General features: G+C 66.3%; 29 protein-coding genes and 1 tRNA gene (1 of these 30 cut by a window edge). 19 read left to right on the plus strand and 11 right to left on the minus strand.

Going from position 1 to position 43,883, the window contains the following annotated elements; all coding sequences use genetic code 11:
- A protein-coding gene (gene uvrA / locus KF715_21115; GenBank protein ID MBX3739202.1) for an excinuclease ABC subunit UvrA crosses the window boundary here: on the minus strand, nucleotides 1-4,635 show its 5' portion. 1,335 nt of this gene lie to the left of the window's left edge; only the first 4,635 of its 5,970 coding nucleotides appear in the window; its start codon is at nucleotides 4,633-4,635; its stop codon lies off the left edge, out of view.
- Nucleotides 4,636-4,755: 120 nt separating this feature from the next.
- On the minus strand, nucleotides 4,756-5,841 hold the full coding sequence (locus KF715_21120) for a glycosyltransferase (GenBank protein MBX3739203.1): 1,086 nt from the start codon (nucleotides 5,839-5,841) through the stop codon (nucleotides 4,756-4,758).
- A 36-nt stretch (nucleotides 5,842-5,877) separates the two neighbouring features.
- Here KF715_21120 and KF715_21125 point away from each other — a divergent pair, with 36 nt between their 5' ends.
- From KF715_21125 to KF715_21135, 3 genes are all read left to right on the plus strand, one after another.
- Nucleotides 5,878-6,300: a phage holin family protein gene (locus KF715_21125; protein MBX3739204.1), complete on the plus strand. Its 423-nt coding sequence runs from the start codon at nucleotides 5,878-5,880 to the stop codon at nucleotides 6,298-6,300.
- Between the two features lie 121 nt (nucleotides 6,301-6,421).
- A complete protein-coding gene (lpdA, locus tag KF715_21130; protein MBX3739205.1) occupies nucleotides 6,422-7,816 on the plus strand; it encodes a dihydrolipoyl dehydrogenase in 1,395 nt (464 codons plus the stop codon).
- 62 nt (nucleotides 7,817-7,878) lie between these two features.
- Nucleotides 7,879-7,953 (plus strand) — tRNA-Arg (locus KF715_21135).
- 123 nt (nucleotides 7,954-8,076) lie between these two features.
- On the opposite strand, the gene KF715_21140 is transcribed toward KF715_21135, so the two are convergent.
- The 3 genes from KF715_21140 to KF715_21150 all read right to left on the minus strand — a co-directional run bounded on the left by KF715_21140 (nucleotide 8,077) and on the right by KF715_21150 (nucleotide 9,273).
- Nucleotides 8,077-8,703 (minus strand): DedA family protein, encoded by a 627-nt coding sequence (locus tag KF715_21140; protein ID MBX3739206.1) that lies wholly within the window; start codon nucleotides 8,701-8,703, stop codon nucleotides 8,077-8,079.
- A 61-nt stretch (nucleotides 8,704-8,764) separates the two neighbouring features.
- Complete coding sequence (locus tag KF715_21145; protein MBX3739207.1) at nucleotides 8,765-8,920, minus strand: small basic protein; 156 nt, start codon at nucleotides 8,918-8,920, stop codon at nucleotides 8,765-8,767.
- A 14-nt stretch (nucleotides 8,921-8,934) separates the two neighbouring features.
- Nucleotides 8,935-9,273: a divalent-cation tolerance protein CutA gene (locus KF715_21150; protein MBX3739208.1), complete on the minus strand. Its 339-nt coding sequence runs from the start codon at nucleotides 9,271-9,273 to the stop codon at nucleotides 8,935-8,937.
- A 145-nt stretch (nucleotides 9,274-9,418) separates the two neighbouring features.
- Between KF715_21150 and KF715_21155 the strand changes: the two genes are divergently transcribed.
- From KF715_21155 to KF715_21190, 8 genes are all read left to right on the plus strand, one after another.
- Entirely contained in the window at nucleotides 9,419-9,619 is a 201-nt protein-coding gene (locus tag KF715_21155; GenBank protein MBX3739209.1) for a DNA-directed RNA polymerase subunit omega, read from the plus strand.
- Nucleotides 9,620-9,794: 175 nt separating this feature from the next.
- Nucleotides 9,795-10,265 (plus strand): SsrA-binding protein SmpB, encoded by a 471-nt coding sequence (smpB, locus tag KF715_21160; protein ID MBX3739210.1) that lies wholly within the window; start codon nucleotides 9,795-9,797, stop codon nucleotides 10,263-10,265.
- Between the two features lie 6 nt (nucleotides 10,266-10,271).
- Entirely contained in the window at nucleotides 10,272-11,231 is a 960-nt protein-coding gene (gene thrB / locus KF715_21165; GenBank protein MBX3739211.1) for a homoserine kinase, read from the plus strand.
- Between the two features lie 128 nt (nucleotides 11,232-11,359).
- Nucleotides 11,360-12,001 (plus strand): glycerol-3-phosphate 1-O-acyltransferase PlsY, encoded by a 642-nt coding sequence (plsY, locus tag KF715_21170; GenBank protein ID MBX3739212.1) that lies wholly within the window; start codon nucleotides 11,360-11,362, stop codon nucleotides 11,999-12,001.
- A 105-nt stretch (nucleotides 12,002-12,106) separates the two neighbouring features.
- Nucleotides 12,107-13,327 (plus strand): aspartate kinase, encoded by a 1,221-nt coding sequence (locus KF715_21175; protein MBX3739213.1) that lies wholly within the window; start codon nucleotides 12,107-12,109, stop codon nucleotides 13,325-13,327.
- 69 nt (nucleotides 13,328-13,396) lie between these two features.
- Nucleotides 13,397-14,755 carry a threonine synthase gene (locus KF715_21180; GenBank protein MBX3739214.1) on the plus strand — a complete coding sequence of 453 codons (1,359 nt, stop codon included), beginning with the start codon at nucleotides 13,397-13,399 and terminating at the stop codon, nucleotides 14,753-14,755.
- 165 nt (nucleotides 14,756-14,920) lie between these two features.
- A complete protein-coding gene (locus KF715_21185; GenBank protein ID MBX3739215.1) occupies nucleotides 14,921-16,831 on the plus strand; it encodes a CocE/NonD family hydrolase in 1,911 nt (636 codons plus the stop codon).
- Between the two features lie 104 nt (nucleotides 16,832-16,935).
- The gene (locus KF715_21190) at nucleotides 16,936-17,679 is read left to right on the plus strand and encodes a class I SAM-dependent methyltransferase (GenBank protein MBX3739216.1); all 744 of its coding nucleotides are present in this window, start codon (nucleotides 16,936-16,938) and stop codon (nucleotides 17,677-17,679) included.
- Between the two features lie 12 nt (nucleotides 17,680-17,691).
- Here KF715_21190 and KF715_21195 read toward each other — a convergent pair whose 3' ends face one another.
- Nucleotides 17,692-19,143, minus strand: coding sequence for a PLDc N-terminal domain-containing protein (locus KF715_21195; GenBank protein MBX3739217.1), 1,452 nt, complete (start codon nucleotides 19,141-19,143; stop codon nucleotides 17,692-17,694).
- 287 nt (nucleotides 19,144-19,430) lie between these two features.
- Between KF715_21195 and KF715_21200 the strand changes: the two genes are divergently transcribed.
- The 8 genes from KF715_21200 (at nucleotide 19,431) to KF715_21235 (ending at nucleotide 33,821) form a co-directional block, all read left to right on the plus strand.
- Nucleotides 19,431-23,210: a TonB-dependent receptor gene (locus tag KF715_21200; GenBank protein MBX3739218.1), complete on the plus strand. Its 3,780-nt coding sequence runs from the start codon at nucleotides 19,431-19,433 to the stop codon at nucleotides 23,208-23,210.
- Between the two features lie 157 nt (nucleotides 23,211-23,367).
- A complete protein-coding gene (locus KF715_21205; GenBank protein MBX3739219.1) occupies nucleotides 23,368-24,603 on the plus strand; it encodes an SGNH/GDSL hydrolase family protein in 1,236 nt (411 codons plus the stop codon).
- A gap of 9 nt (nucleotides 24,604-24,612) precedes the next feature.
- Complete coding sequence (locus tag KF715_21210; GenBank protein MBX3739220.1) at nucleotides 24,613-26,754, plus strand: glycoside hydrolase family 3 C-terminal domain-containing protein; 2,142 nt, start codon at nucleotides 24,613-24,615, stop codon at nucleotides 26,752-26,754.
- A 5-nt stretch (nucleotides 26,755-26,759) separates the two neighbouring features.
- On the plus strand, nucleotides 26,760-28,442 hold the full coding sequence (locus KF715_21215; protein MBX3739221.1) for a DUF5597 domain-containing protein: 1,683 nt from the start codon (nucleotides 26,760-26,762) through the stop codon (nucleotides 28,440-28,442).
- A gap of 6 nt (nucleotides 28,443-28,448) precedes the next feature.
- Nucleotides 28,449-29,114, plus strand: coding sequence for a polysaccharide deacetylase family protein (locus KF715_21220; GenBank protein MBX3739222.1), 666 nt, complete (start codon nucleotides 28,449-28,451; stop codon nucleotides 29,112-29,114).
- Nucleotides 29,111-31,978 (plus strand): glycosyl hydrolase 115 family protein, encoded by a 2,868-nt coding sequence (locus tag KF715_21225; GenBank protein MBX3739223.1) that lies wholly within the window; start codon nucleotides 29,111-29,113, stop codon nucleotides 31,976-31,978. Before KF715_21220 ends, KF715_21225 begins: the two co-directional genes overlap by 4 nt.
- Before the next feature lie 5 nt (nucleotides 31,979-31,983).
- On the plus strand, nucleotides 31,984-33,060 hold the full coding sequence (locus KF715_21230; GenBank protein MBX3739224.1) for a mannonate dehydratase: 1,077 nt from the start codon (nucleotides 31,984-31,986) through the stop codon (nucleotides 33,058-33,060).
- Nucleotides 33,057-33,821, plus strand: a complete 765-nt coding sequence (locus KF715_21235) for an SDR family oxidoreductase (protein ID MBX3739225.1) — start codon at nucleotides 33,057-33,059, stop codon at nucleotides 33,819-33,821. The genes KF715_21230 and KF715_21235 overlap by 4 nt, the downstream gene beginning before the upstream one ends.
- A 42-nt stretch (nucleotides 33,822-33,863) precedes the next feature.
- On the opposite strand, the gene KF715_21240 is transcribed toward KF715_21235, so the two are convergent.
- The 5 genes from KF715_21240 to KF715_21260 all read right to left on the minus strand — a co-directional run bounded on the left by KF715_21240 (nucleotide 33,864) and on the right by KF715_21260 (nucleotide 43,683).
- Nucleotides 33,864-35,483: a glycoside hydrolase family 43 protein gene (locus KF715_21240; protein ID MBX3739226.1), complete on the minus strand. Its 1,620-nt coding sequence runs from the start codon at nucleotides 35,481-35,483 to the stop codon at nucleotides 33,864-33,866.
- 104 nt (nucleotides 35,484-35,587) lie between these two features.
- Nucleotides 35,588-38,638, minus strand: coding sequence for a hypothetical protein (locus tag KF715_21245; protein ID MBX3739227.1), 3,051 nt, complete (start codon nucleotides 38,636-38,638; stop codon nucleotides 35,588-35,590).
- Nucleotides 38,639-38,790: 152 nt separating this feature from the next.
- Nucleotides 38,791-40,911 (minus strand): alpha-glucuronidase, encoded by a 2,121-nt coding sequence (locus KF715_21250; GenBank protein MBX3739228.1) that lies wholly within the window; start codon nucleotides 40,909-40,911, stop codon nucleotides 38,791-38,793.
- Nucleotides 40,908-42,149, minus strand: a complete 1,242-nt coding sequence (locus tag KF715_21255; GenBank protein ID MBX3739229.1) for a glycoside hydrolase — start codon at nucleotides 42,147-42,149, stop codon at nucleotides 40,908-40,910. The genes KF715_21250 and KF715_21255 overlap by 4 nt, the downstream gene beginning before the upstream one ends.
- 28 nt (nucleotides 42,150-42,177) lie before the next feature.
- Complete coding sequence (locus KF715_21260; GenBank protein MBX3739230.1) at nucleotides 42,178-43,683, minus strand: MFS transporter; 1,506 nt, start codon at nucleotides 43,681-43,683, stop codon at nucleotides 42,178-42,180.
- Nucleotides 43,684-43,883 lie beyond the last annotated feature (200 nt).

Below are 43,883 nucleotides of genomic sequence, written 5' to 3' on the forward strand. Positions count from 1 at the left end.
GATCAGGCGGTCGTTGTCGCGGGCGTGCAGGCCGATCGAGGGCTCGTCGAGGACGTAGAGGACGCCGGTGAGGTTGGAGCCGAGCTGGGCAGCGAGGCGGATGCGCTGGGCTTCGCCGCCGGAGAGCGTCTCCGTCGGCCGGTCGAGCGCAAGATAGTCGAGGCCGACGTGGGCGAGAAAACGCAGGCGTTCCTCGATCTGGGGCACGATGTCCTGCGTGATGAGTTTGCCGCGAGTGTCGAGCTGGAGGCTGCGCAGCGTGGCGATGAGCTGCTCGGGCGTGAGGCGAAGCAGCGCAGGGAGGGAGATGGAGCGACCCGCGCTCGGAGATCGCGGGCTACCTTTCAGCGGCAGCTTCACGGCCCTGGCGATGCGGTTGAGGCGTTCGCCGTGGCAGGTGGGGCAGACTTTCCCGTCGGAGGTCGGATCGTCGGGGTCGAAATGGCGGAGCGCGTCGGCGACTTCGTCGGACATTTCCTCGTCCTCGTCGGGTTTGAGCATCCAGTCGAAGATGCGGCCGTGGCCGCGGCAGGTGGGGCACCAGCCCTTGGGCGAATTGAAGGAAAAGTGCTTCGGGTCGAGTTCGGGGAATGATTCGCCGGACTCGATGTCCGTGCGCGTGGTCGAGAACCACGAGAGGACCTTGCCGTCGGGTGTGAGGAGGAAGCAGGAGCCTTTGCCGAGCTTCAGGGCCGTGGTGAGCGCATCTTGGACGTGTCGCGCGCGGCCCGCCTTCGCCGAGGCGACGGCGGGTGAAGTGGTGTCGGCCGACTTGAGATCGGCCACCACCACTTCAATATCGTGCTCCTTGTAGCGGTCGAGCTTGGTGAAGGTGTCGACGCGCAGCAGGCGGCCGTCGGCGCGCATGAGTTCGTAGCCCTGTTTGCCGATCCACTTGGCGATCGGCTCGTGGTGGCCCTTGCGACCGCGGATGAGCGGGGCGCAGAGGTAAAGGTGCTTGGCTTTGCGCGCGGCGGGCGTGGCGAGAGTCTTGTCGAGGAGGCTGCGCAGCTGCGCCGGCGAGAGTGGTGTGACGGGCCGGTCGGTGTCCGGATGGTGCTGGATGCCGAGACGCGCGTAGAGCAGGCGGAGGTATTGCGCGACCTCGGTGATCGTGGCGACGGTGGACTTGCGCGAACCGCGGGTGACGCGCTGCTCGATCGCGACGGTCGGCGGGATGCCGGTGAGGCGGTCGATGTCGGGCCGAGGCAGCTGTTCGACAAACTGGCGCGCGTAGGGCGACATCGACTCCATGAAGCGGCGCTGGCCCTCGGCGAAAATGATGTCGAACGCGAGGGTCGACTTGCCGGAGCCGGAGACGCCGGTGACGACGGAGAGCTCGCGATGGGGGATGGAAAGCGAGATGTTCTTGAGGTTGTTCTCGCGTGCGCCGAGGAGCTCCAACGATTTTGGATTTTGGATTTCGGATTTTGGATCGATTGCTTCGTAGGTGGCGGCGTCTTCGGCGGCGAGGAGCGCTGTGGCATTGTAACCTATTAGGTTACAAGTCGCGTCGGCGTCAGAGGGAGATGAGTCGGGTTTGTAACCTAATAGGTTACACTCGCGGAGGGCGGCGCGGAGGAACGGCGAGGTTGCCGTGTCGGCGGAGGCGATCTGCTCGGGCGAGCCCTCGGCGACGATGCGGCCGCCGCCAGCGCCGGCTTCGGGGCCGACTTCCAGGACCCAGTCGGCGGATTTCAGGACGTCGAGATTGTGCTCGATGACGACGACGCTGTGACCGCGATCGACGATGCGCTGGAGGACGGAGAGCAGGCGCTTCACGTCGTGGCGGTGGAGGCCGGTGGTGGGTTCGTCGAGGAGGAGCAGGGCGCCTTCGCCAGCGGTCGCCGCGCCAGTGGCGCCGGCGTATTCGCTCAGATAGCGGACAAGCTTGAGGCGCTGCGATTCGCCGCCGGAGAGGGTGTTGAGCGGCTGGCCGAGGGTAAGGTAACCGAGGCCGACGGCGTCGAGGGCGGCGAGACGCGAGCGGATTGTGGCGGTGGACGCGGCCGCGAAGCGGTCGCGAGCAAGCTCGCTCCCACAATCGGAGAAGAAAACGAGCGCGTCCGTAATCGTGGTGGCGAGCAGGTCGGCGACGGACTTGCCGTTCCACTGGATGGCGAGGACCTCGGGCTTGAAGCGGCGGCCTTCGCAAATCGGGCAGGGGACGAAGACGTCGGAGAGGAACTGCATCTCGACGCGCTCGCTGCCGAGGCCCTGGCAGTGGTCGCAGCGGCCCTCGCCGCTGTTGAAGGAGAAGCTCGAGGCGTTGAAGCCGGCTTCCTGGGCGGCGGGCGTCTGGGCGTAGAGCTCGCGGATCAGGTCCCAGGCTTCGCTGTAGAGGGCGGGGTTGGAGCGCGGCGTGCGCGAGAGCGGCGACTGGTCGACGAGGACAATTTCGGAGAACGCGCCGCTGCGCTCGATGCGTTCGAACGTCGCCGGGTCCTCGGTCATCTGGTTTCGCTGCGTGAGCAGGCCTTGGTAGATGACGTTGTCGAGCAGCGTGGACTTGCCCGAGCCGGATGCGCCGGAGAGGCAGACGAGGCGCTGGAGCGGCAGGCGGAACGAGAGGTCCTTGATGTTATGTTTCGAGGCGCGGTGGAAGTGCAGCCAGCGCGTCGGAGCGCTGGACGGCGATCGCGGCGCGGCGGTAGCCGCGCCCTCCACGGGGCGGCGTTGGGAGGGGACATCGACGGATTCGCGACCGGAGAGGTAGCGGCCGGTGATGCTGCGCGGAGAACGGAGGAGTGCGGCGACGTCGCCCTGGAAGACGACTTCGCCACCGCGCGCGCCGGGCTCGGGACCGATCTCGAGCACGTGGTCGGCGGCGCGGATCATCGCCTCGTCGTGCTCGACGACGACGACCGTGTTGCCCGCGTCGGTGAGCGTGCGGATGATGCAGATGAGGCGGTCGATGTCGCGCGGGTGCAGGCCGACGGAGGGCTCGTCGAGGACGAAGAGCGTGTCGACGAGCGAGGTGCCGAGGCAGGAGGTGAGATTGACGCGCTCGACCTCGCCGCCGGAGAGCGTGCGCGAGGAGCGGTCGAGCGTGAGGTAGCCGAGGCCGACCTGCTCGAGGTAGCGCAGGCGCGTGACGATGGAGTCGTAGGCGAGGTCGCGCTGGTGGCGCTCCGCAGCGTCGCGTCCGTCGCGCTTGGGGGCGCCGTGCTCGCGGATGAGCGCGAGGAGTTCGCTGACGGGGAGTTGGTAGAGCCCGGGGAGCGTATAGCCGCGCCATTGCCAGCAGAGTGCCTCGGGCTGGAGGCGTGCGCCGCGGCAGGCGGAGCAGGGGTTGTAGGCCCGGTAGCGCGAGAGGAAGACGCGCACGTGCATCTTGTAGGTCGTCTTCTCGAGGTAACGGAAGAAGCCCTTCAGCCCATACCAATATTGGGGCCAGTGCTTCGTCTCGCCGTCGTAGCCGGGCGAGCCGTCGATCACGAAGGCCTTCTGCTCGGGCGTGAGGTCGGCGAAGGGAATGTCGGTCGGGATGCCGAGTTTCCTGGTGAACTTGAGGAGGTCCTTCTTCGATTCGCCGTAGATCTCGCCCTCCCAGGGTTTCACGGCGCCCTGTTCGATCGAGAGCGAGTGGTCGGGGATCGCGAGGCGGTAGTCGATGTCGATGACGCGACCGAAGCCGCGGCACACCGGGCAGGCGCCGAGCGGAGAGTTGAACGAGAACAGCGCAGGCGAGGCGGCCCGGAAGGTGCGGCCGGTCTTCGGCGAATGCAGGCCGCGCGAATAGTGGCCGACGCGGGCAAAGGGCTCGGGCGTGAACTGGAACACCTCGCCCGAGCCGAAGTGCAGCGAGGTCTCGGTCGCCTCGAGGAAGCGCGGCTTGTTCTCCGCCGCGATGCGCAGGCGGTCCTGCACGACGAAGAGGTGCGTGGCGTGCTTGAGCGCCGTGTCGGGCTTCGCCGCGAGCAGGTCGTCGAGGGTGGCGAGGGCGAGGGCTTCGGCGGTGGAGGCGGAACCCGCGCCCGGAGGTCGCGGGCTACCTTTGGGAATGAGGACGCGTGTGTAGCCTTGGTTCTTGAGTGGTGGGAGAATTTCCGACCACGGCAACTTCTCGGGCTTAGCGACCTTGAAGGCGATGAGGAGCGTGGCGGCGGGATGGGCGGCGAAGGTTTTCGCCCAGATGGTCTGCGGGTTGTCGTCCTCGACCTTTTCGCCCGTGGCCGGGTCGAAGCACTCGGCGACGTGGCTGAACCAGACCTTCGCGAAATCGGTGAGCTCCGTCATCGTGCCGACGGTCGAGCGCGACGTCTTGACCGTGTTGGTCTGCTCGATGGCGATGGACGGGCGGATGTTCTCGACGGAGTCCACCTTGGGCTTGTCGAGCAGGTCGAGGAACTGGCGCGTGTAGGCGGAGAACGTCTCAACGTAGCGCCGCTGGCCCTCGGCGTGGAGCGTGTCGAACACGAGCGAGGACTTGCCCGCACCGCTCAGGCCGGTGACGACGATGTAGCGGCCGAGGGGCAGGTCGAGGTCGAAGCCCTTGAGGTTGTTCTGGCGGACGCCGCGCAGGCGGATGAATTCAGGGGACGTGGGACGCACTGGGTTCACGGATGAGCAGCCCGACGGGAAAGGCAACACGCCGCGCGCGGGCGTGCGGGATTGCTGACATAGGGTTGTCAGGAGCGGATGGACGGGCGTGGGCAGCGCGCTTGCGCGCGCCTCGTGCCATGAACGGGCCCGGGTCCATCCGCCTAACAAACGACGCTCGGCGCCGCAAGCGCGCTGCCCACACGAACTGTCCTAAACCTTCACCAACTGGGTGAACAGATTGAGGTGGGCGCTGATCTGTTGCTCGGCGGTGAACTCGTCGCGGGCGTGGCGGCGGGCGGTCTCGCTGTAGCGGCGACGGAGGCCAGGCTCGCGGATGAGGCGGTCGAGCGCGTCGACGAAGCCGGCCTGGTCCTTGTTTTTCAGCAGCACGCCGGATTGGCCGGGAATGAAGCATTCGCCGACACCGACGATGTCGTAGGCCACGGCGGGCAGGCCGTGGAGCTGCGACTCGATGAGGAAGTTCGACAGCGATTCGCTTTGCGAGGCGAGCACGGCGAGGTCGGAGGCGTGGTAGAGCGGTGTGGGCTCGGGCTGGTAACCGAGGAAGCGCACGCGGCCTCCGAGGCCGAGATCGTGCGCGAGGCGTTCGCAGCGTTTGCGCTCCACGCCGTCGCCGGCGAGCCAGAGCTGCCAGTCGAGGTAACCGGGGAGTTTCGAGCAGATTTCGATCAGTTCGCGCTGGTTTTTCTCCGGGCGGAACATCGCGACGTTGAGCATCACGACGGTGCTCGGGTTGGCGCCATAGTAGCGGCGGAGGGCGTGATTGCGCGCGCCGTCGACGTCGTGCGAGCGCAGCACGGGATTATGGATGACGGTGATCTTGTGCGAGGCGATGTCGTGGTCGTCGGTCAGCACGCGCTTGGCCACGTGGCTGTTGGCGATGACGTGGCGGCAACGGCGCAGCGAGCGCCGGAACAGGTAGGGAAGGGACTTGCCCGTGCGCATGGTGCAGACGACCACCGCATGCGGCAGGCGCTTTTGGATGAAGCCGGCGTAGCAGTTCGCCATGCGTCCCATGCAAAGCACGAGGTCCGGCGCGGCCTCGGTGGCGGCGCGGAGCAGGCCGGGCGCGAACCAATCGAGGTGAAGATCGAAGGGTTGCAGCGACTTGAACGCGAAAGGCTGGTTGTCCGCATCGTCCCCGAGTGCACCGCGCGGGCGGAAGGTGAGCAGCGTGACCTCGTGCCCGGCTTTGGCGGCCGCGGCGCCGAGGAAGACGGCGTGGCGTTCGGTGCCGCCGCTGCGCAGGTAGTCTTGGACGATCAGGATTTTCATTGCTCCCCGAGGAATCGGGCTAGAGTCATGCAGGCCATGAACAACCCGTTCGTCAACCTGCTCGTGCGGTGGATGGTGCTCGCGCTCGGCGTCGTGCTCAGCGCGACGCTCGTGCCCGGCATTCATTACGACACGGCGGGGACGCTCGCGGTGGTCGTGATCCTGCTGAGTTTCCTCAACGCGGTGCTGAAGCCGCTGATGGTGCTCTTCACGCTGCCGTTCATCGTGCTGTCGCTCGGCGTCGGCGTGTGGCTGATCAATGCGGTGCTGTTCTACTTCGTCGGCAAGCTCGTCGACGGCTTCCACGTCGCGGGTTTCGGCTCGGCGCTGCTCGGCGCGCTCGTGGTGAGCGTCACGAACCTGATCCTCACGCAGATGCTGAAGCGCGCGGCAGTGCCGCCGCCCGCGTCGCGCGGTCCGCGCGGAGACGGGAAGCGCGACGACGTGATCGATATCTGAGTCGCGGCCGAGTCCAAGCGAGTGAGAACGGGACGGCGAAATTACGCCTTCGCTGGCAGCGGAGATTGCATTTGACGCTACCGGGAGCGGGGGCGACGTTCGCCGCTCAAAATCTACGCCTATGTCAGAAGCAATCTACGACTTGGTAGTCATCGGTGGCGGTCCGGCCGGTTACGCGGCGGCGATTCGCGCCGGTCAGCTCGGCAAGAAGGTCGCGTGCATCGAAATGGAGCGCGCCGGCGGCACCTGCCTTAACTGGGGCTGCATCCCGACGAAGGCGCTGCTGAAGAGCGCCGAGCTGTTCCGCACGATCCAGAAGGCCGAGAGCTACGGCTTGAGCGTGCAGGGCGCGTCGTTTGATTTCCGCAAGGTCGTGGAGCGCTCGCGCGGCGTCTCGGCGCAGATGGCCAAGGGCATCGAGTTTCTCTTCCGCAAGAACAAGGTCGATTACTTCATCGGCCGCGGCCAGGTGACCGTGCCCGGCATGGTCGAGATCGTCGACGGCGAAAACAAAGGAAAATTCTTCCGCACGAAAAACATCCTCGTCGCCACCGGCCAGAAGCCGCGTGCGCTGCCCGGCCTGCCGGTCGACGGCACGCGCGTGATGACCTCCCGCGAGGCGCTCGCGGCGAAGGAGCTGCCTAAGTCGATCGCGATTATCGGCGCCGGCGCCATCGGCGTGGAGTTCGCGTATTTCTTCAACGCCTTCGGCTCGAAGGTAACGCTCGTCGAGATGCTCCCGCAGATTCTGCCCGTCGAGGACGAGGAGGTCGCGAAGACGCTCGAGCGAAGCTTCGCCAAGCAGGGCATCGCGGTCCACACGGCCACCAAGAGCGAAAATATCCGCGTCGGCGACAAGAGCGTGAAGCTCGACCTCGTGAAGGACGGCGCGAAGACCGAGATCGAGGTCGATACCGTGCTCGTCGCCGTCGGCATCGTGTCCGCGATCGACGGTTTGTTCTCTGCCAAGGTGAAGGTCGAGACCGATCGTGGTTTCGTGAAGGTCGACGCCAATTACCAGACCAGCGTCGCCGGCATCTACGCCGCCGGCGACATCCAAGGTCCGCCGTGGCTTGCGCACGTCGCGACGTTCCGCGCGGTCAACGCCGTCAACGGCATGTTCGGCCACAGCAAGCCCAAGCAAGTCGACAAGTTCCCTGGCTGCACCTACTGCCAGCCGCAGGTCGCGAGCACGGGCCTGACCGAGAAGGCCTGCAAGGAAAAGGGCCTCGCCTACAAGATCGGCAAGTTCCCGTTCACGGCCGTCGGCAAGGCCGTCGCGTCGGGCGACTCCGAAGGTTTCGTGAAGGTCATCAGCGACGCGAAGACCGGCGAGATTCTCGGCGTGCACATCATCGGCAGCGAGGCCACCGAGCTCATCGCCGAATACGGCCTGGCGATGAATCTCGAAGCGACGATCGACGAGATCCACCACACGATTCACGCGCACCCGACGCTCTCCGAGGCGCTCGGAGAAGCCGCCGCCGCGACGAATAACGAGGCGATCCACATCTGACGCCGCACAAAAGCGGCTTGAACTCGCGCGCGCGCGGCCGAAAGCTGCGCGCGTTGTTTTTTGCGAGTGTAGCACAATGGATAGTGTAGTGGCCTCCGAAGCCATTGATCCGGGTTCGACTCCCGGCACTCGCACCAGCCTTCGCCAAGGCTTCGGCTGGCAAGCCGTCGATGTATGGCGCAACATCACACCCGCCCACGAAAAAGGCCGGCACATCGCCGGCCTTCGTTTTTGGCGGGTAGGGTGTGCCGCGAGACGCGTCATTCGCTGGCTTTGCGCATCTGACGATGCACGAAAAACCAATACATGACACCGAGCGCGCCGAGCACGCCGATGGCCCAAATCGTGATCGAGCGGAGTTCACCGCGCATCAGTGCCTCGTCTTGGCCGGCTTTGATGCCGAGCCAGCAAAGCACGGTGCACCAGAGACCGGAGCCGACGAGCGTCCAGAGGGAGAATTTCCAGTAATCCATGCGCACGATGCCGGCAGGAATGCCGATCAAGTGGCGCACGACCGGCAGCAGGCGCGAGGCGAAGATGCCGTAGTTACCGTAGGCGGAGGCCCAGCGCTCGGCCTTTTCGACTTTCTCCGGCGGAGCGAGGAAGAACTTGCCGTAGCGGAGCACGAGCGGCCGGCCGGCCCAGCGCGAAGCCCAATACATCGCCGTGGCACCGAGCCACGAGCCGAGCGCGCCGGCGATGACGATGCCGGTGAGGCTCATACCGCCCTTGGTGTGCGCGAGGTGCGCGGCGGGCGGAATGATCAATTCGCTCGGCAGCGGGATGAACGTGCTCTCGAGAAACATGAGCAGCGCCACGAGCGCGTAGCCGCCGCTCTCGAGCGAGCGGGCATACCAGTCGGTGAGTTGTTTGAGCAGGTCGTGCATGGGAATGAAAAAGGGCAGGTCGCGCGAACGAGCCTGCCCAGTTGGAAAATTCAGCGGCCGATCAAACGTCGGGCTTGGTCTTGCGGAGACCCTGCACGCGATCGCCTTCCTTCCACTGGCCGCGCTTCTTGAGGATGGCGACGCGCTCGAAGCGCTTGAGGACATTGCGCTTCACGACGAGGCCGCCGGAAGACTTGAGGCTGTTGTGCTGGGACATGGTAAGTGGGTCGTTTAAGGTGATTTCGACGTTGGAAAGGGGCCATGGCTAGAGTTGGCCATAGCCCATGACAAGTATTTTTCACTCACGCTCTCCGCGCTGACCTCGATCCACTGCGGTGTGCGATAGGGATGGCGCGCGTGGACCCACGCGCTAAGCGCCGAAGTGTTGGCCGGGAGGCACTTAAACCATAACCGAAATTCCTCCGCGCGCTCCAGTTTCCCTTCGTAGTGGTAGAACGAGACGATCGGCCCGTCGATTTGAGCGCACGCAGCGAGCCGGGCTTCGACGGCGCCGCGCGCCAGGCGCTCGGCGTCCTCGCGTTTTTCGGTGGTAGTCCAGGCGACGATCACGGCGGCAGTCTTGCGCGAAAAGGCGGAGCGGCAAAACGAAAACCGCCGCCGCGGCGCGCGTCCGGACCGAGCGACGGCGGGAAAGATTTCCCCCTTGACGCTGCGGGGGTGTGACGTAGGTCTCTCCCTTCCCAATTTCCCAACCATGAGAGACGAATACATCAAGGACGCCCAAAAGGTTATCCAGGACCCGAACGTGCTGATCAACGTGGTGTCGCGCCGCGTCAAGCAGCTCCGCCGGGGCAGCCGTCCGCTCGTGGAGTCGCTCGAAAAGCTCAGCCCCGAAGACATCGCCCTGCGCGAGATCATCGAAGGCAAGATCAGCTACGAAGTGACGCACGCCTGAGCCGCCCGACGGCTCCCGTTCACCGAAGCGCGGCAACCTCGCCGCGCTTTTTTGTTTTCCGACTTTCCCGGCGACGGACACCGCCGGTCGTTCACTTGTCTGTCATCCTTCCGTCGCGCCCGGCTTCGTGTCTCGCCAAACTCCCGCCAAATCCTTTTCGTTCACCTCTCCCGCCATGGCCGCCAAAGCCCACGACTCCGCCCGTTTCACCGAGATGCGCAATCCGAAGGCGCTGCGGGATTTCTTCATTCACGACAAGTTCGAGGCCGGCGTGAAACTCGTCGGCACCGAGGTGAAGTCGATCCGTGCCGGCAAAGCGCAGATCACGGACGGATTCTGCCGTATCGAGAAGGGCGAGGTCTGGCTCTACGGCGCCTACATCGAGGAGTATTCGCACGGCGGTCTCTCGCAACACGCCCCGCGTCGCCCGCGCAAGCTCCTGCTCAAGGCCAACGAAATCCGGAAGCTCCAGCAGGCCGTCGAGACCGGCGGCCGCGTGATCGTCGCGCTGCGCATGTATTTCAAGGAGGCGCTGGTGAAGGTCGAGATCGCGACCGCGAGCGGCAAGAAGCAGTTCGACAAGCGCGAGGACCTCAAGAAACGCGAGCAGAACCTCGAGGCGCGCCGCGCGCTGCGCCGCCGCTGATTTTCCATGAAAAAAAGGCCGACCCCACGCCGACCGAAAACCAAAGCCCGCAGTCTGCTGCAGTCCGTCACCGTCCGCGTGCCGGGCAGCACGTCGAACCTGGGTGCGGGTTTCGATACTCTCGGACTCGCGGTCGCGCTCTACAACGACGTCACCTTGTGCCGCACCGCCGAGGCGGGCGTGCATGCGGCGTCGCCCGACGCGGTCGCCGGCGTCGACATGGCGAGCGAGGCGGCCGCGTGGTTCTTCGCGCGCGCGGGCGTGCCGGAATTCGGCTTTTCCTTCGTGGTTCGCGGCGACGTGCCGATGTCGCGCGGCCTGGGTTCGAGCGTGACGCTCCGCGCCGGCATCGTGGCCGGCTTGAACGAGCTCAGCGGTGCCGGCCTCGACAAGGCCGACCTTGCTGAACTCGTCACCAAGCTCGAAGGCCACCCCGACAACGCCACGCCCGCCGTGCTCGGCGGTTTCTGCGTCGGCCGCACCGATCCGAGCCGCGGCGTGCTCACCGGCGTCGTGCGCCGCTCCATCGGCCGGGAACTCGTCTTCGTCGTCGTCTCGCCCTCGCAGGAGCTCGAAACGAAAAAAGCGCGCGGCATTCTGCCGAAGGAGATCCCGTATTTCGACGCGGTGCGCAGCATCAACAGCGCGAGCTATGTCGTCGCTGCGTTCCTCTCCGGCGAATACGACCGTCTCGCGCACGCCGTCGCCGATTTCATGCACGAGCCGTATCGTCTGCCGCTGATTCCGGGGGCGCGCGATGCGATCGAGGCCGGTGTGGCTGCCGGTGCGTTGACCGGCTGGCTGAGCGGCAGCGGTTCGAGCGTGATGTGCGTCGCGCGTCCGACCAAGGCCGCGAAAGTAGCGCGCGCGATGGTGCACGCGTTCGCTGCCGCGAAGGTGCCGAGCCGGTCGTTCCGCCTGCATGCGGACAACGATGGGCTCCGGATCATCGCGCGCGCTCGCTGAGGCGCCGCGAGGGTGGGCTGCCGCCCGTCGTTTGCAGCTGGGATGCAGCGGCGTGCTTGTGTGACCGATAAAGCGTTGACCGGTCGTCCCGCACGCCCGCAGTGTCACCGAAATCGACCTGGGCCCCGATGAGTAATTTCTGGATCACCGCTTCTGCGCTTGCCGGCTATTTGCTGGGCGCCTTGCCGTTCGGCTACCTCGTCGCGAAGGCGCACGGCGTCGATATTTTCAAGGCCGGCAGCGGCAATCCCGGCGCGACGAACGTGAAACGCGTCCTCGGCGCCAAAGCGGGCAACACGGTGCTCGCGCTCGACATGCTCAAAGGCGCTGTCGCGACCGCTTGGCCGTTGCTGCCCTTCGTCGATGAAGAACGCAAAGTTGTCCTCCAGCTCATCGGTGTCGTCGGTGCCGTGATCGGACACGCGTTTTCGGTTTTTACGCGGTTCAAGGGCGGCAAGAGCGTCGCTACCGCGGCCGGTGGACTGTTTGTGCTCATCCCCCTCGCCGGTCTCATCGCGGCGGCGACGTGGGTTGTGACGTTCTACGCGTCGCGTTACGTGTCGCTCGCGTCGATCCTCGCGGCGGTGGCCATCATCGTTTGCAGCTGGGTGCTGCCGCATCACGTGGCGGTCGCTGTCATTGCCACCGTGCTCGCGAGCTTCGTGATCGTCCGCCACCACGAGAACATCCGCCGCCTGTTGAATGGCACGGAAAACCGCTTCGTGAAGAAGCCGGCTGCACCGGCCGACGGTAAATCTCCCTCCGCTTAGCTCGGGGCACCTCGTTGTTCCGCTGTGACTTGGGGTATGACGCAACCCCGCCTCTGGGGCCTTGCCAAGCCGCCGCGCTCGCGGGCATAGAGTCAGGTTCTCGCCATGGCTCTCATCGTTCAAAAATACGGCGGCACCTCCGTGGGTGACGTCGAGCGCATCAAGAACGTCGCCGCCCGCATCAAGATCACGCGCGACGCCGGCCACCAAGTGGTCGTCGTCGTGTCGGCTCGCGCGGGCGTGACGAATGAACTGATCGCGCGCGCCAAAGCCGTGAACGCTCGCCCCGACGCGCGCGAGATGGACATGCTCCTCGCCGTCGGCGAGCAGGAGACGATCGCGCTGACCGCGATGGCGCTGCACGCGCTCGAGGTCCCCGCGGTTTCCTACACCGGCCCGCAGGCCGGTATCGTCACCGACCTCGCGCACACCAAGGCGAAGATCCAAAACATCATCCCGACCGCGCTGCGCAAGGATCTCGATGGCGGCAAGGTCGTCATCGTCGCCGGTTTCCAGGGCCTCAACGAAAAGGGCCAGATCACCACGCTCGGCCGCGGCGGCTCCGACCTCACCGCCATCGCGCTCGCCGCCGCGCTCCGCGCCGACAAGTGCGAGATATACACCGATGTCGACGGCGTCTACACCGCCGACCCGCGCCACGTCCCCGAGGCGACCAAACTCGAGGAAATTTCCTACGACGAGATGCTCGAACTCGCCTCGCAGGGCTCGAAGGTCATGCAGTCGCGCTCCGTCGAGTTCGCCAAGAAATACGGCGTCGTTTTCGAAGTCCGCTCCAGCTTTAACCACAACCCGGGAACCATCGTGAAAGAAGAAGTCGCTTACATGGAAAAGGTCGTCGTCCGCGGCGTCGCCGTCGACAAGGACCAGGCCAAGGTCGTCGTCAGCAACCTGCCCGACAAACCCGGCACCGCCGCCGCCGTTCTTCGCTCGCTCGCCGACGCCAACGTCAACGTCGACATGATCGTGCAGAACGTCGGCTCCCACGGCGTCGCGACGCTCACGTTCACCGTCCCGAAGGACGACGCGCATCTCGCGGTCAAGATTCTCCCCGACATCTTCAAGAAGCTCGGTGGCGGCGAAGTCGCGGCCTACGACAACATCGCGAAGCTCTCCGTGGTCGGCGTCGGCATGCGCACTCACGCCGGCGTGGCCGCCCAGATGTTCGAGGCGCTCGCCGAGAAGAGCGTCAACATCGAGCTGATCACGACTTCCGAGATCAAGGTCACCCTCGCGATCGCCCGCGACCGCGCGGACGACGCCCAGCGCGCTGTCCACAAGGCGTTTGGCCTCGGCAAGGCGTCCTGATCGCCGCTCGCCGGTCGCGCGTTCGCCTTCAGCCGATGCCAAAGCGAACGATATAGGAGGAAACAGCCGATGAAATTCGTCTCCACGCGAGGCCAGGCTCCCGCCGTTTCCTTCACCGAAGCGGTCGCTCTCGGCTTGGCGCCGGACGGCGGTCTGTATCTCCCGGAAGCGCTGCCCGACCTCACCCCGCGTCTGCGCAGTTGGGCCCAGCTCAGCTACGCCGACCTCTGCGCGGAGTTCATGTCGGTGTTCGCCACCGACGTCGCGGACGACGTCATCGCGCGCCTCGCGCACCGCTCCTACGGCCGCTTCACGCATCCCGAGATCGCGCCGCTGCGCCGGCTCGCGGACAACGTCTACGTGCTCGAGCTGTTCCACGGTCCGACGCTCGCGTTCAAGGATTTCGCCCTGCAGTTCCTCGGCAATTTCTACGGTTGGCACTGCGAGCAGACCGGCCGCAGTCTCAACGTCCTCGGCGCGACCTCCGGCGACACCGGCGCCGCGGCGATCCACGGCCTGCTCGGCAAGCCGCGCACTGCGATCTTCATTCTCTATCCCGACGGTCGCGTTTCGCCGCTGCAGGAGCGCCAGATGGCCTGCACCGGTGCAGCCAACGTCCACGCCCTCGCGCTCGACGGCACCTTCGATGATGCGCAACGCCTCTTGAAGGACGCGTTCGGCGACCGCGAATTCGCCGCGCAGCACCATCTCTCCGCCGTCAACTCCATCAACCTCGCGCGCGTGCTCGCCCAGTGCGTCTATTACCTGCACGCGTGGCTGCACTTGCCGGAAGCGGCGCGCGAGAATCTCGAGTTCGTCGTGCCGACCGGCAATTTCGGCAATGTTTTCGCCGGCTGGCTGCTCGAGCGCATGGGCGTGCCCATCGCGGGCTTCAAGGTCGCGACGAATCAAAACGACATCCTCCACCGCTTCTTCACGACGGGCGAATATCGCGTCGGCGCCGTGCACCCGAGCCTCGCACCGTCGATGGACATCCAGGTCGCCTCGAACTTCGAGCGCTGGCTCTACTATCACTTCGATGAGGATCCGGCGAAGGTCCGCGCGACGATGGACGAGCTGAAACGCACCGGCGCGACGCAAGTGTCGGACTTCAACACGCACGTCTTCAGCTCCTCGCGTTCCACCGACGTCGACATCAAGGCGAATATCCAACGCATCCATGAACGACGCGGCTACGTCCTCGATCCGCACACGGCGTGCGGTTTCCAGGATTTGAACCCGACGCGCACCAGCGTCGTGCTCGCCACGGCGCACCCCGCGAAATTTCCCGAGGCGCTCCGCGACGCCATCGGCGTCGAGCCCACGCACCCGACGCTCGAGGCGCTGAAAGCGAAACCGCTCGCGAAGCACCGTCTGCCGACCGATCTCGCGACGCTCAAGGAATTCATCCGCGCGCACGGCGTGTAGCGTGCCAGTCGGTGTCGGTATTGCATGAAAAGTAGTGGGAGCTTCCAGCTCCCGCCTTTGCACGAACTCGAACCCACGGGAGCTGGAAGCTCCCGCTACATTGGTGTCTTGCGCGCCCCACCTTTGCGTTGCGCCGTCGTCGCCGTCGCGTAGCTTCGCGCCGCCATGAGACTTCTCCACGCCGCCGGCCTGCTCGTCGCAGGCGTCCTTGGGTTCACTGTTTCAATCGCGCAGACCTCGCCGCTCACGCCCGACATTCCGGCGAAATTCACGCCGCCGACCGACGCCTACGATTACGTCAAACGCGTCGAAATGATCCCGATGCGCGACGGCGTGAAACTCTACACGGTGATCGTCGTCCCGAAAGGCGCGAAGCGCGCTCCCATTCTCCTCACGCGCACGCCCTACGACGCAGCCAACCGCGCCAGCCGCACCAAGTCGCCGCGCCTGCTCGCGACGCTCGCTCTCGCCGACGAGGTCTTCGCCGCCGACGGCTACATTCGCGTTTATCAGGACGTGCGCGGCAAGCACGGCTCCGAGGGCGACTACGTCATGACCCGCCCGCCACGCGGCCCGCTCAACGACAGTAAGGTCGACCACACCACCGATGCGTGGGACACGATCGATTGGCTGGTGAAGAACGTCCCCGAGTCCAACGGCCGCGTCGGCATGATCGGCTCATCCTACGAGGGCTTCACCGTGGTGATGGCGCTGCTCGATCCGCATCCGGCGCTGAAAGTCGCCGCGCCCGAGAGCCCGATGATCGACGGCTGGATGGGCGACGATTGGTTTCACTACGGCGCGTTCCGCCAGGTGAACTTCGACTACTTCACCGGCCAACTCGGCGGAAAATCCAAGGGCGATCGCGCCGTGCGTGGCGACGTCGACGATTACGACAACCTGCGCCGAGTCGGCTCGGCCGGAGCGTTCGCGCGCGCGACCGGCATCGATCAGTTGCCGTGGTGGAAAAAGCTGACCGAGCATCCGAGCTACGACGCGTTCTGGCAGGAGCAGGCGCTCGATCATCTCCTTGCCAAGATTCCGCTGAAGGTTCCGACGTTGTGGCTCCAAGGTCTCTGGGATCAGGAGGACATCTGGGGCGCAGTGCACGCGTATCCAGTCATGGAAACCAAAGACACGGACAACACGAAGAACTTCCTCGTGCTCGGTCCGTGGTTTCACAGTCAGATCGGTCGCGACGGCAGCACGCTCGGCCCGCTCCGCTGGGAAGGCGACACGGCGCTGCAAGTGCGCCGCGACATCATCAAGCCGCTCTTCGATCAATACCTGAAGGACAACGCGCCGCGCGCGAACACGCCGCCGGTCTTCGTCTACAACACCGGCGAAAATCGCTGGGAGAAATACGACCGTTGGCCACTCGCCGGCGAGAATACCGAATTGCCGGGAACGATGCTTTTTCTTCGAGAGAATGGTGCGCTCAGCTTCGACGGTCCCGAAACCAAAGAGTCGTTCGACGAATATGTTTCCGATCCCGCGAAGCCGGTCCCGTATCTACCGCGCCCCGTGAAATTCAGCGACGGCGACGCCTGGCGGCGCTGGCTCGTGACGGACCAGCGGTTTGTCGCGGATCGTCCCGATGTGCTCGTTTACCAGACCGAGCCGCTCGCCGCACCGGTGCACCTTGCGGGCGCGCCGGTCGTGAACCTGCTCGCGTCGACCAGCGGCACGGACAGCGATTGGGTCGTGAAGATCATCGACGTTTTCCCGGACGAGTATCCGTCGCGGCCCGAGTTTGGCGGTTATCAGCTGCCGATCTCGCTCGAGATTTTCCGCGGACGCTATCGCGAGAGCTTCGAAAAGCCCGCCGCGCTCGAGCAGGGCAAGCCGCTCGCCTACACGTTCGCGCTGCCGCACGCGAATCACGTCTTCCAACCGGGCCACCGCATCATGGTGCAGATCCAGTCGACGCTGTTTCCGCTCTACGACCGCAACCCGCAGAAGTTCGTCCCGAACATCTTTCTCGCGGCGCCCGGCGATTACCAAAAAGCCACGCAGCGCATCTACCGCGGCGGCACGAGCGGCACGTTCATCGAGTTGCCGGTCACGCCGCAGTAGCGATTCTGAAAATTTCCGATGTGGCCGCATAACGGCGCCTGCAAACACGCGAGCCGTCGGGACGCGCGCTGGCGCCGGTTCCGCGCGCCGGTCAAGGTGGTCGTGTGAAGTTTCAGGACCATTTCTCGAATCAGGCGGCCGTCTATGCGCAGTCGCGCCCGACGTATCCGGTGACGTTCTTCGATGAGCTGGCGCGGCTCGCGCCGGCGCGCGGATTGGCTTGGGACTGCGGCACAGGCAACGGGCAGGCCGCGGTCGCGCTGGCCGCGCACTTCCAGCGCGTCATCGCCACCGAGCCGAGCGAGGCGCAACTGGCCGCCGCGACGCCGCACGCGCGCGTGGTTTATCTGCGCAGCGCGGAACTTGCCCCGACGGTGCGCGATGGCACGGTCGATCTCGTCACCGCGGCGCAGGCGGCGCACTGGTTCGACCGCGCGAAATTCTATGCGGAGGTGAAACGCGTGTTGCGCCCCGGAGGCGTGGTGGCGCTGTGGAGCTACTGGCTGGCGCGCGTGAACCCCGAGATCGATGCCGTCGTGGACCGGTTCTATGCGGAGACGACGGGACCCTATTGGCCGCCGGAACGGCGCCACATCGAGAGTCGCTATCGCGATTTCGATTTTCCGTTCGCTGAACTGCCTTTCCCGCCGTGCACGATCACGCGCGAATGGTTGGCGGACGATCTCGTTGCCTTCCTGGCGAGTTGGTCCGCGGTGGATCGTTACCGGAAAGCGCGCGGGGAGGATCCCATTCCGGCTGTGGCCGCGGAGCTACGGGCGCGGTGGGGCGATGGACGGCGGACCGTCACTTGGGGGATGTTCGGGCGACTGGGCCGAGCGGTCGCTTGAGCGCGGGCGGCGCTAGAGCAACGGGGCGAGCAGGCGGCTGAGTTCTTCGCCGAGGGTCGAGAAGAACTTCGGCGGGCGCTTCGCTTGCGGCATCGGTTTGCAATGCGCGAACACGCCGCGCATCCAAGCGGCGAGATGTTCGGCGTCACAGGCCGAGTAGGTGACGGCGGCGACCTCGAAATTCACGAAGAGCGAGCGCAAGTCCATGTTGGCCGAACCCCAGAGGCCGGTGGCGCCGTCCACGAGGATCGCTTTCGCGTGGTTCATGCCCGGACCGTAGAGCTGCACGCGCACGCCGGCTTGCTGCAACTCACGCAGGTAGTGTTTGCGCGCGAGGTCGGTGATCGGGTGATTCGAACGCGCCGGGACCACGAGGCGGACGTCGATGCCCGCGCGCGCCTGCACCATGAGTGAGCGCTGCAGCACTTCGTCGGGGATGTAGTAGGGCGTGACGATCCACACGCTGCGCTCGGCCTGTTGCACGAGGGAGAGGATGCCTTCGTAGAGCGGGTCGCCGGGCACGTCGGGGCCGCTGGCGACGATCTGGAGCTCGCTGTCGCCCACCGCCGCGGGCACGCCCGGAGGAATTTCGTCATGGAGCGCGGCGATCGTTTGCCCGCTCGCGTAGGCCCAGTCGGCGAGGAAAATTTCCTCGAGCAGGCTCACGGCCGGGCCCTCGATCACCGCGCCGAAGTCGCGGAAGCGGCGCTTCAGCGGCGTCGGCCCCATGTATTCGGTCGCGAGATTGCGCCCGCCGACGACGGCGAGCCGGTGATCGAACACCGCGATTTTCCGGTGATTGCGCAGGTTGGCCGAGCCGCGCGTTTGCAGCGGCAGCATCGGCATGAACGACACGACCTCGCCGCCGGCCGCGCGAATCGGGTCGCAGAAGGAGCCGTTGGTGAAGAAGCAGCCGAGCGAGTCGAGCAGCAGGCGGACCTTCACGCCCTCGCGCGCGCGCTGCGCGAGGAGCTTCACCACGCGGCGCCCGACGATATCGCGGCCGAGGATGAAGGTCATGATGTGGATCGTGTGCTTGGCCTCGAGGATCTGCCGTTCGAGCTGGCGGTAGGAATCCTCGCCCGAGGCGACGAACTCCACGCGGTTGCCGCCGACGGGCGGGCACGCGCCGTTGAGCGTGAGCACGCGCGCGGCGAAGGTGTTCGCGGCGGGGGAGGGCGGCGCGCCGGGCACGACCGGGCAGAGGCGCGCCTTGGTGGCGGCGAGGCGTTTGAGTTTCCGGCCGCCGAAGAGCAGAAACAGCGGCACGCCGACGTAGGGCACGAACGCGATCGCGAGCAGCCACGCGAAGGTGTTGCCCGGTTGCTTGCGCTCGCTCACGAGACGCGCGATGGCGAAGAACGCCAGCAGGAAGCCGAGCACGGTGAGCACGTGCGGCAACACGCCGAAGATCCACGGGTGATGCTTCGCGGTGTCGACTGCCTGCTCCAGTGCCGGATCCATCGGTGAGCAGATAATCCGGCGTGCGGCGCGGATGCAAGTAGCGCGCGCGTCCGATTGTCTCCCGCGCGGTTCGTTTTTGGTGCCCCGGTGTTTTCGCTCGGAAACGGGCGGCGCACGCGTTTGGATTCTAGTGTTAGAACGGTGAAGGTTTTGCGGCGCGCACCGTCGCGGGACTAGCGGTTCTGTGCGGCGCACCCCTGCGCTCACCACCCCCAATCCCCAAACTGACGCGCGAGATTACCCCAATATCTCCGCGCTTCCGTAACCGCAGAACTACGCTGTAAGGTATGAAAACCCCGTCCAGATTAGGCTTGGCCTTCCTGTTTGCCGCAGGCGGCTGGCAGCTCGGAGCACAAACCGTCGCTCCTGTTACGAAACCCCTGGCTGACGAAGAGACCGTGGTCCTTTCGCCGTTCGAGGTTCAGGTGCAGAAGGACAATGGCTATCAAGCGACCGAAACCCTCGCCGGCACGCGCATCCGCACCGATCTGAAGGACGTCGGCGGCGCGCTCTCGGTCTACACGAAGGAATTCATGCGGGACATCGGCGCGACCGACAATTCCTCGCTGCTCCAATACACCACGAACGCCGAAGTCGCCGGCACGCGCGGCAGCTATGCCGGCTTGGGCAACGGCACGAGCATGGACGAGTCCGGCACCTTGCGCGCCCCCGGCAGCGCCCAGCGCGTGCGCGGCCTCGCGGCGGCGGACAACACCCGCGACTTCTTCATCACCGACATTCCGTGGGACTCGTATAACGTCGACCGCATCGACATCCAGCGCGGCCCCAACGCCATCCTCTTCGGCTTGGGCAGCCCGGCCGGCATCGTGAACGCCACGACGCGCAACGCCGAGTTCCGCAACAAACACGAGGCCCAGTTCCGCGTCGGCTCCTACGGCAGCACGCGCAGCTCCGTCGATCTCAATCAGGAGATCATCAAGAACGTGCTCGCGGTCCGCCTCGACGCCATGTGGAACAACGAGAAATTCCAACAGAAGCCGGCGTTCCAGGACGACCGTCGTTACTACGCCGCCCTGCGCTTCGACCCGCAGCTCTTCAAGGATCGCACCTGGCACACCAGCCTGAAGGCGAAGTATGAGAACGGCGACATCAAGGCCAACCGCCCGCGCATCACGCCGCCGAACGACAGCATCACGCCGTGGTTCCGCGCCGTCGACACGACCAGCCTCAACGGCGGCATGGGCAAGCTCGCGGTCAATAACGGCTATGAAGTCGGCGCGGCGCTCTCCGCGGTCAACCCGTGGCTCAGCGGCGGCAACATCGATCAGCAGCAGCCCGCGTGGTTCATCGACGGCCTCACCAATGCGCTCGACCGCATCTACGGCGGCTACGTCAACGTCGGCGCCCGCAACAACGACGGCACCGTCCGCGGCGTGAACGACAACCTCATCGGCCAGCGCTACGCGCAGCCGTTCTTCGGCCTCACCAGCCTGAGTTCCTATGCGGGCATCGCCAACCTCCCCGGCGCGACCTACGGCCAATACCGCACCGCCTCGCTGCTCGATCCCTCCGTCTTCGATTTCTACAACAAACTCATCGACGGCCCGACCAAGCGCGAGTGGGAGAACTGGAACGCCTACAACATCGACCTCTCGCAGACCGCATTCGACGACCGCCTCGGCGTGCAGTTCAGCTACGACTACCAGAAATACAAGCGCGGCGGCGAGGCCCTCCTCGGCAATAGCGATTACAGCAGCCCGACGCTCACGATCGACATCCTGAAAAACTTCCAGGATCTCGCCACCAACTCGAACTTCGGCCGCCCCTACGTGCTCGGCGGCCCCGGCGGCGGCAACTCCTACGAAAGCGAACGCAAATACACTCGCGGCTCCCTCTTCGGCGAACTCCGCGCACGCGACATCTTCGACAGCCCCTTCCTCGTGAAGCTGCTCGGCAAGCACCGCCTCAACGGCGTCTACAGCGACGAAAAATACTTCGCCGAAACCCGCCGCTGGCAGATGTATGCCAACAACCGCGCCTGGGACAGCTACTGGACCCGCGCCGACGGCAATCTCAACGGCATCAATAACCGCGCCCCCGTCGCCGTCATTTACCTCGGGCCCTCCGTCGCCAATCAGTCGACCGCCGCCGGCGCGAACATCCCGAACATCGGCGCGCCGATCGGTCTGTCCGACGGCAACCTCTATTATTTCAACTCCACCTGGACCAACCCGACCGGCGTGAACTACAACGCGCCCTGGACCGTCCCCGCGAACCTCCAGTCGATGTTCAGTCCCACCGGCGGCCCGAACTACGACGGCGTCACGCCTTACTCCGGCTACACGCAGGTGTCGAATCCCGCCAACTACGTCGGCTGGAACACGGGCTACCAGATGAATCTCCTGCGCTATAACGACGGCGAAAATCTCGGCCTGCTCCGCAACGCCTCCAAGAGCCTGCGCACGACCAAGTCCTACGCCGGCACCTGGCAGGGTTTCCTCTGGAACGAGGCCATCATCCCGACGCTCGGCTGGCGCTACGACGTCGTCAAAGGCCGCAACGTCACCGCCAACTCCGTCGCGAGCAACCGCGCCATGCTCAACCTCAACGAGACCGGCGCCGCGAGCACGCTGCCCTACGCGCTGCCCGACAGCGCCACCGGCCTGAACAGCAACCAGTCCTACTCCCTCTTCAAGGACCACTCGACTTCGGGCGGCGTCGTCGTGCACCTCAACAAGCTCCTCGAGAAGGACCCGCTGCCGATCAACGTCAGCCTCTCCTACAACAAATCGAGCAACTTCCAGGTCACGAACACCCGCCGCGACATCTACGGCAACCTGATCGGCAATCCCACCGGCACGACCAAGGACTACGGCGTGCTGCTCTCCACCAAGGACGGCCGCTACTCGCTCCGCGTCGTGAAATACGAGACCGGCCTCAAGAACGCCGACACGCAGCTCGATGCCGCCGGCCTCACCGGCACGATCAAGAACGGCCTGAACTGGCGTAACATCATGCTCTATCACATGACCGGTTACGCGTGGTCCACCGTCACGACCGGCTCCAACATCCGCTTCGAGTGGAATCCCGCCTACGTGAACCAATACGGCCGCACCGTTTGGTCGCAGGACAAGGTCAACGCCGGTCAGCCCGCCCCCGCCGGCTCCGTGCTGCAGACCGACGCCCAGTCGATCGCCCAGCGCGACGCCTCGATCCGCGCCTGGAACGAGATTCAAAAATACCTCGCCGACCGCGGCTACTTCTCCGCGTGGAACTACGGCGTCGGGCCCACCACGCTGGCCAAGCTCACGGACCGCGCCACCTACGAGGCGAACCCCGCCGCTTACCAGCCCGACTCCACCAGCGTCTACGACTACCGCAATAATCCCGCGCTGCAGGGCTTCGCGGTCACGGCCGACACGGAGTCGAAAGGCTATGAATTCGAACTCACCGCCAATCCCACCCGGAACTGGCGCGTCAGCTTCAACGCCTCCAAGACCACCGCCATCCGCACCAACGTCGGCGGCGCCGAACTCGACGCCCTCGTCGCCTACCTGACGAAGCAGATCGGCACCGCCACCGTCCCCGGCGCGGCCGGCGACATGATCATGTTCAACGGCCACTTCGACGACCCCACCAACGTGATCTGGAACAACAGCACATGGAAAAACTTCCGCTCCGGCTACACGCTGCTGAAGCTCCAGGAAAACGCCGCCGCCTCCGAACTCCGCAAATGGCGCTACAACTTCGTCACGAACTACTCGTTCACCAACGGCCTGCTCAAGGGCACCGGCGTCGGCGGCAGCTATCGCTGGCAGGACAAGGTCGTCATCGGCTACCCGGTGCTCGCCGACGCGGGCGGCCTCGCCACCTTCGACCTGAGCAAGCCCTACTACGGCCCCGCCGAAAAGGGCATCGATCTCTGGGTCAGCTACGAACGCAAGCTCACCAAGAACATCGGCTGGAAGATCCAGGCCAACGTCCGCAACCTCGGAAACAAGAACGGACTCATCCCGATCTCCGTCCAACCCGATGGCCAGACCTGGGCCGGCGTCCGCCTGCAGCCCGTCGAAGAATGGTTCGTTACCAACACATTCACCTTCTGAGGTAGAAACGTGCCCGGCTCCTCGGGGGAGAGGCCGGGCGCGCCTATCGCCCATTCCCCCTTTGAAACCACCGGCCGGAGCGGAAAATATTCCACTCCGGCTGGCGAATCTCCCGGAAACTCCCTCCACCCGCGGCGCCAGCCGCCGATCACCCGCCATGTCCGCCCTCGCGAAAAGCCGCCGCCTTGCTCTCTGGCTTTTCGTTGGCTGCGTCCTGTGGCCATTCGCGGTGGCGACGCACGCCGAGCCGCGCTGGATCGGCACCTGGGCCACCGCCCCGATTCCCGAGCGGCCGGGCCAGGACACGCCCACGCTGGCCGCCGCGACCTTCCGCCAAAACATCCACATTTCGCTCGGCGGCCGCACGGTGCGCTTGCGCCTCTCGAATGCGTTCGGCGCCACGCCGCTCCGCCTCGCCGGTGTGCACCTCGCGCTCGCCGCGCCCGGCGGCGCCATCCAACCCGGCACCGATCGCGCCGTGAAATTCGCCGGACAGGACGCGGTGACGATTCCCGCCGGCGCTCCGCTCGTGTCGGACCCGCTCGATTTCCCGCTCCCGCCGCAAGCCGACGTCTCGATCTCGATTCACTTCGCCGCGGAGCTCCCCGATACGCTCACCGCCCACCCGGGCTCGCGCACCACGTCGTTCCTGCAACCGGGCGACGCACTCGCCACCGTGACGCTGCCCGACGCGCGGAAGGTCGAGCGCTGGTATTTCATCAACGGTCTCGACGTGCTCGTCGACGCGCCCGCAACCTCCGCGCTCGCCATCCTCGGCGACTCGATCACCGACGGACGCGGCACCACGACCGACGCCAACAATCGCTGGCCCGACGAGTTCGTGCGCCGCTACCAGGCGCAGCCCGGTCTGCCTCCGCTCGGCGTGCTCAATCTCGGCATCGGTGGCAACGCCCTCGTGCGCGGCGGCATCGGCCCGAACATCCTCGCACGATTCGATCGCGACGTCCTCGCCCAAAGCGGCGTGCGCTGGCTGCTCGTTTTCGCCGGCATCAACGATCTCGGCGGTCGCGTCAGCGCACGCAAGGAGCACCGCGAGTTTGCGTCCATTTCCGACCTGGTCGCCGGTTACCAACAGGTGATCACTCGTGCGCACAGCCGCAATCTCCGCGTCGTCGGCGCGACGATCACGCCCTATCAAGGCGCGGATTTCTATTGGACGCCCGACGGCGAAGCCGACCGCCAGAAGATCAACGAGTGGATCCGCCACAGCGGCGCGTTCGATGCGGTGGCCGACTTCGACGTCGCAGTCCGCGATCCGGAGCGCCCGACGCGCCTCCGGCCGGAGTTCGACAGCGGCGATCACCTCCATCTTTCCCCGGCGGGCTACGCGCGCCTCGGCGAAGCGCTTGCTCCTAATCTCTTTTCTCCCTGACGAATTTCTATGAGCATTTCGATGCCCGTGGCTCCCCAACCTTACCTCGATCCGTCTGTGCCGCTCGCCGCGCGCGTCGCCGACCTCATCGGCCGTCTGACGCTCGAGGAAAAAATCAACGCGCTCGGCCACGAGAACGGCCCGATCGAACGCCTCGGCCTGCCCGCCTACAACTGGTGGAGCGAGGCCTGCCACGGCGTCGGCCGCAACGGCCGCGCGACGGTCTTCCCGCAGGTGATCGCGCAGGCCGCGACCTGGAATCGCGAGCTGATCTACCAGATCGCCACCGCCGTCTCCGACGAGGCGCGTGCCAAGCACCACGCCGCGGCCCGCGCCGGGTTGCACGGCCAGCAATACCAAGGTCTCACGTTTTGGACGCCGAACATTAACATCTTTCGCGATCCGCGCTGGGGCCGCGGGCAGGAAACCTACGGCGAAGATCCCTACCTGACCGGTGAGCTCGGCCTCATGACCGTGCGCGGCCTGCAAGGGAACGACACGCGCTATCTAAAGGTCGCCGCGTGCGCCAAGCACTTCGCCGTCCACTCCGGTCCCGAGCACGAACGCCACGAATTCGACGCGCGCCCCACGCCGAAAGACCTGCACGAGACCTATCTGCCCGCGTTCGAGAAACTCGTGCGCGGCGGCGTCGAGGCGGTGATGGGCGCCTACAATCGCGTGTTTGGCGAGCCGGCGTGCGCCAGCCGGTTCCTGCTCGGGGAAATGCTCCGTCAGCGTTGGGGTTTTCGCGGGCATGTCGTCAGCGATTGCGGCGCGATCGACGACTTCCATCGCCACCACAAGGTCACGCCGGATTCCGCCGCCTCCGCGGCGCTCGCCGTGCGCAACGGCTGCGACCTCAATTGCGGCTGCACCTACAACGACCTCATCCTCGCGGTGCGCCACGGCCAGATCACCGAGGCGGAAATCGACACGGCGCTGGGCCGCCTGCTCGCCACGAGGTTCAAGCTCGGGATGTTCGATCCCGCCGAGACGGTCGCCTACACGAGCATTCCCGAGAGCGTCATCGACTCCGCGCCGCACCGTGCGCTTGCGCGCCGCGCCGCCGCGGAGTCCTTCGTCCTGCTCAAGAACCAGGACAATTTGCTCCCGCTGCCCGCGTGTCCCCGCAGCCTGCTCGTCGTCGGCCCGACCGCCGCGAACGTCGGTGCGATGCTCGGCAATTACTACGGCATCAGCTCGCGCATCGTCACTTTCATGGAAGGCCTCGTCGCACGCACGCCGGAAGGTTGCCGCGTGAAATATCGCCCGGGCTGCCCGATCTCGCAGGACGGCGCGCCCGGCGTGAATTACACCTTCGGTGCCGCGGCGATGTCCGACGTCGTCGTCGCCGTGCTCGGTCTCGACCCGACCTTGGAAGGCGAGGAGGGCGACACGGTCGCATCCCCCGTCGGCGGCGACCGTGTTCGCATCGAGTTGCCGGAGAACCAGCGCAAATTCCTCCAGGAACTTCGCGCCAACTCCAAGAAACTCATCCTCGTGCTCACCGGCGGCAGCGCGATTGCCATCCCCGAGGAGCACGAGCTCGCCGACGCCGTCATCTACGCGTGGTATGCAGGCTGCGAAGGCGGCGCCGCACTCGCCGATGTGCTCTTCGGCGACGTCGCGCCGTCCGGCCGTCTCCCGGTGACGGTGCCGCGCGCCACCGCCGATTTGCCGGCGTTCAACGATTACTCGATGCGCGGGCGCACCTATCGCTTCGCGACGGTCGAGCCGCTGTATCCCTTCGGCTTCGGTCTCGGTTATGCCAAGATCGTCTACGCGTCGCTCGCGCTCTCGCGGTCCGAGCTGAAGGGCGGCGAGACGCTCGAGGTGCGCGCCACCGTGCGGAACACGAGCGCGCTGCAAACGAAGGAGACCGTGCAGTGCTACCTGCTGCCGCCGGAGTTCACGCCGGATACGCCGCGGGCAGTGTTGGTCGAGTTCGCGAAGGTCGAGCTCGCGCCGCACGCGTCCGCTGAAGTCGCGTTCCAGCTGTCGTCGGACGCGCTGCGTCTCGTGAACGAGCAGGGCGAGCGCGTCTGGTGTCCGGGGTCCTACCGGATTCTCGTCGGCCCGGCGTCACCCGGCCCTCGGGCGCAGGCCCTCGGCGCGCCGGCACCGGTGACTGCGGCGCTCCAGCTGAGTTAAGCCGCATGCACCGCCAGCTCCGCGTCTCCGTAAAACTCCCGCTGCTGGCCGCCGCGCTGGCGCTGGCCGCACCGCTCTTCGCCGGCGAGCTCCCGCATCTTCGTGCGCAGGGCGCGGCGAAGCAGCTGATCGTCGACGGCGCACCGTTTCTCGTGCGTGGCGGCGAACTGGGCAATTCCAGCGGCGAGCCGGACTACTTGCGCCCGTTCTGGCCGAAATTGACGGCCATGAATCTCAACACCGTCGTCGCGCCGGTCTCCTGGGATTTGATTGAACCGCAGGAGGGGAAATTCGACTTCGCCACCGTCGACGGCCTGCTCACCGCCGCTCAGGCGCATGACATGCGCCTGGTGCTGCTGTGGTTCGGTTCCTGGAAGAACAGCATGTCCTGCTACGCGCCCGCTTGGGTGAAGGCCGACCCGACGCGCTTCCCGCGCGCGCAGGACTCCGCCGGCCGCGGCCTCGAAATCCTCTCGCCGTTCCACGCGGCCAATCGCGAGGCGGATGCGCGGGCTTTCTCAGCCCTGATGCGCCACCTGAAAACCGACGACCCGCAACACACGGTCGTCATGGTGCAGGTTGAAAACGAAATCGGCATGATCCCCGAGGCGCGCGATCGGAGCCCGGAGGCGGAAAAGGCGTTCGCCGCGCCCGCGCCGCCGGCGTTGCTGGACTACCTGACGAAGAACCGCGCCGCGCTCGCCCCGGAGCTGCTCGCGACTTGGACTGCCGCCGGCGCGAAGACCTCCGGCACTTGGGCGGAAGTCTTCGGCGCCACGCCGGCGGGCGAGGAGATTTTCATGGCGTGGCACTTCGCGCTCTACGTGCAGACGGTCGCGACGGCGGGCAAAGCCGAGTTGCCGCTCCCGATGTTCGCCAACGCCGCGCTCATCCGGCCCGGTTATCAGCCCGGTCAGTATCCGAGCGCGGGGCCGCTGCCGCACCTGATCGACGTCTGGCGCGCCGCCGCGCCGGCGCTCGATTTTCTCGCGCCGGATATCTACTTCCAGAATTTCAGTTACTGGGCGCAGGCCTACACGCGCAGCGGCAACCCGCTGTTCATTCCCGAGGCGCTGCGCGCACCCGAAGCCGCGGTGAATGCGCTCTACGCCTTCGGCCAGCTCGATGCCATCGGCTTCTCGCCGTTCGCGATCGAATCCAACACCGAGCCGGCCGCCGGCTATCTGGCCGCGAGCTTCGATCTCGTGCGCCAACTCGCTCCGCTGATCGCGGAGAAACAGGGTCGCGGTCTCATGGCCGGCTTCATTCAGGAAAGCGCCGAGAGCAAGCAGCCCCAGCAGGTGCGGATGGGAAAATGGATCCTGCGCGCTTCGTTCGAGCGCGCCGCGCCGCCCCAGTTGGCTGACGGTCTCGCCGTCGTGATCGGCGCGGAGAACTCCGCGCTCGCCGCCGGCGGACGCGCCGGCGCCGCCCCGGCGGGCGGACTGCTGATCGCGCTGGGTGACGACGAATTTCTTTTCGCCGGCATCGGGCTGACGATCACGTTCGCTTCGACCGAGCCGGGCCAACAGGCGGGTATCCTGAGCTGCGCCGAGGGCCGCTACGAAAACGGCGAGTGGAAGCACCTCCGCTGGCTCAACGGCGACCAGACTCACCAAGGCCGGCACGTGCGCCTCGAGCCCGGCCGCTTTTCGCTCCAACGCGTGAAGCTTTACCGCTATCGCTGAGGCACCGTGAATGTTTGCGCGCTCCTCCCGCTGTGCCTCGCCGTCGGCTTCGCCGCGTTCGTGCCGGTCGCGGCGGGCGCCGGAAAACGCGTCGCGTTCGTGTTCGACGACGGCCCGGTGCCGACCGATGCCGGACCGCTCCTCGAATTGCTGGGCCGCGAGAGAATCCGCGTCACTTTCGCTCTCGTGGGCGACCGCGTCGCCGAACACCCCGAAACCGCGCGCGCCATCGCTGCTGCCGGACACGAGGTCGCGAACCACTCGCAAACCCACGCGCACGCGCGCGAGATCGACGATGCCGCGCTCGACCGCGAGGTCGCGGCGGCGCAGCAGCTCCTGACGCGCACGACTGGAATCGCGCCGCGCTGGTATTGGCCGCCTTTCCTGGAGATCGACGAGCGTGTCCGCGCCGCCGTGCAGCGCGGCGGCATCACGATCTACGAACCGGCTCAGATCGTGGTGACGCAGGACTACGATCGGAATGTCGACGCCGCCGCGATCTACCGGCTGGCCACGACCGACGTGCGCGATGGCGCGGTGATCCTTTGCCACGAATGGCGCGCCGAGACGCGTGAGCAGCTGCCCGCGATCCTGCAGGAACTCCGCCGGCAGGGCTGCGTGTTCCTGACTTTCAGCGAACTTCGCGCCGCGATGTCGGAGCCGCGGTCATGACCAGGACGGGGCCGCGATTGCTGGCATTCGTCGCGGTGCTGCTCGGGTCGGCGCGCCTCTGGGCGAGCGCACCCGCCGGGATCGAAACCCAACCGGTCGCCGAGCACTTCGCGCTGGCGCGCGACGGCCGCCTTGCACCGCTGTTCGTAGACGCGACCGACTGGTCCGGCGTGCGCCGCGCCGCGGGCGATTTGCGCGCCGATCTCGAACGCGTGACAGGCCGCGCGCCGATGCTTTCGAGCGAGGCGCCCGCCGGCGGCGATGTCGTGCTGATCGGCACCGTGGGAAAAAGCGCGCTGATCGACGGACTCGTTGCGCGCGACAAACTCGACGTCAGTGCGATCCACGGGCGTTGGGAGGCGTTCCAGCTCGAAGTCGTGGAAAATCCCTTGCCCGGCGTCGCCCGCGCACTGGTCGTCGCCGGCAGCGACAAGCGCGGCACGATCTACGGCCTCTACGAGCTCTCCGCGCGCATCGGCGTGTCGCCGTGGTATTGGTGGGCCGACGTGCCCGTCGCGCGGCACACGACGCTTTCAGTTGCACCGGGGCGCCACGTCGAGCCGGGACCGACGGTGAAATATCGCGGCATCTTCCTTAACGACGAGGCGCCTGCGCTGACCGGCTGGGCGAAGGAGAAGTTCGGCGGGTTGAACCGCGAATTCTACGGCCACGTGTTCGAGCTGATCCTCCGCCTTCGCGGCAACTACCTCTGGCCGGCGATGTGGAACAACGCCTTCAACGAGGACGATCCGGAGAATCCGCGCCTCGCGGACGAATACGGCATCGTCATGGGCACCTCGCACCACGAGCCGATGATCCGATCGCAGCAGGAATGGAAACGCCATGGCAGCGGTGCGTGGGACTACGCGAAGAACGGCGAGGCGCTGCGGCAGTTCTGGGCTGACGGCATCCGCCGCAACCGCGACTTCGAGAGCCTCGTGACCATCGGCATGCGCGGCGACGGCGATGAGGCGATGTCGGAGGACACCAACGTCGCGCTGCTGGAGAAGATCGTCGCCGACCAACGCGAGATCCTGCGCCGCGAGACCGGCCGCGCGCCGGAGCAGGTGCCGCAGCTCTGGGCGCTCTACAAGGAAGTGCAGGCCTACTACGAGCACGGCATGCGCGTGCCGGACGACGTCACGCTGCTCTGGTGCGACGACAACTGGGGCAACCTCCGCCGCCTGCCGACGGCGGACGAGCGCGCGCGGAAGGGCGGCGCCGGCGTCTACTACCACTTCGATTACGTCGGAGATCCGCGAAACTACAAATGGCTGAACACGATTCCGCTGACGAAGATCTGGGAGCAAATGCACCTGGCGCATGCCTACGGCGCGGACCGCATCTGGATCGTGAACGTCGGCGATTTGAAGCCGATGGAGTTTCCGATCGAGTTTTTTCTGAGCTACGCCTGGCGCCCGGAGGCGATCGCCTACGAACAGCTCGACGCCTGGTCGCGCGCGTGGGCCGCGCGGCAATTCGGCGGAGACCACGCGACCGAGATCGCCGCGCTGATCAACGGCTACACGAAACTGAATCATCGTCGCAAACCCGAGCTGCTCACGCCGGAGACGTTCAGCGTCGTCAACTACCGTGAAGCGGAGGGTGTGCTCGCCGAGTGGCGGATGCTTGAGCAGAGCGCGCAGCAGGTTGAGAAGGCGTTGCCGACGGAAGCGCGCGCGGCTTTTCGCCAACTCGTCCTGCATCCGATCGAAGCCTGTCGCATCGTGAACGAACTCTACCTCACGGTCGGCCGAAATCGGCTCTACGCGGTCCAAGGGCGCGCCTCGACGAATCTGCTGGACCGGCAAGCGCGCGAGCTGTTCGCCGCCGATGCCGCGCTCACGGCACGGTGGGATGCGATGCTCGACGGCAAGTGGCGCCACATGATGGACCAGACGCATCTCGGCTATACTTACTGGCAACAGCCCACGACGAACGCGATGCCGGCCGTGACCGAGGTGCACGTGGCTGCGCGCGGCGCACTCGGACTCGCGGTCGAGGGCGATCCGCTGGCGCGTCCGGGCGATTATCCCATTCCGGCGGTGGCGAAACTTCCGCCGCTCATGCCGCTCGGTCCGCCGTCGCGCTGGCTCGATCTGTTCAATCGCGGTGCCACGCCGGTGCGTTTCACGATCGAAGCGAGCGAGCCGTGGATCAAGTTGAGCGCGACGAGCGGAGAGCTCGGGGCCGACACGCGCGTCGAGATCGCCGTGGATTGGAGCGCCGCGCCGACGGGATGGCACGAGGCGAAGCTCACGGTGCGCAGTGATGGCGCCGACGCTGTGCCGCTCGCCGTGATCGTGCCGGTGGATAATCGGCCGGTGGCCGGCAGCGGATTCGTCGAGGTGGACGGGCACGTCGCCATCGAGGCACCGCATTATCAGCGCGCGATTGCCGCTGCGGGCACAGAGTGGAAAACGCTCGCCGGTTTCGGTCGCACGGTGGGAGGTGTCACCGTTTTCCCGGTCACCGTGCCGCGCAGTCCGCCGACCGGAAATGGCGCGCGCTTGGAATACGATGTCGTCTTCCGCTCGACCGGTGAATTCAAGGTCGAGTTGACCTGTGCGCCGACGTTCGACTTTCAACCGGGGGAGCGGCTGGAGCTGGCCGTTTCGCTCGACGATCAGCCGCCGCAAACGGTGCCGCTCGCGCTCACCGCGACGCACCAGGAATGGCAGCGGTCAGTTTCCGATGCCGTGCGCAAGATCACGACGAAGGTCGCGGTGGCACAGCCCGGCCCGCATGTGCTGAAGATCTGGTGCGTGACGCCGGCCGTCGTGTTGCAGCGCATCGTAGTCGACACGGGTGGTGTGCGTCCGAGCTACCTCGGTCCCCCGGAGAGCCCGCACGCGGCCCCCTGATTTTCATGAAACTCGGTTTCGGTCTCTACAGACACATGCTCACGCCGGAGAACTTCGCCTTCGCGAAGCAGGCGGGAGCCACCCACATCGTCGCTCATCTGGTCGACTATTTCCGCGGCGGCGCGCACGTCGGTCCCGACGACCAGCCCACCGGCACTGACTGGGGCTGGGGCCTCGCCGGCGATCCCGAAAAACTCTGGACACGCGAGGAGCTCGTCGCACTGCGGCGCCAGGTCGAGGCCGAGGGCCTGGTGCTCGAGGCGATCGAGAACTTCGATCCGGCGCACTGGGGCGACATCCTGATCGACGGCCCGCGCCGCGCGGAGCACATCGAAAACGTGAAGACGATCATCCGCCGCGTGGGCGAGGCGGGCATCCCGATCTTCGGCTACAATTTCTCCATCGCCGGCGTCGCCGGGCGCACCAAGGGCAAATACGCCCGCGGCGGCGCGCCGGCGGTCGGCATGGAAGGCCCCTACGACCTTCCGATGCCCAACGGACTCGTCTGGAACATGGTGGTCGATCCCACGGCGCCGGCGCGCGACACGGGCACGATCCCGCCGGCGACGCACGACCAGCTCTGGGACCGCTTCAAGCGCTTCGCTGACGAGGTGTTCCCCGTGGCGGAGAAGGCGGGCGTGCGCATGGCGCTGCACCCGGACGATCCTCCGATGCCGTTCATCCGCGGCCAGCCGCGCCTCGTCTATCAGCCGTCGCTCTACCAGAAGGCGATCAACCTCAATCCGAGTCCGGCGAACGCGCTCGAGTTCTGCGTCGGTTCGCTGGCCGAAATGACCGAGGGCGACATCTACGACGTGGTCGACCGCTACAGCCGGCAGAACCGGCTCGGCTACGTGCACCTGCGCAACGTCCGCGACAAGGTCCCGCACTACAAGGAGACATTCATCGACGATGGCGAGGTCGACGTGCTCCGCGTGCTCGCGATCCTGAAACGGAACGGCTTCGCCGGCGTCGTCATCCCCGACCACGCGCCGCAGATGAGCTGCGCCGCGCCGTGGCACGCCGGCATGGCTTTTGCGATGGGCTATCTCAAGGCGGGCCTCCAAGCTCTCGATCGATGAAATCCGACGAAGCTTTCTCTCTGCGCAGTGAAACCGCGCTCATCACCGGTGGCGGCACGGGCATCGGTCTCGCCATGGCGCGCGCGATGCACGGCGCGGGTGCACGCGTGGTGCTCGTGGGGCGGCGTGAAGCCGAGCTGCAAGCGGCGGTGGCGTCGCTCGGGACGGGCGCTTTTGCCTTCGCATACGACGTGACGGATTTCGCGGGGGCGGCCGGGTTGGTCGAGCGCGTGACGCGCGACGTCGGTCCGATCACGTGCCTCGTGAACAACGCGGGCATCCACCTGAAAAAGACCGCCGTCGAGACGACGCCCGAAGAATTCCAGAAGGTGCTCAACACCCACCTCGTCGGCGCGCATGCGCTCACGCGCGCGGTGGCGCCCGGCATGATCGAGCGGAAGCACGGCACAGTTCTCTTCACCGGTTCGATGGCTTCGATCTTCGGCATTCCGCTCGTGATCGCCTACACGGCGGCGAAGACGGCGATGGTCGGAATGGTGAAAGGTTACTCGACCGAATTCGCCGCGCATGGCGTGCGAGTGAACTGCATCGCGCCGGGTTGGATCGAAACGGAGATGTCGCGCAAGGCGCTCGACGGTGACCCCGCACGCAAAGCGAAGATTTTCGACCGCACCCCGATGGGCAGCATGGGACAACCGGAAGACATCGGCTGGGCGGCAGTCTATCTGGCGTCCCCCGCGGCGAAGTTCGTCACCGGCGTGACGTTGCCGGTCGACGGCGGCGCGAGCATCGGGTTCTGACGGGGCGTGAGGCCGCAGCTCGGGCGGCGGCGCGGGCAATGATCAGCGCTCCTCGAGGCGCGCGTGCAGACCGACCATTGCGCCGACGAAGCCGCCGGCGACTCGGGTGGTGAGAAGCGAGGCGTCGAGGTCGGCCGCGAGCGTGTGCCACGTGGTGGCACCGGTCGCGTAGGAGAAGTTGCAGTGACCGCCGCGGCATTCGATCCGGAGGCTGAGCGAATCGGTCGGCGGCAGGACCGCGCGCGCGATCACCGTGGCGGTGCTGTTGTCGGCGCGTTCGAGAAAGAGTTCCGAGCTTTCACCGACCCGACGGATACCGAGAAAAAAGTGGCAGCGTTCATTCTGGAACGCGGCGATTCCTGCGGTGACGCCTGCAGCCGTTGGCGGGTGCATCGATGCGGTGAAGGTGAACTCGGCGTGTTGCACGCGGCGTGCGAGGAAGGCCGGGTGGCCGCGTCCGCGCAGATCGTCGGATCGCGCAGTGAGCGTGAGCGCGCCGGGTTGGGCGCTGAGGCTCGCGAATTCGGCGGGCGGCGTGCGCAGGCCGACCCACGTGGGTGCGAGCGCGGCGGTGGCGAAGGTGTCGCGGACGGTGAAGTTGCCAGCGAGCGGGATCGGCGAGGTTGCGGCGGGGAGCTGCGGCGCTTTTGCGATCAATGGCACAGACTCGCCGGGCGGCAGGATCACGGGCCAGGCGTCGTCGGTCCAGCGCACGGGCAACAGGAATGTCTCGCGGCCGGTCGCATAGAGGAGCGAAGCGGTGTCGTAGGGGCGGCAACCGAGGAAGGCGGACCACCACGACCCGTCGGCGAGTTGCACGAGGTCGGCGTGGCCGGTCGAGGTCACCGCGTTGGTGCGACCGGGTGGAAGGTCGCGTTGGGTGAGGATGGGATTTTGCTCCCAAGGTGTGAAAGGGCCGGTTGGGGCGCGACCGCGAAAGATGACTTCGGTGTGGCCCTCGGCCGTGCCGCCTTCGGCGCACATGAGGTAATACCACTCGCCGCGCTTGAAGAGGTGCGGGCCTTCGATCCAAACGGGATTCTGCTCGGGAACGGTGCCGCGGTCGACGAGCACGCGGCGCGGACCGACGAGCTTCTTTGCGGAGAGATCGAATTCCTGGATCCAGATGTCGCGGTGTCCGTCGTAGCGCGACGGGCCGGCGGGTTCGCCGTTGTTGACGATCCAGGCGCGACCGTCGTCGTCGAAGAAAAGCGACGGATCGATGCCTTCGAAGCCGAGCCAGACGGGATCGGACCACGGCCCGGCGGGATCGGCGGCGGTGACGAGAAAATTGCCGCCGCCGTCGACCATGGTGCAGATCACGTAGAATGTCCCGCGATGGTGGCTGATGGCCGGAGCGAAAATGCCGTGCGAGACTTCGAGGCCGGCGTAGGGAAGTTGCGTGGGACGGTCGATGACGTGGCCCAGCTGCTTCCAGTGCACGAGATCGCGGCTGTGGAAAATCGGGATGCCGGGGAAGTAGGCGAAGGTGGAGTTGACGAGGTAGAAGTCGTCGCCGACGCGGCAGAGGCTCGGGTCGGGGTAGAAGCCGGCAAGGATGGGATTGCGGTAGTGTCCGGTCGGCAGCGGCACGGTGGCCGCCGCATCGTGGCCGAAATACTCGCACCATTCGAAAACCGCCACGGGTGGGGAGTGATCCATTGCGCTGACTCGAGTCAGCACTGAGGCGACGAGGAGCGCGAGCGGAAGTTGGCGGAGTAGGGACGCAGGGCGGCGAAGGCAGGCACGAAGGCGAGACGCAAGGGTCATGGCAGGCTGACGGCGCGCACGCGCAGGAAGCGGCGCGGGTTGGCTCCGTTCAGCGGCACGGTGTCTTGGACTGTGACGGAGCCTGGCGAACCGGGGAGGAAGGTGGTAATCGTGCTCCAGCTTGCGAGATCGCTGCTGCCTTCGACGAAATAGCTGACGTCGGTGCCGTCCGGTCGGCGGGTGAAGGTGATTGTGAGGTAACGCTCCGAGCCGGAGATCACGCTGGCGACCGGCGTGGCGCAGCTCGCGACGCCACGTGCGGGCAAATCGAAGGCGTAGCGCGCAAAGTTCGTCAGGCCCGCGCCATCGGGGTCGGCGCCGGAGCCGCTGACGGCGTCGGAGTTGAAATCGCTGCCGGAGAAGTTGGCGACACGCCAAGCGGCGTAGGTGTCGGACGCGGCGGTGTCGCTGAGTTCGATCGTGGTGATGGAGTAGCTGGGCAACGAGACCATCCAGCGCGTGAGGTCGATCGTCGGCGTGCCGATGGCCGCCGGAGTGTTGGCGGCGCGATTGAGGCGGAAAAGCCGCGCGTGCCCGGTCAGCGGCAGACCGGCGAAACCGACGGCTTGCGCGCTGTTCGTGCGGTTGATCGCGACGATGACGTAGCGTTCGGGATGCGCAGAGTCGCGGCTGACGTAGGCGGAGACCTTGGCGGTGTTGCTCGAAGACGTCGCGAGCGCGGTGTCGCCGAAGCTGCCGTTGGCGCCGTCGAAGTCGCGATACATCTTGAAGCCCGCGAGGTCGAAATCGGCGCTCGTCGGGATCTTCATCGGCCAGTAGGTCGCGGCAAAGACGCCTTGTTGCCCGTAGACACCGAGGGTGTCGGCGACGGAGATCGCGCCGGCGATGTGGTGCGTGCCGCCGTTGTTCCATTCGGTGATGGCGAGGTCGGTGCCGGGCCAGTCGGCGGCGATCTTGGCCTGCAGGCGTGGGAGCAGTCGGATCGGTTCGGCGAGCCATTGGGCGACCCAGGAGTTCTCGGTGTAGGTCGGGTCCCAGAGGCTGCGCGGGCTTTGGACGATCGCTTGGATTTGGTCGTCGGTCAGCGTGTCGGAATCGAGTCCCGTGATGCGCGTGCCGCCGACGTAGGCTTCCGAATACCAATGGATGTCGAAGACATCGAGCAACCGCCGGCCGGCGGTCGTGGAGGCGGTCTTGAGGTCTTGGAGGTATTTGTCGGCGAACCAATTTGAGCCGCCGAACGAGTAGTTGAGGTCCCACGCGACCATGCCGCTGAAACCGAAATGCGCGGGACCGAAAATCTTGGCGGTGGGCGCGACGTCCTTCACGGATTTGGCGAGCGCGATGGTATTCGCGATGAACGTATCGGGCGTGGGCAGGGCGGTCGCGATCTCCGCGTGCGTGCTGGCCCAGAGATCGGGCTCGTTGTCGAGGCTGACGAAGACGGGTTGCGCGGGGTCGGTGTAGATGCCGCCGGGGACGAGTTGGTCCATCGCCCAGATGAATTCGTCGGCGTAGACGTAGGCGTCGTTCGTCGGTGGCGTGAGCGTGAACGCGCCGGCGGTGGCGATCGGCTTCTGGTAGACGAGCTGCTTGAAGCGCGTGGCGAGGCGCGTCGCGAGTGGCGTGACGGCGGTGACGTCGTCGCCGTTCTTATCGGCGGCGACGTAGCCGAGGAGCGGCACGGTGAGCAGCGTGGCGTTGCCGCGGGTGCGGTCGGCGGCGAGGAGGCTGCGGACGGCTTCGCCGGGCGTGTCGGAATCGGAGAGGTAACCGTCGTTGTGATAATACCAGTCGTTGCCGGCGTTGGAGGCGTTGTTCTCCCAGTTGTAGGCGGTCCAGCGGTTGCCGCCGAAGCGGTTCAGAGTGAGGTGGCGCAGGAAGAGCGCGGATTTTTCGTAGAAATTCAGGCCGTAGATCCAGGGCGAGATCGGGCGCGTCGTCGCCGGATCGGCGGTGAGCGTAACGTCGGCTACGCTCGGCGGCGGAGGATCGACGATCGGAATGGAGCCGGTGAGCACGCCTTGGTTGCCGGCGGGATCGGTGACCGTGATGCGGTATTGGAGCGTGGCACCGCGCGTGAGGCCAGTGAGGGCGGCGACGTGGCTGCTGGCGATGACGGCAGGACCGGTGAACGTGTGGCTGTAGTCACCGTAGCCCCAGTCGATCTGGTAGGTCGCGGCTTCGTCGGTCGTGAACGGCAGCGCGAGCGTGTCGTAGTCGACGGTGGGCGTGCCGAGGGCGATTTGCGGCGGGAGGACGTCAGTGATCGTGCCGAGCCGGACGTTATCGAGGAAGAAATGCGGCCGCTCGTCCGAGGAGCGGTTGAAGAGCACGAACCGGAAGAAACTGGCGGTGTTCGGTTGCAGATCGGCGAGACGGATCGAGACGTGGTGCCAGTGACCGTAACGCTGGTCAGTGGTCATCGCGTTCCAGCCCGGAATGAAATCGGCAAGCATGACGGTGTTGTGCACACCCGCGTCGTTGAGCAGGAACTCGATGACGTCCGCGCCGCTCGTGCCCACGAAGTAGACGTCGAATTCGAGGAGCTTCGTGTTGCCGAAATAATGCGGCGTGAGATGCATCCAGTAGTCGCCGATGTCGGCCAGGCTGAAGCCCTGCCAGCCGGAGGTGAATGTGGTCTCGATGGCGTTGCCCGTGCGCTCCGGCGCGGGAGCCGCGAGATCGGTGGCGGGCTCGCCCCAATTGGCGATGCGCCACTCGCCTTGCAGCGCGTCGGTGTAGGCGTCGAGATAAAGATAGGAACCGATGCCGACACCCACGCCCGCCGTGCAGGTGGCCGTGCCGCCCGGCCCCGTCGCGGTCAGTGTGTAGATGGTCGTGGCGCCGGGACTCACGGTGACGCTGGAGCCGTTCACCGGTCCGACGCCGTGGTCGACCGTCAGGCTGGTCACATCGGTCGTGGTCCAGCTAAGCGTGGCGGTTTCGCCGGCGGAGATCGTGGATGGCGACGCCGTGAACGAAGCGATGGTCGGCCCGGCAACCACGGCGCGCACCTGCGATGCGCTGGAGAGCGCCAGGTAGGAGATCAGAACGAGGGTGGCAGCGGAGCGGAGGCAATACATCGGAGGAATGGTCGAGTCGATGTAATGGATTGGGGAAACGCGCGGCCGGGATTACTCCGAAAAGGCGGCGCGGGCGAAGAATTTAGCCCAGGGCGCTGCACGCTGCCGATTCGGCGATTGGCGCGTGAACGACCGCGAGTGGCGGCGGTCGCTCAGTAATGTCCCGGGACGTGCTTGAGCTGAATCGACCGGTAGAATTCGAGCGGGTGCGCGGGTGGCTCGACGCCGGTGGGCAGAGGACGTTGGGAGAATTGCTGGAAGTAGAGCAGGCACGCGTCGCGCCAGTCGCGCGCGTCTTTCTCCTCGCGCGCGAGACGCTGTTGCACGTGGACGAAGCGCTCGTCGTCGATGCGGCCGCGGAGCGAATCCCACGCGCGCTGCATCGCGCGGACTTCATCCACGCCCTGCTGGTAACGCAGGCAGAGTTCGTCCCAGAGCGGACGACCGGACTTCATGCGAAAATCCCACGGCAGGCGGTGAAACCAGAGCAGGAGGTTGTCGGGACAGGTGGCGGGATCGCCCCAGTGTTTTTGCCATTCGGGCGCGTATTGGCCGAGGGCGTTGGTGCCACGGGCGGTGCGGTCGACGCCGATGCCGTTGGCGTCGGCGCGGTGGTAGTAAACGGCGGTCCAGTCGGCGCGCGGGCGGTCGGCGACCCACGGGCCGGGGCCGTAGTGGTGGCCCTCGGCCATGATGTGATGCAGGCCGAGCGGCATGGAGAAGTTGACGACCGTCTCGCGCGAACCGAGGAGCAGGCGCGAGATCGTGGCGACGACGTCGGCGTCGTGGCCGAAAGCGAGGCGCGTCCATTCGTCGGCGATCTGCTCGGAGGTGAGCGTGTGGTCCCACGCGAGGCGACCGAACGCATACCAGTTGGCCTGCGCGAGGAGATGGCCGGTCCAGTTGCGGTCGGTGCCGGTGTTGGCGACGCCGGCGATGACCGTGGGATGCTGGCGCTTCACGCTGCCGTCGACGAGGCGGGCGACGGTGGAGCCGGGGCCATTCGAGAACGTGTCGGCGTCGAGCGCCTCTTTCCATAGCGGGGCGAGGTAGGCGAGTTGGACGGAGTGGCCGAGGTATTCCTGCGTGATCTGCAATTCGAGCGCGAGGCGCGTGCGGGGCATGTGCCCGAAGAGCGGGGAGAAGGGTTCGCGCGGGAAGAAGTCGAGCGGGCCGTTCTTGATTTGCACGATGGCGTTGTCGCGGAACTGGCCGTCGAGCGGGGCGAACTCGGTGACGGCCTGCTTGATGCGGTCGTCGTGGTTGTCGGCCGAGTAGACGAAGGCGCGCCAGATGAGGATGCCGTGGTGCGGCGCGAGAGCGTCGGCGAGAAGGTTGGCGCCCTCGGCGTGGGTGCGGCCGTAGTCCTGCGGGCCGGGCTGGCCCTCGGAGTTGGCTTTGACGAGGAAGCCGCCGAAGTCGGGGATGAGCGCGTAGATTTCGTTGGTCTTGTCGCGCCACCACGCGGCCACGGCGGGATCGAGTGGGTCGGCGGTTTTCAGGCCGCCGATCTCGATCGGCGCGCTGAAACGCGCGGTGAGGTAAACGCGGATGCCCCAAGGGCGGAATTCCTCGGCGAGTGCGGCGACTTTTTCGAGGTAGGGACGCGTGAGGATCTGGGCGTTGGCGTTGACGTTGGTGAGGACGGTGCCGTTGAGGCCGAGCGAGGCGAGGGCACGCGCGTAGTCGCGGTAGCGCGGCGAACGGATCTCGGGGAGATAGAACCATTCCCAGAGGGAGAAACCGGCGTAGCCGCGCTCGACGGTGCGATCGAGGTTGTCCCAGTGGTTGAGGAGGCGATGCTCGATGCGCGGGGCGCTGGCGAGGTGCAGGTCGGCGAGCGAGTGGCGGAGCTGAATCTCGCGGAGGAGGGCGAAGGCGCCGTAGAGGACGCCGGCTTCCGTGTCGGCGGAGATGTCGACGGTGTCGGGGCGGGAACTTTCGATTTGGTAACCGTCGGTGGGCGCGGATGAGGACGAGGGGCTCGGACCGGTGACGGTGAGAATTTCGATGTTGGGCGCGAAGCCGAGGAGGCCTTGCAGCCCGGTTTCCAGTTCGGTTTTCGCGGAGGCGAGGATGGGGCTGTTGGCCTGAATGCAGGTGGCGGCGAGCCGGAGATGGGTGAGCTGTGCGATGTAGGCGGTGCGCAGCGTGTCGTCTTCGATGCGGTCGTAGCGCAACCAGAGACGGTAGCCGTCTTCGGCGCGGAGCGGTCGCGCGATGAGGACGGAGAGGATGACGAGAGCGAACGAGGCGAAGCGGAGAAATTTCATCGGGTGGGCGGCGGGATGACTTGGAAGCGTCCGCCGGCTTGCAGGAGCGCGAGGAAGTAGAGCAGCCCGTCGTAGTAGCGCCATTGGCCGGACGGAATCGGGGTGTTCCAGAGTTGTTTGACGAAGGGACGCGCGACGTCCGGATCGGCGGCGAGCCCGGCGACGGCCGCGGTGGCGAGGAGACCGGTGGAGGTTTCGGTGGAGAGCGGAGTGCCGTCGAGGGCGAATTGATTGGGCATGTCCGGCAGGTGCGGCGCGAGGAAGCGCAGGACGCGGTTGCTTTGGTCGCGCTGCCACGGATCGGCGCGCCACCACGCGTGGTCGAGCGCGAGGTGCGCGAGCGTGCGCCAGGCGTCGAAACGGAAATCGCCTTTGCCCGCGCCGAAGGTGTCAGCCGTGAACGGGCGGCCATCGAAGTGCGCGTATTCGGGCATGAGACCGGTGCGCGGGTGGGCGGCGCGGCGGAAGAAGGCGCGGCTGGTTTGCGCCGCCTCGGCCCAGAAGCGGCGATCGGCATCCGAGTCGGACCAGCGCGCCCAGAGTTCGTAGTAGGCCGGCAAGTGATAGGACGGATCGGTGAAGCCGCTGGCGCGCGGCGTGGGGGCGAAGACGACCTGGCGTTCGTGTGCGTCGAAGATGGGCGTGACTTCGGCGGTGGCGCGCTTGTGGAGCATTTCGCAGAGGAGTGATTGCGCTTCGGCGGCGTAGTCGTGCGGGGAGTGACCCGGTCCGTGCAGTTGCCAGCGGTGGGCGGCGAAGAAGAGCGCCATGGCGAACCACTCCTCGCCGTCGCTGGCGGAGCCGGGATCGAGCGGCGTGCCGTCGAAGCGCGCGTGCCAGGCGAAGTAGCCGCGGCGCGGGCCGTCGTGGTGTTGGAGGTGGCGTTTGGCCCACGTCCAAAGGCGGTCGAACTCGTCGTGACGATCGAGCTGCACGGCGATCATCATGCCGTAGGAGAGGCCTTCGGTGCGGACGTCGCCGGAGCCGATGTCGGCGATGTAGGCGGAGTCGGCGCCGACGGGATAGTAGACGCGTTCGGTGGCGTCGTTGCCGTGGAATAGCTGACGCCAGGCGGCTTCGATTTTCGCGTCGAGTTCGGCTTCCGATTTGCCGAGGAGTTGGGCGAAGAGATTGGGCGCGACGTGCGGTGGCGCGGGCGATGCGGTTGCCGAAGCCGCGTGCAGTGTGCAGGCGGTCGCGAGCGCGAAGCCGGCGAAGAGTTTCACGAGACGGAGCATAACGGCAAGCGGGCGGGGCCCGCGTGGCTCAGGTGGAAAGGCCGGCTTTCGCGCGTCGGTCGGCGAGCTCGGACGCCATCTGGAGCGTGAGCGACTTGTTGAGCTTGCAGAAGGCGATGGAGATCGCGCCGCCGGCAAAGAGCAGACCGACGATGAGGCTCGAGGAAACGAAGTAGCCGTGCACGGCGTTGGCAGCGGACGGGAGCTTCGTGTCGTAGCCGAAGGCGCCGGCCATGATCCAGAGGAACGCGGCGGAGCCGAGCGCGAGGCCGGCCTTGAGCGAGAAGCCGATCGTGGCGAAGACCATGCCGGTGAAGCGGCGACCGGTCTGCCACTCGGAGTAGTCGGCGGCGTCGGCATACATCGCCCAGGCGACGGCGATGGTCGGCGCGTAGACGATCGAGCCGATCACGGCGAGGGCGAGCATGCCCCAGGTGTTGGTCGGCGAGAGCAGGTAGTAGGCGAACGAGTTGAGCGCGGCCAAGCCGAAGCCGGCGAAGATGACGGCCTTCTTGCCGAAGCGCGCGGAGAGTCCGGCGGAGAGGATGATGAACACGATCGTCGTCGCGGTGCCGGTCATGTTGACGATGCTATTGAACACGTCGGCGACGTTCGACGTGGCCGCGGTCTCGCGGGTGCCGTGGACGATGTAGCCGAGGAAGTCGAGCAGGCCGGCGCCGCGCGCGAGCTCGGGCGTGGTGAGGCCGAGTTTCTCGACGAAGTCGAACATCGCGGCCTTGTCGGCGTAGTGGTGATAGAAGTTGTAGTGCGCGCCGCCGCGGTAGGCGAGCATGCCGAAGTTGAAGACGGTGCAGGCGACGAGGGCGATCCACGGGCCGTTTTTCAGCAGGTCGGCGAAATCCTGCCTCGGAGAGCTTTTCGTCGCGTTGACGGGCTTGATGCGCTCCCGCGTCGTGAGAAACGTGATGAGGAAGAGGACGAGGCAGAGCGCAGCCCAGATCGTCATCGTGACCTGCCAGCCGTGCTGGCGGTCGTGCCCTTCGGCGAACTTGGCGACGAGCGGGAGTGTGAAGCCACCGACGATGAACTGCGCGATGTTGACCGAGACGAAGCGGTAGGAGTTGAGCTTGGTGCGCTCGTTGAGGTCGCCCGTCATCACGCCGCCGAGGGCGGAGTAGGGCATGTTGTTCATCGAGTAGAGCGTCATCAGCACGGTGTTGGTGATGCCCGCGTAGGCGATCATCGTGCCGGTGCTCCAGCCGACGGGCGTGGTGTAGGCGAGGACCATGACGATGGCCCACGGGCCGGCGGTCCAGAGCACCCACGGGCGGAACTTGCCCCAGCGGGTGTTCGTGCGGTCGGCGAGCACGCCCATGATCGGATCGAACACGGCGTCCCACAGACGCGGCCAGAGCAGGATGGCGGCGGCGGCGTTGGCGGAGAGGCCGAAGACATCCGTGTAGAAGTTCAGCTGGAACAGAACCATCGTCATGAAGACGAAGTTCGCGGCGGCGTCGCCGGCGCTGTAGCCAGCTTTCTCGACGAACGAGAGTTTCTGAACGGGGACACTCATGGGGTGAGGTGGCGAGGCGGGCGCGGGCGAGGGGAAAGTGCCGGTGCGCGCGGGGTCGGCCAAGGGGTTGATGACAGCAAGACTTGGACGTGCACCAGCATCATTTGCGCGAACGCGCCGGCAACGGCCACCCAGGGCTAACTGTAGAATGCGACGTGCGGCGGTGCCGGCGCATCGGGGGGCGATGCGCCGCGGATTCT

Source organism: Candidatus Didemnitutus sp., from assembly GCA_019634575.1.
Taxonomy (GTDB): Bacteria; Verrucomicrobiota; Verrucomicrobiia; order Opitutales; family Opitutaceae; genus Didemnitutus.

What these genes read in the sequence shown, in the direction of transcription:
- KF715_21120 (MBX3739203.1), bottom strand. Translation starts at nt 5,841, where the DNA reads ATGAAAATCCTGATCGTCCAAGACTACCTGCGCAGCGGCGGCACCGAA.
- KF715_21125 (MBX3739204.1), top strand. Translation starts at nt 5,878, where the DNA reads ATGAACAACCCGTTCGTCAACCTGCTCGTGCGGTGGATGGTGCTCGCG.
- lpdA (MBX3739205.1), top strand. Translation starts at nt 6,422, where the DNA reads ATGTCAGAAGCAATCTACGACTTGGTAGTCATCGGTGGCGGTCCGGCC.
- KF715_21140 (MBX3739206.1), bottom strand. Translation starts at nt 8,703, where the DNA reads ATGCACGACCTGCTCAAACAACTCACCGACTGGTATGCCCGCTCGCTC.
- KF715_21145 (MBX3739207.1), bottom strand. Translation starts at nt 8,920, where the DNA reads ATGTCCCAGCACAACAGCCTCAAGTCTTCCGGCGGCCTCGTCGTGAAG.
- KF715_21155 (MBX3739209.1), top strand. Translation starts at nt 9,419, where the DNA reads ATGAGAGACGAATACATCAAGGACGCCCAAAAGGTTATCCAGGACCCG.
- smpB (MBX3739210.1), top strand. Translation starts at nt 9,795, where the DNA reads ATGGCCGCCAAAGCCCACGACTCCGCCCGTTTCACCGAGATGCGCAAT.
- thrB (MBX3739211.1), top strand. Translation starts at nt 10,272, where the DNA reads ATGAAAAAAAGGCCGACCCCACGCCGACCGAAAACCAAAGCCCGCAGT.
- plsY (MBX3739212.1), top strand. Translation starts at nt 11,360, where the DNA reads ATGAGTAATTTCTGGATCACCGCTTCTGCGCTTGCCGGCTATTTGCTG.
- KF715_21175 (MBX3739213.1), top strand. Translation starts at nt 12,107, where the DNA reads ATGGCTCTCATCGTTCAAAAATACGGCGGCACCTCCGTGGGTGACGTC.
- KF715_21180 (MBX3739214.1), top strand. Translation starts at nt 13,397, where the DNA reads ATGAAATTCGTCTCCACGCGAGGCCAGGCTCCCGCCGTTTCCTTCACC.
- KF715_21185 (MBX3739215.1), top strand. Translation starts at nt 14,921, where the DNA reads ATGAGACTTCTCCACGCCGCCGGCCTGCTCGTCGCAGGCGTCCTTGGG.
- KF715_21195 (MBX3739217.1), bottom strand. Translation starts at nt 19,143, where the DNA reads ATGGATCCGGCACTGGAGCAGGCAGTCGACACCGCGAAGCATCACCCG.
- KF715_21200 (MBX3739218.1), top strand. Translation starts at nt 19,431, where the DNA reads ATGAAAACCCCGTCCAGATTAGGCTTGGCCTTCCTGTTTGCCGCAGGC.
- KF715_21205 (MBX3739219.1), top strand. Translation starts at nt 23,368, where the DNA reads ATGTCCGCCCTCGCGAAAAGCCGCCGCCTTGCTCTCTGGCTTTTCGTT.
- KF715_21210 (MBX3739220.1), top strand. Translation starts at nt 24,613, where the DNA reads ATGAGCATTTCGATGCCCGTGGCTCCCCAACCTTACCTCGATCCGTCT.
- KF715_21215 (MBX3739221.1), top strand. Translation starts at nt 26,760, where the DNA reads ATGCACCGCCAGCTCCGCGTCTCCGTAAAACTCCCGCTGCTGGCCGCC.
- KF715_21225 (MBX3739223.1), top strand. Translation starts at nt 29,111, where the DNA reads ATGACCAGGACGGGGCCGCGATTGCTGGCATTCGTCGCGGTGCTGCTC.
- KF715_21230 (MBX3739224.1), top strand. Translation starts at nt 31,984, where the DNA reads ATGAAACTCGGTTTCGGTCTCTACAGACACATGCTCACGCCGGAGAAC.
- KF715_21235 (MBX3739225.1), top strand. Translation starts at nt 33,057, where the DNA reads ATGAAATCCGACGAAGCTTTCTCTCTGCGCAGTGAAACCGCGCTCATC.
- KF715_21240 (MBX3739226.1), bottom strand. Translation starts at nt 35,483, where the DNA reads ATGGATCACTCCCCACCCGTGGCGGTTTTCGAATGGTGCGAGTATTTC.
- KF715_21245 (MBX3739227.1), bottom strand. Translation starts at nt 38,638, where the DNA reads ATGTATTGCCTCCGCTCCGCTGCCACCCTCGTTCTGATCTCCTACCTG.
- KF715_21250 (MBX3739228.1), bottom strand. Translation starts at nt 40,911, where the DNA reads ATGAAATTTCTCCGCTTCGCCTCGTTCGCTCTCGTCATCCTCTCCGTC.
- KF715_21255 (MBX3739229.1), bottom strand. Translation starts at nt 42,149, where the DNA reads ATGCTCCGTCTCGTGAAACTCTTCGCCGGCTTCGCGCTCGCGACCGCC.
- KF715_21260 (MBX3739230.1), bottom strand. Translation starts at nt 43,683, where the DNA reads ATGAGTGTCCCCGTTCAGAAACTCTCGTTCGTCGAGAAAGCTGGCTAC.